The 57,671-nt window shown below is 64.7% G+C and carries 41 protein-coding genes and 2 tRNA genes (2 of these 43 cut by a window edge); 37 read left to right on the top strand and 6 right to left on the bottom strand.

The window, feature by feature from the left end; translation table 11 throughout:
• From BRAGE_RS51670 to BRAGE_RS0116005, 3 genes are all read left to right on the top strand, one after another.
• On the top strand, positions 1-825 hold the final stretch of the coding sequence (locus BRAGE_RS51670) for an autotransporter outer membrane beta-barrel domain-containing protein (RefSeq protein WP_027557987.1). 849 nt of this gene lie to the left of the window's left edge; only the last 825 of its 1,674 coding nucleotides appear in the window; its start codon lies off the left edge, out of view; its stop codon occupies positions 823-825.
• A 295-nt stretch (positions 826-1,120) separates the two neighbouring features.
• On the top strand, positions 1,121-1,339 hold the full coding sequence (locus BRAGE_RS0116010; RefSeq protein ID WP_027557988.1) for a hypothetical protein: 219 nt from the start codon (positions 1,121-1,123) through the stop codon (positions 1,337-1,339).
• A gap of 255 nt (positions 1,340-1,594) precedes the next feature.
• Positions 1,595-2,875: a hypothetical protein gene (locus tag BRAGE_RS0116005; RefSeq protein ID WP_028146294.1), complete on the top strand. Its 1,281-nt coding sequence runs from the start codon at positions 1,595-1,597 to the stop codon at positions 2,873-2,875.
• A 60-nt stretch (positions 2,876-2,935) separates the two neighbouring features.
• Here the strand turns inward: BRAGE_RS0116005 and BRAGE_RS0116000 are convergent, their stop codons facing one another.
• Positions 2,936-4,360 (bottom strand): hypothetical protein, encoded by a 1,425-nt coding sequence (locus BRAGE_RS0116000; protein WP_027557990.1) that lies wholly within the window; start codon positions 4,358-4,360, stop codon positions 2,936-2,938.
• 563 nt (positions 4,361-4,923) lie between these two features.
• On the opposite strand from BRAGE_RS0116000, the gene BRAGE_RS54580 reads away from it, so the two are divergent.
• Positions 4,924-5,091 carry a hypothetical protein gene (locus BRAGE_RS54580; protein ID WP_156950861.1) on the top strand — a complete coding sequence of 56 codons (168 nt, stop codon included), beginning with the start codon at positions 4,924-4,926 and terminating at the stop codon, positions 5,089-5,091.
• A 17-nt stretch (positions 5,092-5,108) separates the two neighbouring features.
• Positions 5,109-6,398, top strand: coding sequence for a hypothetical protein (locus BRAGE_RS0115985; protein WP_027557991.1), 1,290 nt, complete (start codon positions 5,109-5,111; stop codon positions 6,396-6,398).
• Positions 6,399-6,585: 187 nt separating this feature from the next.
• On the opposite strand, the gene BRAGE_RS0115980 is transcribed toward BRAGE_RS0115985, so the two are convergent.
• A tRNA-Arg gene (locus tag BRAGE_RS0115980) sits at positions 6,586-6,662 on the bottom strand.
• Between the two features lie 407 nt (positions 6,663-7,069).
• Between BRAGE_RS0115980 and BRAGE_RS0115975 the strand changes: the two genes are divergently transcribed.
• The 6 genes from BRAGE_RS0115975 to BRAGE_RS0115950 all read left to right on the top strand — a co-directional run bounded on the left by BRAGE_RS0115975 (position 7,070) and on the right by BRAGE_RS0115950 (position 18,250).
• Positions 7,070-12,271 carry an alpha-2-macroglobulin family protein gene (locus tag BRAGE_RS0115975; RefSeq protein WP_027557992.1) on the top strand — a complete coding sequence of 1,734 codons (5,202 nt, stop codon included), beginning with the start codon at positions 7,070-7,072 and terminating at the stop codon, positions 12,269-12,271.
• Between the two features lie 96 nt (positions 12,272-12,367).
• On the top strand, positions 12,368-14,476 hold the full coding sequence (gene pbpC, locus BRAGE_RS0115970) for a penicillin-binding protein 1C (RefSeq protein WP_027557993.1): 2,109 nt from the start codon (positions 12,368-12,370) through the stop codon (positions 14,474-14,476).
• Between the two features lie 50 nt (positions 14,477-14,526).
• Positions 14,527-16,269: an ArnT family glycosyltransferase gene (locus BRAGE_RS0115965; RefSeq protein WP_028146293.1), complete on the top strand. Its 1,743-nt coding sequence runs from the start codon at positions 14,527-14,529 to the stop codon at positions 16,267-16,269.
• Position 16,270: 1 nt separating this feature from the next.
• Complete coding sequence (locus BRAGE_RS0115960) at positions 16,271-17,116, top strand: phosphatase PAP2 family protein (RefSeq protein ID WP_027557995.1); 846 nt, start codon at positions 16,271-16,273, stop codon at positions 17,114-17,116.
• Between the two features lie 64 nt (positions 17,117-17,180).
• On the top strand, positions 17,181-17,915 hold the full coding sequence (locus BRAGE_RS0115955) for a glycosyltransferase family 2 protein (RefSeq protein ID WP_027557996.1): 735 nt from the start codon (positions 17,181-17,183) through the stop codon (positions 17,913-17,915).
• Positions 17,912-18,250 carry a lipid-A-disaccharide synthase N-terminal domain-containing protein gene (locus BRAGE_RS0115950; RefSeq protein ID WP_027557997.1) on the top strand — a complete coding sequence of 113 codons (339 nt, stop codon included), beginning with the start codon at positions 17,912-17,914 and terminating at the stop codon, positions 18,248-18,250. Before BRAGE_RS0115955 ends, BRAGE_RS0115950 begins: the two co-directional genes overlap by 4 nt.
• A gap of 22 nt (positions 18,251-18,272) precedes the next feature.
• Here the strand turns inward: BRAGE_RS0115950 and BRAGE_RS0115945 are convergent, their stop codons facing one another.
• Together BRAGE_RS0115945 and metC are read right to left on the bottom strand one after the other, a co-directional pair.
• The gene (locus BRAGE_RS0115945; protein ID WP_027557998.1) at positions 18,273-19,964 is read right to left on the bottom strand and encodes a Na/Pi cotransporter family protein; all 1,692 of its coding nucleotides are present in this window, start codon (positions 19,962-19,964) and stop codon (positions 18,273-18,275) included.
• Positions 19,965-20,122: 158 nt separating this feature from the next.
• On the bottom strand, positions 20,123-21,307 hold the full coding sequence (metC, locus tag BRAGE_RS0115940; protein ID WP_027557999.1) for a cystathionine beta-lyase: 1,185 nt from the start codon (positions 21,305-21,307) through the stop codon (positions 20,123-20,125).
• Between the two features lie 389 nt (positions 21,308-21,696).
• Here metC and BRAGE_RS0115935 point away from each other — a divergent pair, with 389 nt between their 5' ends.
• The 5 genes from BRAGE_RS0115935 to BRAGE_RS48710 all read left to right on the top strand — a co-directional run bounded on the left by BRAGE_RS0115935 (position 21,697) and on the right by BRAGE_RS48710 (position 26,802).
• A complete protein-coding gene (locus BRAGE_RS0115935) occupies positions 21,697-22,713 on the top strand; it encodes an amino acid ABC transporter substrate-binding protein (RefSeq protein ID WP_027558000.1) in 1,017 nt (338 codons plus the stop codon).
• A 19-nt stretch (positions 22,714-22,732) separates the two neighbouring features.
• Positions 22,733-23,938: an amino acid ABC transporter permease gene (locus tag BRAGE_RS0115930; RefSeq protein ID WP_027558001.1), complete on the top strand. Its 1,206-nt coding sequence runs from the start codon at positions 22,733-22,735 to the stop codon at positions 23,936-23,938.
• Positions 23,935-25,455 (top strand): amino acid ABC transporter permease, encoded by a 1,521-nt coding sequence (locus BRAGE_RS0115925; RefSeq protein WP_027558002.1) that lies wholly within the window; start codon positions 23,935-23,937, stop codon positions 25,453-25,455. The genes BRAGE_RS0115930 and BRAGE_RS0115925 overlap by 4 nt, the downstream gene beginning before the upstream one ends.
• Positions 25,456-25,466: 11 nt before the next feature.
• The gene (locus BRAGE_RS0115920) at positions 25,467-26,204 is read left to right on the top strand and encodes an amino acid ABC transporter ATP-binding protein (RefSeq protein WP_027558003.1); all 738 of its coding nucleotides are present in this window, start codon (positions 25,467-25,469) and stop codon (positions 26,202-26,204) included.
• Positions 26,205-26,373: 169 nt separating this feature from the next.
• A complete protein-coding gene (locus BRAGE_RS48710) occupies positions 26,374-26,802 on the top strand; it encodes a DUF805 domain-containing protein (protein ID WP_051377898.1) in 429 nt (142 codons plus the stop codon).
• A gap of 25 nt (positions 26,803-26,827) precedes the next feature.
• Here BRAGE_RS48710 and BRAGE_RS0115910 read toward each other — a convergent pair whose 3' ends face one another.
• Positions 26,828-27,862 (bottom strand): cysteine synthase A, encoded by a 1,035-nt coding sequence (locus tag BRAGE_RS0115910; RefSeq protein WP_027558004.1) that lies wholly within the window; start codon positions 27,860-27,862, stop codon positions 26,828-26,830.
• A gap of 650 nt (positions 27,863-28,512) precedes the next feature.
• Here BRAGE_RS0115910 and BRAGE_RS0115905 point away from each other — a divergent pair.
• From BRAGE_RS0115905 to BRAGE_RS55865, 9 genes are all read left to right on the top strand, one after another.
• Positions 28,513-29,997: an efflux transporter outer membrane subunit gene (locus tag BRAGE_RS0115905; protein ID WP_027558005.1), complete on the top strand. Its 1,485-nt coding sequence runs from the start codon at positions 28,513-28,515 to the stop codon at positions 29,995-29,997.
• Positions 29,987-31,402 (top strand): efflux RND transporter periplasmic adaptor subunit, encoded by a 1,416-nt coding sequence (locus tag BRAGE_RS0115900; RefSeq protein WP_027558006.1) that lies wholly within the window; start codon positions 29,987-29,989, stop codon positions 31,400-31,402. Before BRAGE_RS0115905 ends, BRAGE_RS0115900 begins: the two co-directional genes overlap by 11 nt.
• A 37-nt stretch (positions 31,403-31,439) precedes the next feature.
• Positions 31,440-34,589, top strand: coding sequence for an efflux RND transporter permease subunit (locus tag BRAGE_RS0115895; protein ID WP_027558007.1), 3,150 nt, complete (start codon positions 31,440-31,442; stop codon positions 34,587-34,589).
• On the top strand, positions 34,589-37,693 hold the full coding sequence (locus BRAGE_RS0115890) for an efflux RND transporter permease subunit (RefSeq protein ID WP_027558008.1): 3,105 nt from the start codon (positions 34,589-34,591) through the stop codon (positions 37,691-37,693). Before BRAGE_RS0115895 ends, BRAGE_RS0115890 begins: the two co-directional genes overlap by 1 nt.
• A gap of 37 nt (positions 37,694-37,730) precedes the next feature.
• Positions 37,731-38,465: a tRNA-uridine aminocarboxypropyltransferase gene (locus BRAGE_RS0115885; RefSeq protein ID WP_027558009.1), complete on the top strand. Its 735-nt coding sequence runs from the start codon at positions 37,731-37,733 to the stop codon at positions 38,463-38,465.
• 200 nt (positions 38,466-38,665) lie between these two features.
• Positions 38,666-39,382, top strand: a complete 717-nt coding sequence (locus BRAGE_RS0115880) for an ABC transporter permease (RefSeq protein WP_027558010.1) — start codon at positions 38,666-38,668, stop codon at positions 39,380-39,382.
• A 7-nt stretch (positions 39,383-39,389) separates the two neighbouring features.
• Positions 39,390-40,142 (top strand): ABC transporter ATP-binding protein, encoded by a 753-nt coding sequence (locus BRAGE_RS0115875; RefSeq protein WP_027558011.1) that lies wholly within the window; start codon positions 39,390-39,392, stop codon positions 40,140-40,142.
• Between the two features lie 56 nt (positions 40,143-40,198).
• A tRNA-Cys gene (locus tag BRAGE_RS0115870) sits at positions 40,199-40,272 on the top strand.
• A gap of 1,313 nt (positions 40,273-41,585) precedes the next feature.
• Positions 41,586-41,732: a hypothetical protein gene (locus BRAGE_RS55865; RefSeq protein WP_167336504.1), complete on the top strand. Its 147-nt coding sequence runs from the start codon at positions 41,586-41,588 to the stop codon at positions 41,730-41,732.
• Between the two features lie 84 nt (positions 41,733-41,816).
• Here the strand turns inward: BRAGE_RS55865 and BRAGE_RS0115860 are convergent, their stop codons facing one another.
• Positions 41,817-42,011, bottom strand: a complete 195-nt coding sequence (locus BRAGE_RS0115860; RefSeq protein ID WP_027558012.1) for a hypothetical protein — start codon at positions 42,009-42,011, stop codon at positions 41,817-41,819.
• Positions 42,012-42,263: 252 nt separating this feature from the next.
• On the opposite strand from BRAGE_RS0115860, the gene BRAGE_RS0115855 reads away from it, so the two are divergent.
• From BRAGE_RS0115855 to BRAGE_RS0115795, 12 genes are all read left to right on the top strand, one after another.
• The gene (locus tag BRAGE_RS0115855) at positions 42,264-42,524 is read left to right on the top strand and encodes a hypothetical protein (protein WP_027558013.1); all 261 of its coding nucleotides are present in this window, start codon (positions 42,264-42,266) and stop codon (positions 42,522-42,524) included.
• A 468-nt stretch (positions 42,525-42,992) separates the two neighbouring features.
• The gene (locus BRAGE_RS0115850; RefSeq protein ID WP_051378463.1) at positions 42,993-43,877 is read left to right on the top strand and encodes an ABC transporter substrate-binding protein; all 885 of its coding nucleotides are present in this window, start codon (positions 42,993-42,995) and stop codon (positions 43,875-43,877) included.
• Positions 43,877-45,499 (top strand): amino acid ABC transporter permease/ATP-binding protein, encoded by a 1,623-nt coding sequence (locus BRAGE_RS0115845; RefSeq protein WP_027558015.1) that lies wholly within the window; start codon positions 43,877-43,879, stop codon positions 45,497-45,499. Before BRAGE_RS0115850 ends, BRAGE_RS0115845 begins: the two co-directional genes overlap by 1 nt.
• Before the next feature lie 43 nt (positions 45,500-45,542).
• Positions 45,543-46,784: an acetamidase/formamidase family protein gene (locus BRAGE_RS0115840; protein WP_027558016.1), complete on the top strand. Its 1,242-nt coding sequence runs from the start codon at positions 45,543-45,545 to the stop codon at positions 46,782-46,784.
• Between the two features lie 134 nt (positions 46,785-46,918).
• Complete coding sequence (locus BRAGE_RS0115835) at positions 46,919-49,249, top strand: acetamidase/formamidase family protein (protein WP_027558017.1); 2,331 nt, start codon at positions 46,919-46,921, stop codon at positions 49,247-49,249.
• A gap of 14 nt (positions 49,250-49,263) precedes the next feature.
• Positions 49,264-49,647: a RidA family protein gene (locus tag BRAGE_RS0115830; RefSeq protein WP_027558018.1), complete on the top strand. Its 384-nt coding sequence runs from the start codon at positions 49,264-49,266 to the stop codon at positions 49,645-49,647.
• A 1,577-nt stretch (positions 49,648-51,224) separates the two neighbouring features.
• A complete protein-coding gene (locus BRAGE_RS48700; protein WP_141263135.1) occupies positions 51,225-51,512 on the top strand; it encodes a hypothetical protein in 288 nt (95 codons plus the stop codon).
• A gap of 29 nt (positions 51,513-51,541) precedes the next feature.
• On the top strand, positions 51,542-53,143 hold the full coding sequence (locus BRAGE_RS0115815) for an ABC transporter substrate-binding protein (RefSeq protein ID WP_231164021.1): 1,602 nt from the start codon (positions 51,542-51,544) through the stop codon (positions 53,141-53,143).
• Between the two features lie 604 nt (positions 53,144-53,747).
• Complete coding sequence (locus BRAGE_RS0115810) at positions 53,748-55,403, top strand: OFA family MFS transporter (protein WP_027558020.1); 1,656 nt, start codon at positions 53,748-53,750, stop codon at positions 55,401-55,403.
• A 339-nt stretch (positions 55,404-55,742) separates the two neighbouring features.
• The gene (locus tag BRAGE_RS0115805) at positions 55,743-56,906 is read left to right on the top strand and encodes a PspA/IM30 family protein (RefSeq protein ID WP_027558021.1); all 1,164 of its coding nucleotides are present in this window, start codon (positions 55,743-55,745) and stop codon (positions 56,904-56,906) included.
• Between the two features lie 10 nt (positions 56,907-56,916).
• Entirely contained in the window at positions 56,917-57,582 is a 666-nt protein-coding gene (locus BRAGE_RS0115800) for an OB-fold-containig protein (protein ID WP_027558022.1), read from the top strand.
• A 31-nt stretch (positions 57,583-57,613) separates the two neighbouring features.
• Positions 57,614-57,671 carry the 5' portion of a flotillin family protein gene (locus BRAGE_RS0115795; protein ID WP_027558023.1) on the top strand. The gene runs 1,643 nt beyond the window's last position, so only the first 58 of its 1,701 coding nucleotides appear in the window; the start codon lies at positions 57,614-57,616; its stop codon lies off the right edge, out of view.

The raw sequence follows: 57,671 nt of genomic DNA, 5'->3' as shown, positions 1-57,671 counted from the left end.
ACCAGCGGCAATGTCGCGGCTGGCACGTCCGATCTCTATACCCGCGTCGGCGGCGTCGCCGCTGGCGCTGACTATCGCTTCACCGCGGACTCGCTGATCGGCTTCTCGCTTGCCGGCGGCAACATCAACTGGTCGGTGACGCCGACGGTTGCCGGCGCCGGCAACGGCGGTGGCACCAGCGACACGTTCATGGCCGGTGTCTACGGCAAGTACGGTTTCGGGCCGGGCTACATCGCTGCAGCCGGCACCTACACCAACTACTGGATGGGTACGAGCCGGTCCACCACGCCGGGCATCGACCTCTACAAGGCCGATTTCGAGGCCCAGGGTTGGGGCGGACGTATCGAGGGCGGCTACAAGGTCGGCCAGTACTGGAGCGTGAACTGGACGCCCTATGGCGCCATCCAGGGGCAGTGGTTCCGTACGCCGGGCTATACCGAGGCGACGGCGCTGGGCGCCGCTGCAGGCGCACTCACCGTGGTCGGCCGCACGGCCACCGCCTATCGCGGCGAGGTGGGCCTGCGCACCGACAAGATCATGCCGGTGGACAATGGCGGCCAGCTTAACCTGTTCGGCAAGTTCGCCTACGCCCATGACGAGATCAGCAATCCCTCGGCGACGCTCAGCTTCGCCGCGCTCGGCGGCATCGGCGCTGCGCCGTTCACCGTGTTCGGCACGACGCCGGCGCGCGATCTGGCGCTTACCACGGCCGGCGCCGAATGGCGCACGGCGAGCGGCGTCTCGTTCCTGGTGAAGTTCGACGGCGAATTCAGCGACCGGTCGCAGACCTACGCCGGCACGGGCCGCATTCGTTACACCTGGTAAGCGGGGGCGCTCGCTAGGGGCTGAAGGCGCGAGGCCGAGCATTGCTCGCCTCGCGCTTTTGCTTTGTGGGTTTGCATGAGAAAAACCCCGTGCTCGGGGGACAAGCACGGGGTCCTTCAAAGCCGACCGGGGCAGGCAGGTCGGCACCACTCGATTTCGTTGCAGTCAACGCCGCGGTCGCTGTCTCGTTCCGCGATCCCTTGCCAATAAGCGCATCGCTATTGCGCCGGCTCCGGCGCAAGCGGCCCGCTCGACCCGCATAGGAACATTCGTTCCGCGTCGACGTTGAGCGGCCATGACCGACCTTCAATTGCGTGCACAGTGCTTCGAGATTGCCTGGAGATATCTCGACCAGTCCGGTCTGCTCACCGGCGAGCACAAGGATTCAGCCCGCTTCATCCTGAACAAGATCGACCGCATGATGCTGCGTGGCGAGCGGCGCAGACTGCTGCTGTCGAACGCCGCGATCGATGCCTACCGGTTGCGGCCCGTGCTGGTGAGCGGATCCGCATGAGCGATCGCGGCAATCAGATGTTAAGATCTGCGGAGAGCTGATTTTCGCGATCGCGATTCGTACTGCGCGAACGAAGCGGAGTCGGACCGTGAACAGACAAGAAGCCCCCGAACGGGCTTGACTCTCTTTGCACTCTCAACGACGCAGATGCGTCTTCGTTGCAAGGGCGGCGTATTGGACCTCAGGTCCGCGCCGGACGTTGATTACGATCGAAGTTTGCTAAGTTGTCGTATCAGGGATCGTATCAAGCGTTGCATGGAGACCATCGAGGCCTATCTGGGGCGCAAGCATGAGGAGATCAGGCTCCTGAACGGCTGCCTGAGAAGCCCGCGGCACGTGCCCTGTCCGCGCTCAGTGGACGAGGTCATCGCGGCGAAATTCCAGCTGACCGCCGCACTGCGCGCCGAGCATGAGCTGGCGGACTGGAAGGCGACCGAGACATCCTGGTCGGCGACCGCCCGTCCGACCAGCGGCCCGTTCGCATTCAGCTACGACTACCAGCGCGCGGATCTGAAGGTGAGCGGCCCCTCGTTCTATGACGACGCGCGCGGCTGCACCAGCGAGGCCATCTACACCGCGTCCGGCATGTCCGCGATCGCGGCGCTGCTGCTCGCCTCGGCAAGGCTCGTCACCACGGGCGACATCGTGGTGCTGCCGGGCTCCTACGGCGAGACGCTGGAGCTGATCGAGCGCTTTGTCCCGCATTTGCGGCTTGTCACGGTGAAGCCGCCGCTGGCGGGCGTGCCTGTCGCGGGCGGCGCGCCGCGAATTCTGCTGCTCGATTCCTGCGTCCCCGCCGGCGCCTTCGAAGCGACGCTGCGCTGCGACGGTTCGCCGTTCGATCTTTTGATCTTCGACACGACGTGCTTTGCCGGCCGGTCGGGCCGCATCCGGCGCGTCCTGCGCTGGGCGCGGCGATATCAAATCCCGGTCGTGATGGTGCGAAGCCACACCAAGCTGGATTCGCTCGGCGCGGAATACGGACGGCTGGGCTCTGCGGTGTTCGTCCGCTGGAGCGAGGAGGGCGCGGAGCGTTCGTTGGCCGAACGCCTCGCGGCGGAGATGCGCGATGCCGTGCGGCTTCTCGGCGGCGCGGCGCTGCCGGCGCATTTTCCTCCGTTTGTCGGCAGCCCGGCCTATTGGGGCCTGACGAAGCGACGCGTCGCGGCCATCCTGCGCAACGGTCGTCATGCGGCCCGGCATTTCGCGCGCGAGCTCGCCTCGCTCGCGGCCGAGCTTCACTTCACTCACGGGCTCTATGTCACGCTCCGCTCAAGGTGTCCTCTCGATGAGGCGGGCGCGCGGCAAGCCGCCGAGGCCATGAGCCATAATCTCAGCCGGGCCGGGTTTCCCATCCGTCACGCCGGCAGCTTCGGCTTCGATTTCGCCGCGACCGAGTGGTTTCACAATGCGACCACGGACGAGTACAGCGTGCGGGTGGCGGTGCCTGATCTGCCGACCGAGCCGTGGAATGATCTGGCGGCGGCGATTGCGGGGTGGTGGCGGGCGCATCAGGCCGAGCTTGGCGAGGTATGACCGCCTTGCTTTGCTTTTGGCACTGATCTCAGGGAGCGGTTGGCTGGAGTGGCGGTATGTTCACCCCAGCGGGACCCTTTTCCATTCTGCATACAACAGAAGTGGGATCATCCACCAGAACGCGCCGTGATCGTAAATTAATGGCCCCTCAAATGGCAGTTGAGAAAAGAAGTAGCCAGTGACGGCCCCCATTACGGTGATCGTCGCTTGCATCGTTCCCTCATCGCCGGAGGCTGCCGCAAAGAGCCCTAAAACGATCGATGTGCAAACGAGCTCGATGATGGCGCCGAGCCATCCCTGGAGGGCAAAGCCCGTTACATGGGGACCTTGAGGCGCGGTTCCTACGCCGGAAAATCTGTCATCGAACATCGCCGCATAGACGAGATTGCTTGGCTGGCATGGTGAGCGTTGACGAAGAATTCTCGTTCCCAAGGATCCGCATTTTCCTTCGGATTTCGAGAATATTTCATAGTAGTATGGGAACGGTTGGGCCATGCGGTTGACGATGGCGCCGGCTGACAGGGTTAGCACGTTCGAAAACGATTCCCGGCTGACTTCCGCCGTTTCGGCGCTGGTGCCAAATTGTTCTCGCCATATTTTCGCTTCTGCCAAAGTTCGATTGAGCTGCTCTGAAGTGGGAGACACCGGAGCGCTCTCGATGCGAGTCACGACGACAGGCGTGGAACTCGCGCGCAGAAGCAGAAGAGAGACTGAGAAGTAGCTAACTAGAGCTAAGCTGGTAAAAAGCAGTCCCGGCACTATTTTGCGTTTGGCGAAGAGCATGATCGTTGCAAGATTCGCGGCATAGAACAATACGAGAGGCCATTTCATGTTCAGTAGAATGAGGATGATCGACATCGCGATCAGATTGAATGCGGTCAATATGCTCCAGAAGTAGTCGTTTCGGCTCGTTGCCTCGACCATGCCGTAGATCGACAGAGTGAAGAGCAGGGACTTGATCGTCACTTGAGGCCAAAACCCAAGCGCTTCCATGAGCTGGAAGCGACTATCCAACGCGCTGATGTAGTCTGCCGGGCGTAGCAACAGGCGTGCTGCGTCAGCATTCCACAGGGAAAAGAGGGCATACGCATAAAGCAATCCCAGCAATAAACAGTAGGCCGGCCTGGAGAGGCTCGGCAACGCAGCGACGTACCCTCCCATCTTGGCGGCCAGCCTTCGAACGAAAATGACGATGGGCGGCGCTACTACGAATGGCAAGAACAGCAGCGCCCAATAACCTGGCGAGCCCGCTCTGGAGAAATTGCGGATATCGAAGCCCACAATGGCGGTTTTTCCCATCACTTCACCCACATTGGTGAAATAGAGCAGGTTCCCGACGACGGTGAGAACAAGGTAGCTTCCAAGGAAAACCAGCAGCGCGATGTAAGTCCGCAATGCGCTTACCCAGGGCTCCTTCGGCCTGCCGACATAAGCAGCCCGGATGCCCGCCTTGTCCGGGCGCGCATCTCCTAAGCTGTTCAACATTTAGCGTCTCCTTGGCGGCGCAGTTCTACCACCTCAGCCCATGTTTGATCTGGTGCTGCGCCTCTGGTTCTGAGCGCATCCTTCATCGCCATTGCATCTTGGTCGGAACTCATCGCGCGCCGCAGTGGCGTGCATTTTAGGGTTGAGTTGCGATATTGGCGATCGCAAGAATCATCAGCGCCAGGATAACGACACCAATCAAGCGGTTATCGATTTTCGGCACCGCAGATCCTCCAGCAGTTCCCGTGCAAATGCGCAGGAGGGTTTAGCATCACCTCTCTTGGCGAGGCAATCGCGCGGCATGTGCGATCGGCGCCGTTTCCCGCTGATTCAACCAGGGGCTGCCGCAGGTGCTCGACCAATATGGGTTTCGCGGGCCGCGTTCGATCGCGACATCGCCGACGAGGTGGCGAGCCAGATCGCCTATCAACGGCTTACTGGAGCGATAAGGTCGAGGTGGCGGCGGTCTCGCGCGCGTCCTCCGGCCTGGTCCGCTCGATGTGCATGTCGAAAGGGTCTTGCAATCTCGCTTTAGTTCTGGACTTTTGCGTCGGAAAGCTCAAATGAGGCTTGACGAGGCGGGTGATGCGGTCAATCGGTTCTATCGCTTCGGCGAGGCCGATGTTGCGAATGTCGCCGCGGTGGCGGCGATCGTCGCGGGGCTGGTCGTAGTTGGTGGCATCGCGGGGATAGGCGAAGGGCGCCGGCGCAACCGCAAGCCGGAGATTTGAGGCGCCGCGGAATGGGAATGGAGTCGGTCAGGGGTTTTAGTGCGCCGTTCGTGCGTACCGCGTTGCTCCTTGTCTGTCTGGCGCTCGCGACCGCGCCGCAGGCGTATCGCTCATTTCAGAAAGCCGATGGCCTTCCGCACAGCTGGACCACTGCGAAGGTCTGGCTCGCCAGCGCGGACTGCGCCAGGGCGACGCACAAGTTTCTCGTGCTGTGCCACGGCGAGGATGTCGTGCCGATCGCCGACGGTTTCGGTGGTGACGATCTCGGCCACGCCCTGGCGCTCGAGGTCTATTCCGTCGCGAGCGGGGCTGCGGTCCGGCCGGAGCAGATCTCGCACCTCAACACTGCCTTGAACTACACGGCGCTCATCGCCGTGGCGTTGCTCCTGATGGCCTGCAATCTTCCGGTTGCCTCGCTCTCGGCGCTGACCGTCGGCGCGTTCATGGCCCGCCAGTTTCACGCCCTGACGCCGCATCCGGCCCAGTTCGCGGCGGCGTGCTTCGCGGTCATTCTGCCGATTGCGATCCTTGGCAGGCCGCGATTTCGGGCTGCGTGGATCGCGGCCGGGTTTGTGGGTCTGGCCGTGGCGCTACTGCTCCGTGAGGCGATCGGCATGATGGGCGTGCTGACCGCTTTGATCGTAACGATCTTGCTCGTCATCCGCGAGCGCAAGCTGGCTCCTGTCGTGCTGGCGCTTGCAATTGTCGCCACGGCGGCGACGCCGTATGCGCTTCTGCGCGCGCGAGACGCCGTCTATCAGCTGCCGCCGCCCGAGAAGCTGGAAAGTCACGGGACCTGGGCGAACCTCTATATGGGGCTCGGCGGGGTACCTAACCCGTTCGGGATCGAATGGAGTGACTACAGCGCGATCGACGCCGTCAAGGCCGTTGATCCGGCCGTTCCGTATCTCAGTCCGCGCTTTTACGAGATTCTGCGAGAACGCTATCTCGATCTCGTCCGCCAGCATCCGGCCGAGGTCGCCTCGATCTATTGGGCCAAGCTCGTCCTGATCCTCCACGCCGAAATGTCTGGGCTGCCGTTCGCACCAACGCTGTGGCCCGTGTTGCTGGTCCTCGCGATCTCCGGCGCTCTCGTCAGGTGGTATCGTCGCTCGGACGCTGGGATCGAGAATTTCGACGCCGTGATGGCCGCCAGCGCGTCGATGGCCGCCGGCTTCGTGGCGCAGGGCGTGCTGATCTATTTCCACATGCAATACATGTTTCCGATCCAGATGTTTCTGCTGCTGGGCGCGGCCGTGCTGATCGACGTGTTCCTCGCGGCTGGTATGGGCAGGCTGCGCAAGTAGAGCGCGGGCGGCGGAATGCGCGCGCCGGCGCCCTTCCGGTGTGCGAAAATGCTCCGGGGATTTCTCCGGGGATTTTCTGCCCCGCCTGGCCCCATTTGGGGTCTTTGATCCCCACTCGCGCTAGGCAGGCGGTGATCCGCCTTAGGGCTTGACCGGCTGAATGTCTTTGATTGCCAAGCGGTTTGACTGGCGATCCCGGCAGGACTCGAACCTGCAACCCGCGGAGTAGAAATCCGCTACTCTATCCAGTTGAGCTACGGGACCGTCTTGAGCCACCCCCCGGTTCGGGGGCCGGCCGTTCATCTAGCATGCCAATATGAAAAATCTGGTGTTTCGCCAAGTCTGAACCGAACCGATTTCCTCCGAGCCGCGACAAAGCGGAACGGCGGGGTGTCAGGGTGCCGGGTTGAGCGGCAGCGCAACGGACGATGGTTCACATCGCCGGGAAGCGCTGAGGAGCTTCCGGGACGCGGCCGCCGGTCGACTGGCTAGGTATTGCTGCGCCATCAGGACGGCGTGCGCGGCGATATCGCGGCCGGTCTCCTCTGGGCTTGCCTTGTCATGGCGAATGCGACGATTTGCACCTTCGGTTCCATCGCCTTGAGTCCGTCACCTTTCCGCGCATTTCATTTGCCGCCGCGGCGCTCGTCCGCGCTTTCCGGGAGTCCATCATGATCGGTCTTGTCCGCGCCGTCACACTCTGCGCCACGCTGGCGCTCGGCCTTTCGGCTGCGCAAGCCGCCGACAAGGCGTTCAAGCGCGACGATCTCGCCGATTCCGCCATCAAGCTGGAGGCCCAGATCAAGAGCGAGGCGGGGCCGGTCGCCAAGACCAATGCGACGCTCAAGACGGACGCCGACGCTGCCTTCCGCCGCAATGACTACCGCACCGGACTGTCGGTGCTCGGCCAGATCGCGGCGACCACGCCTGACGATGCCGGCAACTGGCTGCGGCTCGCCAAGGTGATCTTCCAGATCTGGCCCAAGAACTCGAGCGAGCAGACGTTCCTTTTGGAGCGCGCCTCGACCGCCGCTTACATCGCCTACCAGCGCGCCGGTAATCCGGGCGAGGAGGCTGATGCGCTCGCCGTGCTCGGCAAGTCGCTCGCCGAACGCAAGCTCTGGCGGCCGGCGCTGGATGCGCTGCGGCTGTCGCTCGAGGCGCGCGAGGTCGCCGATGTCCGCGGTCAGTATGAGAAGATGCGCGACGAGCACGGCTTTCGGCTGCTCGACTATACCGTGGACTCGGATTCAGCGAGCCCGCGCGCCTGCTTCCAATTCTCGGAGGAACTCGCCAAGCGCACCGATTTCGCGCCGTTCCTGGCGCTCGCAGGCCAGGATAAACCGGCGCTGTCGGCCGAGGGCAAGCAGCTCTGCGTCGACGGCCTCAAGCACGGCGAGCGCTACAACATCAATCTGCGCGCCGGCCTGCCGTCCACGGTCAAGGAAGGCCTGCCGAAATCGGCCGAGTTCAACATCTATGTGCGTGACCGCAAGCCCTTCGCGCGCTTCACCAGCCGCGCTTATGTGCTGCCCAGGACCGGCCAGCGCGGCATTCCCGTGGTCAGCGTCAACACACCCGCGGTCAGCATCAACGTGTTCCGGATCGGCGACCGCAACCTGATCAACACGGTGGTGGACAGCGATTTCCAGAAGACGCTGACCAAATATCAGCTCGGCGATCTTGGCGACGAGCGCGGCGTCAAGGTCTGGTCCGGCGAGCTCGCGACCGCGATGACCTTGAATCAGGACGTCACCACGGCATTCCCGGTCGATCAGGCACTCGGCGAGCTGCAGCCGGGCGTCTATGTGATGACGGCTGCCGCCAAGGGCCCGGGCTCGAATGACGAGTACCAGCTCGCCACGCAATGGTTCATCGTCTCCGATCTCGGCGTGTCCGCTTACTCCGGCAATGACGGCATCCATGTCTTTGTGAACTCGCTGGCCTCGACCGATCCGGTCGGCAAGGCCGAGGTGCGGCTGGTTGCCCGCAACAACGAGATCCTGGCGACCCGCAAGACCGACGATTCCGGTCACGTGCTGTTCGAGGCTGGCCTTGCGCGCGGCGAGGGCGGCCTGTCGCCGGCGTTGCTGACCGTCACGGGCGAGAAGGCGGACTATGCCTTCCTGAGCCTGAAGACCTCCGCCTTCGACCTGTCCGATCGCGGTGTCGCGGGCCGCGCCGTGCCCGCGGGCGCCGACGCCTTCGTCTATGCCGAGCGCGGCGTCTACCGCTCCAGCGAGACCGTGTTCCTGACAGCGCTGCTCCGCGACGGGCAGGGCAATGCCGTGACCGGCGGGCCGCTGACCCTGGTGATCGAGCGCCCCGACGGCGTCGAATTCCGCCGCGCCGTGCTGGCCGACCAGGGTGCCGGCGGCCGCACGTTGTCCGTGCCGCTCAATTCGGCCGTCCCGACCGGGACCTGGCGGGTGCGCGCCTTCACCGATCCGAAGGGCAACTCGGTCGGCGAGACCACCTTCATGGTCGAGGATTATGTCCCAGATCGGATCGAATTCGACTTGTCTGCCAAAGACAAGCTGATCAAAGCTAACGCTCCTGTGGAGCTTAAGGCGGACGGCCATTTCCTCTATGGCGCGCCGGCCTCCGGCCTTGCGCTCGAGGGCGACATGCTGATCGCGCCCGCAAGCGAGCGTCCGGGCTTTGCCGGCTATCAGTTCGGCGTTGCCGACGAGGAGACCACCTCGAACGAGCGCACGCCGCTGGAGAACTTGCCCGAGGCCGATGCCAATGGCGTTGCCACCTTCCCGGTGACGCTGGACAAGCAGCCGGCATCGACGCGGCCGCAGGAGGCGCAGATCTTCGTCCGCATGGTCGAGACCGGCGGCCGCGCCGTCGAGCGCAAGCTGGTGTTGCCGGTCGCGCCCGTTGCGGCGCAGATCGGCATCAAGCCGCTGTTCGGCGACAAGAACGTCGCCGAGGGCGACAAGGCCGAGTTCGACGTCGTCTTCGTCTCGCCCGAGGGCGAGAAGCTTCGCCGCGACGGATTGCGCTACGAGCTCCTGAAGATGGAGTCGCGCTACCAATGGTATCGCCAGAACAATTACTGGGAGTACGAGCCGGTCAAGTCGACCTCGCGCGTCGCCGACGGTGACGTCACTGTTGCCGCCGACAAGCCGGCACGGATCTCGCTCAGCCCGCAGCCGGGCCGCTACCGGCTGGATGTGAAGTCGAACGACGCCGACGGCCCGGTGACCTCGGTGCAGTTCGACGTCGGCTGGTATTCCGACGGCAGCGCCGACACGCCTGACCTGCTGGAGACCTCGATCGACAAGCCGCAATACGCCTCCGGCGACACCATGACGGTATCGGTCAATGTCCGCTCCGCGGGCAAGCTCACCGTCAACGTCCTCGGCGACCGCCTGCTCACGACGCAGACCATCGACGTCAGGGAAGGCACCGCGCAGGTGAAGCTCCCGGTCGGCAAGGACTGGGGCACCGGCGCCTATGTGGTGGCAACGCTCCGCCGTCCACTCGATGCCGCCGCCCAGCGCATGCCGGGCCGCGCAATCGGCCTGAAATGGTTCGGCATCGACAAGCAGACCCGCACCCTCCAGGTGAAGCTGACGCCGCCGGCGCTGATCCGCCCGAACGCGGCGCTGAAGATTCCGGTCAAGCTCGACGGACTCAATCCGGGCGAGGACGCCAAGGTGGTGATCGCCGCGGTCGACGTCGGCATCCTCAACCTCACCAATTACAAGCCGCCTGCGCCGGACGATTACTATCTCGGCCAGCGCCGCCTGAGTGCGGAGATCCGCGATCTCTACGGCCAGCTCATCGACGGCATGTCGGGCACGCGCGGCCAGATCAAATCCGGCGGCGATGCCGGGGCCGAGCTCCAGGGCTCGCCGCCCGCGCAGAAGCCGCTGGCGCTCTATTCGGGCATCGTGACTGTTGGTGCCGACGGCACGGCCGAGGTGAGCTTCGACATTCCCGAGTTCGCCGGCACCGCGCGCGTCATGGCGGTGGCGTGGACCGCGACCAAACTCGGACGCGCCAATACGGACGTCGTGATCCGCGACCCTGTGGTGCTGACCACGACGCTGCCGCGGTTCCTGCTCAATGGCGACCATGGCACGGTCAATCTCGAGATCGACAATGTCGAGGGCCAGGCCGGCGACTACGTCATCAACGTGAAGACGGGCGGCCCGGTGAAGATGACCGGCAATCCTGCCACCACGGTCAAGCTCGCCGCCAAGCAGCGCAACGCGTTCTCGCTCGCGCTCGATGCGACCGCGGCGGGGCAGGCGACGCTCGACGTCGACATCAAGGGACCGAATGGCCTTGCGCTGGCGCGCCACTATGCGTTCGACGTCAAGGCGGCGACGCAGGTGCTGGCGCGGCGCTCGATCCGCACCCTCGCCAAGGGCGAGAGCCTGACGCTGACCTCGGACATGTTCTCCGACCTCGTGCCGGGCACCGGCAGCGTCTCGGTCTCGGCCAGCCTGTCGACCGCGCTCGATGCGGCGACGATCCTCAAAGCGCTCGACCGCTATCCCTATGGCTGCTCGGAGCAGATCACGAGCCGGGCCATGCCGCTGCTTTACGTCAACGAGCTCGCGACCGGTGCGCACCTCGCCATGGACACCGAGGTCGATCAGCGCATCCGCGATGCGATCGAGCGGCTTTTGGCCCGCCAGGGCTCCAACGGCTCATTTGGCCTGTGGTTGGCTGGTGGCGACGATGCCTGGCTCGATGCGTACGTGACGGACTTCCTGACCCGCGCCCGCGAGAAGGGCTTTGCGGTGCCGGACGTGCCGTTCAAGAACGCGCTCGACCGCATCCGCAACTCGGTCGTCAACGGCAACGAGCCGGAGAAGGACGGTGGCCGCGATCTCGCCTACGGGCTCTACGTGCTCGCCCGCAATGGCGCAGCGCCGATCGGCGATCTCCGCTATCTCGCCGACACCAAGCTCTCCAACCTCGCAACGCCCATTGCGAAGTCGCAGCTCGCTGCGGCGCTCGCGCTGGTCGGCGACCGCAACCGCGCGGAGCGGGTTTATGGCGCGGCTCTGGACTCATTGGCACCGAAGCCGGTGCTTGAGTTCGGCCGCACCGACTACGGCTCGCAGCTTCGCGATGCCGCAGCTCTGGTCTCGCTCGCGAGCGAGGGCAATGCGCCGAAGGCGACGCTGACGCAGGCGGTGTCGCGGGTCGAGACCGCGCGCGGGCTCACGCCCTACACCTCCACGCAGGAGAATGCGTGGCTGGTGCTGGCGGCGAGGGCGCTCGCCAAGGAGAACCTGTCGATCGAGGTCGACGGCCAGCCGGTCAAGACTGCGCTGTACCGTAGCTACAAGGCGGACACGCTGAGCGGCAAGCCGCTGAAGATCACCAACACCGGCGACGCACCGGTGCAGGCGGTGGTCTCGGTGTCGGGCTCGCCGGTGACGCCGGAGCCGGCCGCCTCGGCCGGGTTCAAGATCGAGCGGAACTACTTCACGCTCGACGGCAAGCCCGCCGATATCAGCAAGGTCAAGCAGAACGATCGCTTCGCCGTGGTGTTGAAGATCACGGAGGCGAAGCCCGAGTACGGCCACATCATGGTGTCCGACTATCTGCCGGCGGGTCTGGAGATCGACAATCCGAAGCTGCTCTCGTCGGGCGACAGCGGCACGCTGGACTGGATCGAGGACGGCGAGGAGCCTGAAGACACCGAGTTCCGCGACGACCGCTTCACCGCGGCCGTGGACCGCGCCTCGGATTCCAAGGCGGTGTTCACCGTCGCCTATGTCCTGCGCGCCGTCTCGCCCGGCAAATACGTGCTGCCGCAGGCCTATGTCGAGGACATGTACAATCCCTCGCGCTATGGCCGGACGGGCACGGGAACGGTCGAGGTGCGGGCGGCGAAGTGAGTGCTTGGGATGACTGACGCTCCGAACGGGCTACAAACTCCGTCGTCATGCCCGGGCTTGACCCGGGCATCCACGGACTTTGGTGCCGGGGCCAACGTGGATGGCCGGGACAAGCCCGGCCATGACGGAGCAAGGGGCAGGGGCCATCGTGTCCTCTCTGCCCTCGCACTCACTTTCATCCTCGGCATCACCGGCTTCGTCGCATGGGTCTACTCGCTCGGACCGCTTCCGCTCGACGAGGCGCGCCAGGTCTCGACCACCGTCGTCGACCGCAATGGCAAGCTCCTCCGCGCCTACGCCATGTCGGACGGCCGCTGGCGGTTGCCGGTCGATGCGAAGGCCAACGTCGATCCGACCTATCTGAAACTGCTGTTCGCCTATGAGGACCAGCGCTTCTACGCCCATAACGGCCTCGATCCGCTCGCGCTCGGACGCGCCGCGTTGCAACTGGGAACGCGCGGCCACATCGTGTCCGGCGGCTCGACCATCTCGATGCAGCTGGCGCGGCTGATGGAGCCGCGGCGGCAGCGCTCGCTCTATGCCAAGCTGCGCCAGATCGTGCGCGCGATCGAGATCGAGCGCAGCATGAGCAAGGCCGAGATCCTCAACCTCTATCTCGCGCTTGCGCCTTACGGCGGCAATCTCGAAGGCATCCGCGCCGCCTCGATCGCCTATCTCGGCAAGGAGCCGAAGCGGCTCTCGCTCTCTGAAGCTGCGCTGCTGGTCGCCCTGCCGCAATCGCCGGAGACGCGCCGGCTCGACCGCTATCCCGAGGCGGCGCGCAGGGCGCGCGATCGGGTGCTCGATCGCATGGTCGCTGAGCATGTCGTCAGCTCCGACGATGCGGCGCAGGCCAACGCCGCGCCCGTACCAAAACTGCGCAAGCCGATGCCGATCCTGGCGCCGCATGCTTCCGACTCCGCGCTCGCGACCGTCAAGGATACGCCGGTCATCAAGCTGACGCTGGATGCGACCTTGCAGAGGGTGTTGGAGCCGCTGGCGCGCGACCGCGCCATTGCGCTGGGGCCGAACATCTCGGTCGGTATCATCGTGGTCGACAATGAGAGCGGCGACGTGCTCGCGCGCGTCGGCTCGGCGGATTATTTCGACGAGAGCCGGGCAGGGCAGGTCGACATGACCCGCGCCGTCCGCTCGCCCGGCTCGACGCTGAAACCCTTCATCTATGGCCTCGCCTTCGAGGACGGCTTTGTCCATCCCGACAGCCTGATCGACGATCGTCCGGTTCGCTTCGGCTCCTATGCGCCGGAAAATTTCGACATGACGTTCCAGGGCACGGTGCCGGTGAAGAAGGCGCTGCAATTGTCGCTGAACGTTCCGGCGATCGTGCTGCTCGACCGCGTCGGCGCGAGCCGGCTGGCCTCGCGGCTGCGCCAGGCCGGCGGCAATCTCGTCCTGCCCAAGGACGAGGCGCCGGGTCTCGCAATGGGCCTCGGCGGCGTTGGCGTGACGCTCCAGGATCTCGCCCAGCTCTACGCGGGTTTCGCCCGGCTCGGCACCACCAGGCCGCTGCGCGAAGTCGTCGCGGCAAAGGATGACCGCGAGCCGATGCGGCTGTTGGACCAGGCCGCGGCCTGGCAGGTCGGCAACGTGCTGCTCGGCACGCCGCCGCCCGAGAATGCCGCCCACAACCGCATCGCCTTCAAGACCGGCACGTCCTACGGCTATCGCGACGCCTGGTCGGTCGGCTTCGACGGCCGCATGACCATCGGCGTCTGGGTCGGCCGGCCCGACGGCGCTCCGGTTCCCGGCCTGATCGGGCGCGTCGCCGCAGCTCCAATCCTGTTCGACGCTTTCGCCCGCACCGGCAAGACGCTCACACCGCTGCCCAAACCGCCCAAGGGAACTTTGGTCGCCAGCAACGCCAAGCTGCCGCTGCCGCTGAGGCGGTTCCGCCCGATTGGGGAACTCGTTCGCACCGGCGGTGAGCAGGCGCTGCACATCCAGTTTCCACTGAACGGCTCGCGGATCGACGTCGATCGCTCCGGTGGTGCGGAAGCCGCCGCCATGCCTGTCAAGGTCGCCGGCGGTGTCCTGCCCATGACCGTCATGGTTAACGGAACCTCGCGCGGCGAGATCGACGGCCGCCGACAGCGCCTGATCGATCCGCCCGGTCCGGGCTTTGCACGCCTCACCGTGATCGATGCCACGGGCGCCGCGGACACAGTTGTCATTCGAATTCAATGACCCTGGCTTAAGCGGTTGTGGCGATGGCGGTTTCAGCGTAAGCGGAACCAATGGCCGAGACCTACCCAACTCCCCGTTTTGGAGCGCCCCGCGAGCCGAAAACGCCCGTAAATCCGGGCAGCCGGCTGGTGTCGCTGCTCGACGTCGTTACGTCCAGCCATGCTCGCGCGGCCGGCTTCCTGGTGCTGTGCGCGCTGCTGTTGTTCCTGCCTGGCTTCTTCACCATCCCGCCGGTCGATCGCGACGAGGCGCGCTTTGCGCAAGCGACCAAGCAGATGGTCGAGAGCAGCGACTATGTCGACATCCGCTTCCAGGAGGACGTCCGCTACAAGAAGCCGGTCGGCATCTATTGGTTGCAATCGGCGGCGGTTGAAGCTGCCACGGCGCTCAAGCTGCCGAAGGCCGAGTTGCGGATCTGGGTCTACCGCATTCCTTCGCTGCTGGGCGCGATCGGCGCGGTGCTCATGACCTATTGGGCCGCGCTCGGCTTCGTGACGCGGCGCGCTGCGGTGCTGGCTGCGCTGTTGATGTGCGCCTCCGTGCTGCTCGGGGTCGAGGCGCGGCTCGCAAAGACCGACGCGATGCTGCTGTTCTGCGTGACCGCCGCGATGGGCGCGATGTCGCGCGCCTATCTGTCCTGGCAGCGCGCCGAGGACGAGACCCGTCCGCCGTGGAGCTGGCCCGCAATCTTCTGGACCGCGCTCGCGGTTGGCATCCTGATCAAGGGTCCGCTGATCCTGATGTTCGCCGGCCTGACCATCGTCGCCCTGGCGATTTTGGACCGCGATGCCTCCTGGCTGTGGAAGCTGCGTCCGGTCTGGGGACTGATGTGGTTGCTGGTGCTGGTGCTGCCCTGGTTCATCGCGATCTTCTGGCGCGCGGGCGATGCCTTCTTTGCGGACTCCGTCGGCGGCGACATGCTGAGCAAGATCGGCGCCCAGGAATCCCATGGCGCACCGCCCGGGCTTTACCTCGCGCTGTTCTGGATCACGTTCTGGCCGGGCGCGCCGCTCGCGGCGATGGCGGCGCCTGCGGTGTGGCGGGCGCGGCGCGAGCCCGGCGCGCAGTTCCTCCTGGCCTGGCTGATCCCGTCCTGGATCGTGTTCGAGGCGGTGCTGACCAAGCTGCCGCATTACGTGCTGCCGCTCTATCCGGCGATCGCGATCCTCACCGTCGGCGCGCTGGAGCGGAACGTGCTGTCGCGCTCGTGGCTCCCGCGCGGCTCGGCCTGGTGGTTCGCGATCCCTGCGGCGGCCTCGATCATCGCGGTGGTCGGCGCGGTCATGCTGACGCGGCAGCCGGCCTTCGTCGCCTGGCCGTTCATCGCGGCCTCGCTGATCTTCGGCCTGTTCGCCTGGTGGCTGTTCGACAGCAACCGCGCCGAACGTTCGGTGCTGAATGCACTGGTCGCCGCCCTGATGCTGGCGGTCGTGGTCTGGGGCATCGTGCTGCCGTCGCTGACGCCGCTGTTCCCGAGCATCGAGGTGGCGCGCGCGCTGCGCAACGTCAGCTGCGTCGGGCCGAAGGCGGCAGCGGCCGGCTATCACGAGCCGAGCCTCGTGTTCCTCACGGGTACGCAGACGCTGCTCACCGACGGTTCTGGCGCGGCGGATTTCCTGCGGCAGGGAAGCTGCCGCTTCGCGCTGATCGAACAGCGCTCGGAGCGCAGCTTCGTGCAGCGCGCCGAGGCGATCGGGCTGCGCTACAAGGTCGGTGCACGCATCGACGGCTATAATTTCTCGCAAGGGCGGCCGATCTCGATCTCGATCTTCCGCTCGGAAGGCACCGAGTAGGATGCCCGGTACGACCGACATCGCGCCGCGTGCGGGCTATCCGGCGCAATTGCTCGCCGTGTCCGGGCGCGCGCTGGCGCAGCTCGTGCGAACACCCTCGCATTCGCGCCGCGCTGCTGCCGCGCGCAAGCTGGCGCGACATTCGCTGTGGCTGAGCGCAGTGGGCGCGGCCTTGATCGTCGTGCTGATGGTCGCGTTCGACCGGACCGAGATCCTGCTGATGCCGGCGCGCGGCACGCCAAGCCTGTGGCCGATCAGCATCCTGACCGATTTCGGCAAGGACGAGTATGTGCTCTCGGTGCTCGGGGCTGCGCTGGTGGTCGTGGCGCTCGTTGCGGCCGGGCTTCACGGCACACGCCGCGCGCTGCTGCTCGGCTTTGGCACGCGGCTCCAGTACCTGTTTCTGTCTGTAGCTCTGTCCGTGTTCGCCGGCGAGATTCTGAAATACATCATCGGCCGGGGGCGCCCGTTCGTCGGTGGCGCGGCCAATCCGTTCAATTTCGTCCCGTTCGAGGGAACGGGGGCTCATGCCAGCCTGCCGTCCGGGCATGCGATCACGGCATTTGCGCTGGCGTTCGCGGTCTCGGCGCTGTTGCCGCGGTTGCGCGTGTTCATGTTCACTTACGCAATCGTGATCCTGCTGACGCGTCTCGTGCTGCTCGCGCACCACCCGAGCGACGTCACGGCGGGCGCCCTGCTGGGCATGGTCGGCGCCATGGCGGTCCGCTACTGGTTCGCGGCCCGCAGGCTCGCCTTTGCCATCCGGGCCGACGGCACCATTGTGCCTCTTCCGGGGGCAGATTCGGGCCGTCTCAAAAGGGTTGCCCGCGGGGCATCCGCCCCATAAAAGCGGCTGCTTCCTGGGACCGCCGGTTCCTTGAGGGCAGGCCCATTCCAACCACGAGCCTCCTTTGTCGACGTCCCAGCCTTCGGTTTCCATCGTCGTTCCCGTGCGCAACGAAGCCGACAACATCGCGCCGCTGATCGCCGAGATCGGTGCGGCGCTCGATGGCCGCTGGGCCTACGAGATCATCTACGTCAACGACGGCTCGACGGACGCCACCGGCGAGCGCCTGATGGCGATGATGAAGCAGCGGGACAATCTGCGGCAGCTCCGCCACGCCAGGTCGGGCGGCCAGTCGGCGGCGGTGCGCAGCGGCGTGCGCGCGGCGCGCGGGCAGATCGTGGCGACGCTCGACGGCGACGGCCAGAACAACCCGGCGTTCCTGCCGGACCTGATCGCCGCGGTCGAGAAGGACAGCAAGGTCGGGCTCGCCGCGGGACAACGCGTCGGCCGCAAGGACACCGGTTTCAAGAAACTCCAGTCGCGCGTCGCCAATGGCGTCCGCAATTCGATCCTCAAGGACGGCACGCGCGATACCGGCTGCGGCCTGAAGGCGTTCCGGCGCGATATCTTCCTGATGATGCCCTATTTCGACGGGCTGCATCGCTTCCTGCCGGCGCTGGTCCGCCGCGAGGGCTTTGATATTGCCTATGTCGACGTGATCGACCGGCCGCGCCATTCCGGCGTGTCAAACTATGGTTTCTTCGACCGGCTGTGGATCGGCATCATGGATCTCGCCGGCGTGTGGTGGCTGATCCGCCGCAAGAAGCCGACACCAGATGTGACTGAGGTGAACGCATGATCATTCAATACGGTCAGGCGCTGAGCAATTATCTCTACGACGTCTTCGTCGCCAAGTTCGACTTCTGGCTGGCGTTCGGCCTCGTCGCGCAGCTGTTCTTCACCGCGCGCTTCCTGGTGCAGTGGATCGCGAGCGAGCGCGCCGGCAACAGCGTGGTGCCGATGGCATTCTGGTTCTGCTCCATGGGCGGCGGCTTGATGACGCTGGTCTATGGCGTCGTGAAGCGGGAGCCGGTGATCATCCTCGGGCAGGCGCTGGCGACCATCATCTATGTCCGCAACATCATGCTGATCATCAAGAACCGCGGTCGCGCGTCCAAGACGCTGGACCGCTGATCCCGGTGTCTGGTCCAAGGTCCTAGCGCGGCAACGCCGAAGCCGCGCCTGAGGCGGGCAGGGCGGCCGTCTCGGTCCCGGTCCGGCGATAGGGCTCGCCGGCCGCCTCCAGCACTGGATAGGCGACCGAGCAGATATGTGAATGGATGCGGCGCAGATCGCGCAGAACGTCCAGATGCAGCGAGGTGGTCTCGATGGTCTCGGGGCGGCCTTCGCGCAGGCGGTCGAGATGGCGCTCGACGGCGGCGAGCTCGGTGTTCCTGAGCGTGGTCTTCTCCACCAGCAGCTTGCGCGCCTCGTTGGCGTCGCCCGACATGAACACGCCGAAGGCGATCCGCAGCGAGTCCATCGTGCGCTTGTGGAAGGCGGCGAGCTCCTCGGCGCCCTCGGCCGAGAATTGCAGGCGCCGCTTGATCTTCTTGGTGGCAAGCTCGCTCAAATTCTTGTCGATGATGTCGCCGATATGCTCGAGGTTGATGGCGAAGGAGATGATCTCCATCGCGCGCCGCCCCTCGCTCTCGTCGAGGCTGCCCCGCGTCAGTTTCGTCACGTAGAGCTTGATCGCCTCGTCGAGGCCGTCGACGGCATTGTCGGTCTTTGTCACCTGGTCGACCAGCGCCCGGTCGCCCGTCATCATCGCCGTCATCACCTTGCGCAGCATGACCTCGACAAGGTCGCCCATGCGCAGGGTTTCGCGGGCGGCGTCGGCGAGCGCCAGTGACGGCGTCTCCAGCGCGCTCTCGTCCAGATAGCGCGGGCGGGCCGGGTCGGCCTCCTGGATGCGATCGGGCAAGAGCCGGGTCAGGGCGCGCGACATGGTGTCGAGCAGCTCGATGAAGATGACGGCCGTACCCGCGTTGAAGGCGATATGGAACGCTGCCGTCATTTTGGCGAGATCGGGCTGCCAGGCATGCATGTAGCCGGCGATCACGTTCAGGAACGGCAGGACGAGCGCGATTCCGACGATGCGATTGACGAGATTGCCAACCGGCAGGCGGTAGCTCGCGGGATCGTCGCGCCTTGCCCCTTCGAACACGGGATTGATGGCACTGCCGAGATTGGCCCCGAGCACCAGCGCGAGCGCCGCGTCAGGCGTGATGAACTGCGAATAGGCGAGCGACATGATCAAGAGCACGCTGGCGACGCTCGAATGCACCGCCCAGGTGATGAGTGCGGCGATGACGATGCAGAGGACGGGATCGCCCGTGATGGCCGACATCATGATGCGCATGCCGGGCGCGTTCTCCGCCGGCGCCAGCGTATCGAGCAGGATATGCAGCGACAGCAGCATCAAGCCGAGGCCGATGCAGACGCGGCCGATGTCCTTGATCCGCGAGCGCGGGCCCGACCGGAAGGCGACGAGCCCCAGCACGAACAACACCGGTGCGACCGCCGCGATATTGAACGAGAGCACCTGCACGATCAGCGTCGTGCCGACATTGGCCCCGAGCATGATGGCGAGTGCGGCCGCGAGGCTGACGAGGCCTTCGGCGGCGAATGAACTGGTGATCAGCGCAGTCGCCGTGCTGCTCTGGAGCAGCGCGGTGAGGCCGAGGCCGGCCGCAAACGCCTTGAAGCGGTTGCCAAGCGCCTTGCCGAGCAGCCGCCGCAGGTCCGGGCCGAACGCACGCAAAATCCCGCTGTGGACCATGTGCAGGCCCCACAGCAGCAGCGCAACGCCGCCCATCAGATCGAGCAGAACCAACGTTCCCATTCTCCGTGTCCGGATTGAGAGTCGATTGGTGAGGCTAGCGCCAAATGCTTGAGGTTCAAACCATTTGTTGGCGCATCGGCGTTAACGCCTGCGTGGGTTGCTCGTTCCCGTCGCGGCGCGCCTTGGCGCGTCCGCGGCGCGCTGCCTTTTGCTCAGACTCACATTGCCGCTTTGAGGGCAGCAAAGCCGCGATCGAGATCGGCCTTGAGGTCGTCGGTGCTTTCGAGCCCGATATGCAGACGGAGAGTCGGGCCGCCCGGCGCCCACTTGGTCGCGGTGCGATAGTCGTTGCAGTCGAACGGAATCGCGAGGCTCTCGAAGCCGCCCCACGAAAAACCCATGCCGAACAGCTTGAGCGTGTTGAGCATGGTGTCGACGGCCTTCTGCGGCGCCGGCTTCAAGACGATGCTGAACAGGCCCGAGGCGCCGGTGAAGTCGCGCTTCCAGATCGCGTGACCGGGATCGGTCTCCAGCCCCGGATGTAGCACGCGCGCGACTTCAGGCCGATCAGCGAGCCAGCGCGCCATCTCGAGGCCTGAACGATGATGCTGCGCCAGTCGCACCGACAGCGTGCGCAGGCCGCGCAGCGCGAGGAAGACGTCATCGGGACCAGCGCAAACGCCGAGCAGGCGGATTCCTTCCGCTACTATCGGCCAGGCCTTGGCATTGGCCGAGATGGTGCCGAACATGATGTCGGAATGACCGCCGATATATTTGGTGGCCGCCTGCATGCTGATGTCGACGCCCTGTTCGAGCGAGCGGTGATAGAGCGGCGTCGCCCAGGTGTTGTCGTCGATGACAAGCGCGCCCTTGGCATGCGCGACCTCGGCAATGGCGCGGATGTCCGGCATCTCGAACGATTGCGAACCAGGCGCCTCGACCAGCACCGCGCGCGTGTTCGGCTTGAACAGCTTTTCGATGCCGGCGCCGATCAGCGGATCGAAATAGGTGGTCTCGATACCATAGCGGGTGAGCATGCCGTTGCAGAAATTGCGCGAGGGTCGATAGACGTTGTCGCAGACCAGGATGTGGTCGCCGGCCTTCAGCACCGAGAGCAGGGTGGTGGAGATTGCCGACAGTCCTGACGGCACGATGCCGACGCCGGCACATTGCGGCCCCTCCAGCGCCATCAGCGTCTCCTGGAACGCCTTGGTGGTGGGGGAGCCGTGGCGGCCATAGGTGAACTCGCCGCGATGGGCGTGCAGGTCCTCGGCGGTCGGATACAGCACGGTCGAGCCGTGGAACACCGGCGGATTGACGAAGCCCTTCTGCGCCTTGGTGTCGCGGCCGGAGGTCACCAGGCGGGTCTCGGCCTGCTGCCGAAGGGGATGCGAGGAATCCATGCGTCTGCTTTCAAAAAAGCGTTTCCGCTGGCGCGCGTCGCGCCCGCAGGCTGGCCGAAAGGCCGCTGTCGTTAATAACAGAACACAGAAGAGTCCCGTCAACCCCTTGACCCGGCCCGCCAGCCGCTCTCCTATGCGCAGGTGCTATTCAGTCGCCGCATGTTGAGGGGCAGCCGCGACCTTCGATCCATCGTCTGACCGGACCTTGCGCCACAGCCACAAAGGCGGGCGCCTGCGGCGGGGATTAGGTTATGGCCTCTCGGGATCGGCGGGTGTTCGGCAAGGTTTTCCAGCATGACTCTTGCAAGGCTAGTGCTGCGACGCCTAGTCCTGGCAGAGACGATCCTGAGACAACGTTCATTGAGACGACCTTGAAAGGCCTTTAGCCCATGAAACGCGTAACCCTGGCTCTCACTCTCGCTCTCGCCGCCGGCCTGACTGCCCAGACTGCCGGTGCGCAAACGCTCAAGACCGTCAAGGATCGGGGCGCGCTGTCCTGCGGCGTCAGCCAGGGCCTGCCGGGCTTCTCCTCGCCCGACGACAAGGGCAACTGGACCGGGCTCGACGTCGACCTCTGCCGCGCCGTCGCCGCCGCCATCTTCAACGATCCGACCAAGGTCAAGTACGTGCCGCTGTCCGCCAAGGATCGCTTCACGGCACTGCAATCCGGCGAGATCGACGTGCTCTCGCGCAACACCACCTGGACCATCTCGCGCGACACCTCGCTCGGCGCCAACTTCACCGGCGTGACCTATTATGACGGGCAGGGCTTCATGGTGAAGAAGTCGCTCAAAGTGAATTCCGCGTTGGAACTGAACAGCGCCTCGGTCTGCGTGCAGACCGGCACCACCACCGAACAGAATTTGGCCGACTACTTCAAGGCCAACAACATGAAGTACGAGGTGATCGCGTTCGGCACCAATGACGAGACGGTCAAGGCCTATGAGGCCGGCCGCTGCGACGTCTTCACCACCGACCAGTCGGGCCTCTACGCCAACCGCCTCAAGCTCGCCAATCCCAACGACCACATGGTGCTCCCCGAGATCATCTCGAAGGAGCCGCTCGGCCCGATGGTGCGCCACGGCGACGACCAGTGGTTTGACATCGTGAAGTGGACGCTGTTCGCGATGGTCACCGCCGAAGAGCTCGGCATCACCTCGAAGAACGTCGACGAGAAGGCCAAGATGGAAAATCCGGAGCTGAAGCGCGTGCTCGGCACCGACGGCAATTTCGGCGAACAGCTCGGCCTCACCAAGGACTGGGTGGTCCGGATCGTGAAGGCGGTCGGCAATTACGGCGAGGTGTTCGACCGCAATGTCGGCTCGGGCTCGCCGCTCGCCATCAATCGCGGTCTCAACAATCTCTGGAACAAGGGGGGTCTCCAGTACGCGCCGCCGATCCGCTGATCCCGCCTGATCCGCGGCGATGAGCACCGAGGCTCGAAAACCGCCGGCCCAGATCGCGCTGAAGATCAGGCGCATTCTGGGCGGCAAGGCAGGCTGGAACGGCGTCGCCGTCCAGTTTGCCTTCGCGGCGATCCTGGGCTGGATCGGCTACGAGATCGTCTCCAACACCCGCGCCAACCTCGAGAACCAGCACATCGCCGCCGGCTTCGGCTTCCTACGCAACAATGCCGGCTTCGACGTCAACCAGACCCTGATCTCCTACACCGGCTCGGACACGTTCCTGCGCGTGTTCGTGGTCGGGCTCCTGAACACGCTCGTGGTCTCGGTGGTCGGCATTTTCTTCTCCACCGTGATCGGCTTCATCGTCGCACTGTGCCGGCTGTCGCCGAACTGGCTCTTGTCGCGCGTCGGCGAGATCTACGTCGAGATCATCCGGAACCTGCCGCTGCTGTTCCAGATCCTGTTCTGGTACCTGGCGGTGCTCGCCGCGCTGCCCAATCCCAGGCAAAGCATTTCGCTGCTCGGCATCGCCTTCATCAGCAATCGTGGCCTCGTCATTCCATCACCGATCGGCGGAAGCGGCCTGGTCCCGTTCCTGGTGGTATTGGCCCTCGGCATCGTGGCGTCGCTGGCCTTGCGCATCCACGCGCGGCGCGCGCTGTTTCAGCGCGGGCAGGTCATCCGCATCTGGCCCTCTGTGCTGGTCCTGCTGTTCGGCCTGCCGCTCGCCACCATACTGGTGTTCGGTTTGCCTTTCACCGTCGAGCTGCCGCAGCTCAAGGGCTTCAATTTCGCCGGCGGCTCGCGCATCATTCCGGAGTTCGTGGCACTGACGCTGGCGCTGTCGACCTATACCGCCGCCTTCATTGCCGAGATCGTGCGTGCCGGCATCCTGTCCGTGCACAAGGGGCAGATGGAGGCGGGGTCCTCGCTCGGCCTCAGCCGCGGCGCCACGCTGCGGCTGATCGTCGTGCCGCAGGCGATGCGCGTCATCGTGCCGCCCCTGACCAACCAGTATCTCAATCTCACCAAAAATTCCTCGCTTGCGGTGGCGATCGGCTATCCTGATCTCGTCTCGGTATGGGCCGGCACGTCGCTGAGCCAGACCGGGCAGGCGATCGAGATCATCGCCATGACGATGGGCGTCTATCTTCTGATCTCGCTGCTCACCAGCGCGATCATGAGCGTCTACGGTTGGCGCGTCAGCCGGAGCCTCGGCGCATGACCGACATCACCTCATCCGCTTATGTCCGGCAGGATCTGCTCACCGAGCGTCCTGCGCCGGTGAAGACGACGGGCTTCATTGGCCTCGTGCGCACGCGCCTTTTGAACTCGCCGACCAACATCCTGATCACCATCGTCAGCGCCTTGCTGCTCTGGTTCACCATCGTTCCGTCCGTCCGATTCCTGGTCGTCGACGCGGTCTGGACCGGCAGTGACCGTGCGGCGTGCCTGACCGAGAACGCGGGGTTCGCGGTCGGCGCCTGCTGGCCCTACATCCAGGCCAAGCTGCCGCAATTAATCTATGGCTTCTATCCCGAGGCCGAGCGCTGGCGCGTCAACCTCACATTCGCCCTGGCGGCGGTCCTACTGGTGCCAATGCTCGTTCCGCGCCTGCCGGCGAAGGGGGTGAACGCCAGCCTGTTCTTCTTCGCCTTTCCCGTCGTCGCGTTCTTCCTGCTGCATGGCGGCGGCATCTCGGGCTTCGGCGTGAGCTGGACGGCGGGCCTGCTGCAATTGTTCGACGACAGCATCATCGGCGCGGGGCAGGTCCTGCTCAGTCTCAGCAAGACCTCGGCGGTCGCCCCGCTGCTGTGGGTCGTCGGCAACCTCATCCTGCTGGTCGGCAAGGCAATCTTCTGGCTGATCTTTCCCCTGACCTGGCTGCGTGACCAGCTCGAGGGCTCGGGCCAATCGGTCTGGACCGACTTTGCGATCACCACGGCCGTCGTCGCGCTGATCGCCTTTGTCCTCGGCGGTGGCGGGCGCACGGGATGGCGTCCCCTGGCATGGAGCATCGCGACTTTCATCGCCATCGCCATCGTGATCAAGCTGATGGGGCTTGATCACGGCGGACTGGCGGTCGTGCAGACGCGACTCTGGGGCGGTCTTCTCGTGACGCTGGTGGTCTCCGTCGCCGGCATCGTCACGTCATTGCCGATCGGCATTGCGCTGGCGCTCGGCCGCCGCTCCAGCATTCCGCTGATCCGGATATTCTCGATCGCCTTCATCGAATTCTGGCGCGGCGTGCCGCTGATCACGGTGCTGTTCTTCGCAACCTACATGCTGCCGCTGTTCCTGCCGGGCAATTTCACGGTCGACGGCCTCGTCCGCGCGCTGATCGGGATCGCGCTGTTCACGGGCGCCTATCAGGCCGAGAACGTCCGCGGGGGCCTCGCTGCGATCCCGCGCGGGCAGGGCGAGGCGGCGGCGGCGCTCGGGCTGTCCTGGTGGAAGACGACGTCGCTGATCGTGCTGCCGCAGGCGCTGCGCCACGTCATCCCGAACCTCGTCAACAGCTTCATCTCGCTGTTCAAGGATACCTCGCTGGTCTCCATCGTCGCGCTGTTCGATTTGCTGGGGTCGCTGCGCGCCTCGTTCGCGGACCCGAAGTGGTCGACGCCGTCGACCTTGTTCACCGGCTTTGCCTTTGCCGGTATCATCTATTTCCTGTTCTGCTTTGGAATGTCGCGCTACTCGCTCTTCGTCGAGCACCGTCTCAACGCCCACCGTCGCAACTGATCGAGGTCACCATGTCCGAGCCCATCGTCAAGATTTCCGGCCTGAACAAATGGTACGGCGACTTCCACGTGCTGCGCGATATCGACCTCGAGGTCAAAAAGGGCGAGCGCATCGTGATTTGCGGCCCCTCGGGCTCGGGCAAGTCGACGCTGATCCGCTGCATCAACGCGCTGGAGGAGTTCCAGGAAGGCGAGATTGTCGTCGACGGCATCGAGCTCGGGCCGAACCTCAAGCATATCGACGCGGTGCGCCGCGAGGTCGGCATGGTGTTCCAGAGCTTCAATCTGTTCCCGCATCTGACGGTTCTGGATAACTGCACGTTGGCGCCGATCTGGGTGCGCAACATTCCCAAGAGGGACGCCGAGGCGACCGCGATGAAATTCCTGGAGCGGGTCAAGATCCCGCACCAGGCCAACAAGTTTCCGGGCCAGATGTCCGGCGGCCAGCAGCAGCGCGTCGCCATCGCCCGCGCGCTGACCATGAATCCGAAAGTGATGCTGTTCGACGAGCCGACATCGGCGCTCGATCCCGAGATGGTCAAGGAGGTGCTCGACACCATGGTCGATCTCGCCGAGGAGGGCATGACCATGCTGGTCGTCACCCACGAGATGGGCTTTGCCCGCGAGGTCGCCAACCGCGTCGTGTTCATGGACGCCGGCCAGATCATCGAGGCCAACACGCCGAACGAGTTTTTTGCGGCCCCGCAGCATGCGCGGACGAAGCTGTTTTTGAGCCAGATTTTGCGGTGATCCAAACCGTGCTGCCGTAGGGTGGGCACGCTACGCTTTGCCCACCCTACAGCAGCTCAACTTGATCTGCGGTCCGTAATCTCTTCGCAACCATATCCAGGGTTGTGCCCCCGCCGCTTCACCCGTTCGAAAGCTCTTTCTGCGCCTATGGCGCAAAAAGGGGGCGCCTGTGCTCGACCTCGTATTTGGCTTCAATACCCGCCTGGGACGCCTAAAGTTCTTCCTCGCCACGCTCGCGCTCGCGGTCGTGATGACCGCGATCTGCTTTGCGGTCGCGACGTCGGCGCTGCGCAACGTCAACCCGGCCAATGTTCGCCCCGACGATCTCCTGAAGAGCTCGGGAATGATCGCGGCGATGGTGTTCTTCGCGCTGGCAACCATCACGCTGTACTCGATGCGCTTCCGCGATATCGGCTGGGATCCGGTCTGCGTGGTCCCGGCCTGGATCGCGCTGATGATCGTTGACTACGTCGTCGCGATGAAGTTTCCGCACCTTGCGATGGGCCAGGAGCATACCGGCACGGTGGTCGGCAGCATCGTCTATCTCGTGCTGACGCTGGCGCTGTTGTTCTGGCCGGGCAGCGACCGCTACACTTAGCACACGCGGCTGCAACCGGTTCGGCCTAAACGAACGGCGGCTTGATGTTGCTGCGCTTCTCGAGCCACTCCGGCACGGGCAGGTTCTTGGCGCGCATGAAGTCCGCGTTGAACAGCTTGGACTGATAGCGGCTGCCGGAATCGCACAGCACGGTCACGATGGTCTTGCCGGGTCCGAGCTGTTTTGCGAGCCGCACCGCGCCGGCGATGTTGATGCCGGTCGAGCCGCCGAGGCAGAGGCCCTCGTGCTGGAGCAGCTCGTAGATGACGGTGACGGCCTCGGTATCGGGAATGAGATAGGCGTCATCGACCTTCGCCGTCTCGACGATCGCGGTCGCGCGGTTGAGGCCGATGCCCTCGGTGATCGAGCCGCCGGGCGTCGCTTTGGCATCGCCGGTCCTGAAGTATTCGTACATGCCGGCGCCGTGCGGATCGGCGCAGGCGATGCGGATATCCTTGTTCTTCTCCTTCAGATAGCGGCTGACGCCGGCGAGCGTGCCGCCGCTGCCGACCGAGCAGACGAAGCCGTCGACCTTGCCGCTCGTCTGCTCCCAGATCTCCGGTCCGGTGGACTCGTAATGCGCCTTGGCATTGTCGAGATTGTTCCACTGGTCGGCGAACAGCACGCCATTGGGTTCGGTCTTGCGCAGCTCGTCGGCCAGCCTGCGGCCGACATGCTGGTAGTTGTTGGGATTGGCGTAGGGCAGGGCCGGCACCTCGATCAGCTCGGCGCCGCAGAGCTTCAGAAAATCCTTCTTCTCCTGGCTCTGCGTCTCCGGGATCACGATCAGCGTGCGGTAGCCGCGCGCGCTGGCCACGACCGCGAGGCCGATGCCGGTGTTGCCGGCGGTCGCTTCCACCACGAGACCGCCCGGTTTGAGCTCGCCGCGCCTCTCGGCCTCCAGAATCATCCATTTGCCGGCGCGATCCTTCACCGACTGCCCGGGATTCATGAACTCGGCCTTGCCGAGGATGGTGCAGCCGGTCAATTCCGAGGCGCGCTTGAGCTTGATCAGCGGGGTGTTGCCGATGGCTTCGACAACGTCGTTTCGAGTGGTCATATCGGGGGAAATCACTGGCAAGGGGTTGATCTGGTTGGCCAGAACCTAGTGCTTGGGAGGCCAAAGGGGAAGGCTTTTGCGCTGCGGCGAAATTCGCGAAAGCAATGCCGGAGATCGGCGAAATGATATCTTCGATCACCGCCTGGCCATGGAAAATAACGCAAGTCACGAGCGGCCTAGGAAAGTGAATGGCGCGCGGCGGACGGAGGACCTGCATGTGCGGGCAGCGGCGCGTTCAGTCGCGGTCATCGATGGCCTTGCGAGAACCGCCTATGCCCGCTTGAGACGGAGCCAAAGCAGCATGTTGCAGATTGCTGCTGGTGCAGCCGGATCGAACGGCTTCCGCGCAGGTGTGGCGCCAATATCACATGAAATCTTAGTAAGCTTGAGCACGCTTTGCGGTGGCTCGAAAATGCAAAAAGTCTCTGCCAGACAGGCGTATCTCGCATTTTCGTAGCTCCGGTATCGATGGGCTTGGCCGACCATCTCGCACCTGCGGGACTGTCCCGCTGTTCCGCACCCGGCTAGTATGAATTCCACGGTTCCGAGAAAGCATCACCTGTGAGCGAGTTATCCAACGCCCCCCGACTGTTCCGCCGCGAATCGGTTAATCCGGCTCGGCGGTGGCGGCTCGGTCTGCCCGGCGGGGGGTGGATGTGACACAGGATGTTTCTGCGATCGCCGTGCGGCGGTCCCCGGACTCTGCATCCCGGATGCGGCACGCCGCACGCTGGCTTGCGGTACTGTGCCTCGCCGCCGGTTCCGGCGCTTGCGTGCTGACCCAGGACCTCCCGGATCCCGCGCTCGACGTGCCCACGCAGTACAAATATGCGGGCAAGGGCGATGTGCCGCCGTCACTGGATTGGTGGCGCGGCTTTCGCTCCGCCGAGCTCACGCAACTGATGGAGGAGGCGCAGACCGTCAACCTCGACATCGCCGCCGCCGTCGCCCGCATCGTCCAGGCGGATGCGCAGGCGCGGCAGGCGGGTGCGGCGCTGCTGCCGAGCCTGTCCGGCACCGGGCAGGAGGCCTATTCGCGCACCTCGGGCTCGAGCGCCTCGGGCCTCTCCATCGGCGGCCGCGAGGTCGTCAACTACCAGGCCTCGCTCAGCGCCAGCTATCAGCTCGATTTCTGGGGCCAGAACCGCGATGCGCTGCAGACGGCGGAAGAGACTGCGAACGCCAACCGCTTCGATCGCGACACGGTCGCGCTGACGACGCTGGCGAGCGTCGCCAACGCCTATTTCCAGGTGCTGGCCTCGCAGGACCGACTACGCACCGCCCAGAGCAACATCGCCAGCGCGCAGCGCATCCTCGATGCCATCCGCGAGCGCCGCAAGGCCGGCACCGGGACCGACCTCGATGTCGCCCAGCAGGAGAGCGTTCTCGCCAACCAGAAGGCGCTGGTGCCGCCGCTGCGGCAGACGCTGGACCAGAACCGAAATGCGCTCGCCGTGCTGGTGTCGCGGCCGCCGGAGAGTGTGCGCATCGCCGGCGGCTCGCTGAACAGCATCGCGATCCCGCGCGTCACGCCCGGCCTGCCATCGGAGATCCTGACGCAGCGGCCCGACATCCGCCGGCAGGAGGCGCAGCTCGCTTCAGCGACCGCCAATATCGGCAATGCCCGCGCACAATTCTTTCCAACCATCCAATTGACCGGCAATGGCGGCTATCAGAGCTCGGCGCTGGCCTCGCTGTTCCAGCCGCATGCGGCCTTCTTCCAGCTCGTCGGCAGCGCGACGCAGCCGATCTTCGACGGCGGCAAGATCCTCGGCAATTTCGAGTTCGCCAAGGCGCGGCAGGACGAGCTGCTCCAGACCTACCGCAAGACCATCGTCCAGGCCTTCACCGACGTCGATAACGCGCTGTATTCGATCAAGCAGACCACGATCAAGTTGCAATTGCAGCGCGATGTCGTTGCCTCCTCGAAGCGCGCCTTCGATCTCGCCGAGCAGCAATTGCGCGCCGGCACTGCCGACATCGTCACCGTGCTGAATGTCCAGCAGACACTATTTCAGGCGGAAGATGCGTTGTGGCAGGCCCAGCTCGCACGGCTTCTTGCCATCGTCAGCCTGTATCAGGCGCTCGGCGGCGGCTGGGAGCCGCGCATGGAGAAACCGGTCAATGCTCTTTAAGCCGGATAGCAAGCAAGGCGCGAAGGAGGGCACGGCGAAGAGGTCGCGCGGCCGCGGCTTCGTCATGACCCTGATCACGCTCGCGATCCTCGGCGGCCTCGGTTATGTCGGCTGGATCGTCACGCACCAGCAGCAGCAGGCCAACAACCGTAACCAGCGGCCCGATTTGCCGGTACCGGTGCTGGCGGCGACCCCGCGCATCCAGGACGTGCCCGTCTATCTCGACGGCGTCGGCGCGATCCGTGCCCTCAACACCGTGACCGTGCGCTCGCAGGTCGACGGCAAGCTGATCGCGGTCAACTTCACCGAAGGCCAGGACGTCAAGAAGGGTGACGTGCTCGGCGAGATCGATCCGGCGCTCTATCAGGCGACCTACGACCAGGCCGTCGCCAAGAAGGCGCAGGACCAGGCCCAGCTCGCCAACCAGCGCATCGACCTGACGCGCTACGAGCAGCTTGCCGCCTCCAATGCCGGCTCCAAGCAGCAGGCCGATACGCAGCGCGCGCTGGTCGCGCAGACCGAGGCGCTGGTCAAGGCCGACCAGGCCGCGATCGACAACGCGGCGGCGACTCTGAGCTACACCAAGATCGTGGCGCCGCTCTCGGGCCGCGCCGGCCTGCGCCAGGTCGACCAGGGCAACATCATCCACGCCGCCGACACCACGGGCCTCGTGGTGATCACGCAGTTGCAGCCGATCGCGGTGTGGTTCAGCCTGCCGCAGCAGCAGATCATGCGCGTCAATGCGGCCGCCGCAAAGGGCACGCTCGTCGTCGACGTGTTCGGCAATGACGGCGTCACCGTGATCGACACCGGCAAGCTCACCGGCATCGACAACCAGGTCGACCAGACCACCGGCACGCTCAGGCTCAAGGCCGAGTTCCCCAACGCCAATTACCAGCTCTGGCCGGGCCAGTTCGTCAATGTCCGCCTCAAGGTCGAGACCTTGATGCAGGCGCTGGTGGTGCCGACCTCGGCGGTGCAGCGCGGCCCGATCGGCACCTTCAGCTACGTCATCGGCGAGGACAATGTGGTCTCGGCCAAGCCGGTGACGGTGACGCAGCAGAACGAGCATGACGCCGTGATTGCCAGCGGCCTGTCGCCGACCGACAAGGTCGTCACAACGGGCTTCGCCAATCTGTCCGACGGCTCCAAGGTCATCGTCGGCCGCGACGACCAGACCCCTTCAGCCGATCTCGCCCCGCGCAAGCGCTCGCGCGGGCCGCAGGGCGAGGCGCAGAAGAAGGATGGCGCCAAGAACGGCCAGAACGAAGGTCAAAAGGACGGACAGGCCAAGGACAGCGAGTTCCGCGCCAAGCGCAAGAGCAGCGAAGGCGATCAGAAGGGTCAGACCGGACCTGCGCCGGGGCCGGGGGGCTCATCGGGAGCTGGAGCTAAGCAGCCATGATCCCGACAACAGCCGCGTGAAGCGGCAGGCATAAACCATGGGTGTCTCCGAACCCTTCATCCGCCGCCCGATCGCGACCTCGCTGCTCGGCATCGCGCTCCTGATCGGCGGCGCACTCGGCTATTTCGCGTTGCCGGTCTCGGCGTTGCCGCAGGTCGACTTCCCGACCGTGCAGGTGACGACGCAGCTGCCGGGCGCGAGCCCCGACGTGATCGCCTCGCTGATCACCGCGCCGCTGGAGCGGCAGCTCGGCCAGATCCCGTCGCTGTCGGCGATGAACTCGACGAGCTCGTTCGGCGTCAGCCAGATCTCGCTCCAGTTCGATCTCAACCGCGACATCGACGGCGCCACCCAGGACGTGCAAGCCGCGATCAACGCGGCCGCCGGCGTGCTGCCGAAGACGCTGCCTTATCCGCCGACCTACGCCAAGGTGAACCCGGCGGATGCGCCGGTGATGACCCTGGCGCTGCGCTCGGACACCATCTCGCTGCGGGCGATGAGCGACATCGCCGACACGCTGCTGGCGCAGCGGCTGAGCCAGATCTCCGGCGTCGGGCGCGTCTCCGTGCTCGGCGGGCTGAAGCCGGCCGTGCGCATCCAGGCTGATCTGGCGCGGCTTGCCGCCTATGGCATCGCCATGGAAGACCTCCGGACTGCGATCGCGAACGCCAACGTCTCGGGGCCGAAGGGCTCGCTCGACGGCGCGCAGCAATCCTACATCATCGCCGCCAACGACCAGATCGCCGCGGCCGATGCCTACAAGCCTGTCATCATCGCCTACCGCAACGGCTCGCCGGTCACGATCGCCGACGTCGCCCAGATCGTCGATGGGCTCGAGAACGACCGCACCGGCGGCTGGTACCAGGGCTCCCCGGCCGTCATCATCGACATCCAGCGCCAGCCCGGCGCCAACGTCATCGACGTCGTCAGCCAGATCCGCGCCGAGATCCCCAAGGTGCAGCGCGCGATCCCGGCCGGCGTAAACCTCACCATCGTCTCCGACCGCACCGTCACCATCCGCGCCTCGGTGCGCGACGTGCAGTTCACGCTGATCCTCAGCGTCGTGCTGGTGACGCTGGTGGTGCTGCTGTTCCTGCGTTCGTTGCGGGCGACGCTGATCGCCGGCGTCGCGCTGCCGCTGTCACTGATCACCAGCTTCGGCATCATGTATTTTGCCGGTTTCAGTCTCGACAATCTGTCGCTGATGGCGCTGACCATCGGCACCGGCTTCGTCGTCGACGACGCCATCGTCATGATCGAGAACATCGTCCGCCACATGGAGAACGGCGAGAGTGCGATGGAGGCCTCGCTGAAGGGCGCCAGCGAGATCGGCTTCACCGTGATTTCGCTGACGGTGTCGCTGATCGCGGTGTTCATCCCGCTGCTGTTCATGTCGGGCCTGGTGGGACGCATGTTCCGCGAGTTCGCGCTGACGCTGACCATCGCGGTCGTGACCTCGGCCGTGGTCTCGCTGACGCTGACGCCGATGATGTGCTCGCGGCTGCTGCGGCATGCGCATGAGGAGCTCGCGGTGCCGGGCCTCGCCGCGATCAGCCGCTTCATCGACCGCACGGTCGAGTTCTATCACCGCACGCTGCTCTGGGTGCTGGAGCGCCAACGCGCCACGCTGGTCGTGACCTTCGCGACGCTGGTCGCAACCCTGGTCCTCTATGTCGTCGCGCCGAAAGGCTTTTTGCCGCTCCAGGACACCGCCTCGATCACGGCAGTAACGGAGGCGGGGCCGGACGTGTCGTTCGGCGAGATGCAGAAGCGGCAGGCCGAGGCCGCCGATGCCATCAAGGCCGACCCTGATGTGGTCGGCGTGGTCTCGGTGATCGGCGCGGGCTCGGTCAACCCGACCACCAATGTCGGACGGCTCGTCATGACATTGAAGCCGCGCGGCGAGCGGCGCGACGATGTCAGCGAGGTCGTGAACCGGCTGAAGCAGCGGGTGGCGGGCATTCCCGGCATGACGGTCTATTTCCAGCCGGTGCAGGACGTGCAGATCTCGACCCAGTCGAGCCGATCGCAATACCAGTACACGCTGACCGGGACCGATGCGGCGCTGGTGTCGGAATGGGCGCGCAAGCTGGTTACGGAGATGCGGCGCGATCCCTTGTTCCGCGACGTCTCGTCGGAGGCGCAGGAGGGCGGGCTGCGGGCGCAGCTCGATGTCGACCGCACCCGTGCCGGCCAGCTTGGGGTGAGCCTGCAAGCGATCACCGACACGCTCAATGATGCCTTTGCACAAAGGCAGATCTCGACCATCTACGGCCAGGCCAACCAGTACCGCGTGGTGCTGGAGGCACTGCCGATGTACCAGCGCGATCCCTCGATCCTGTCGAAGCTGTATCTGCCGGGTGCGGCGAGCTCCGTCGTCGGCGCGCCCAACGCCCAGGTGCCGCTGTCGGCAGTGGCGACATTGAAGCGCACCACGGCGCCACTCGCGATCTCGCACCAGGCTCAATTCCCGGCGGTGTCGCTCAGCTTCAACCTCGCCCCGGGCGCTGCGCTCGGCGATGCCGTCGAAGCCGTGAAGACGATCGAGACCCGGATCGGCATGCCCAACAGCATCGTCGGCGTCTATGCCGGCGATGCCGCCGAATTCGCCAAGGCGCTCGCGGGACAACCCTGGCTGCTGCTCGCCGCCGTCATCACGATCTACATCGTGCTGGGCGTGCTCTATGAGAGCTACATCCACCCGATAACGATCCTGTCGACGTTGCCCTCGGCCGGCGTCGGCGCGATCCTGGCGCTGGTCTTGTGCGGACAGGACCTCTCGGTGATCGGCCTGATCGGCATCATCCTGTTGATGGGCATCGTCAAGAAGAACGCGATCATGATGATCGACTTCGCGCTCGAGGCCGAGCGCGGGCAGGGGATGTCGCCCAATGAAGCGATCGTGCAGGCCTGCCTGTTGCGCTTCCGGCCGATCATGATGACGACACTGGCGGCATTGTTCGGCGCGCTGCCACTCGCGATCGAGAGCGGCACCGGCGCCGAGCTGCGCTTCCCGCTCGGCATCTCCATCATCGGCGGCCTGCTGCTGAGCCAGCTGCTGACGCTCTACACCACGCCGGTGATCTACCTCGCGCTCGACCGCATCAACCGCCGCCTCGAGCAGGCGCTGCCGCCGGCCGAATCCGGTGGCCCGCCGGTCGCAGGCGCGACCGAGGGGATGCAGTGATGGCATCGATCTCGGAGCCCTTCATCCGCCGACCGGTCGCGACCACGCTGCTCTCGATCGGGTTGTTCCTGCTGGGTGTCGTCGCCTACGAGTTCCTGCCGGTCGCTTCGGTCCCGAACGTCGATTTCCCCGCCATCTTCGTCTCGGCCAGCCGTCCCGGCGCCGATCCGTCGGTGATGGCGGCGACGGTGGCCTCGCCGCTCGAACGGCGGCTGGGCGAGATCGCCGGCATCAACCAGATCACCTCGACCTCGTCGCTCGGCACCACCAACATCCAGCTCCAGTTCGACATCGGCCGCAACATCGACAAGGCCGCCCGCGACGTGCAGGCGGCGATCAACGCCGCGCTGGTCGACCTGCCGAGCGACCTGCCGACGCTGCCGCGCTTCCGGAAAGCCAACACGGCCGGCGCGCCCGTGTTCGTGCTGGCGCTGACCTCGAAGACGCTGTCGGCGAGCGCCATCTACGACGTCGCCGACACGGTGCTGGCGCAGCGCATCTCGCAGGTGCCCGGCGTCGGCGATGTGACCGTGTCGGGCGCCGACCAGCCGGCGGTCCGGGTGCAGCTCAATCCCGTCGCGCTGTCGAACGCCGGCATCGCCACCGACGACGTCCGCACTGCGATCATCAACGCCAATCCGCTCGGCCCGGTCGGCATCTTCAACGGCGAGCGTCAGAGCGAGACGCTGTCGCTGAACAAGCAGATGCGCACTGCGAAGGAGTTCCGCGACATCGTCATCAAGAGCTCCAACGGCAATTTCGTCCGGCTCTCCGACGTCGCCGACATCGAGGATTCCGTCCGCAACGCCCGCTCCATCGCCTGGTTCAACAAGCAGCCGGCGGTCCTGATCCAGATCACCAAGCAGGGCGATGCCAACGTCATCGACACCGTCGACCGGGTGAAGGCGCTGATCCCCGAGCTGAAGCAATGGATCCCGGCCGGCGTCGACATCTCCACCCTGGTCGACCGTACCAGCACGATCCGCGCCAGCGTGCTCGACATGCAGTGGACGCTGCTCGCGACCGCCATCCTCGTGATGGTCGTGGTGTTCGTGTTCCTGCGCCGGCTGACGCCGACGATCGCCGCCGGCATCTCGGTGCCGCTGGCGCTGGCCGGCACCTGCGCCGGCATGTGGGTGGCGGGCTTCTCGATCGACAATCTGTCGCTGATGGCGCTGGCGATCTCGGTCGGCTTCGTCGTCGACGACGCCATCGTCATGATCGAGAATATGTTCCGCAACCTCGAGCACGGCATGCGGCCGATGCAGGCGGCGCTGGAGGGCGCAAAGCAGATCGGATTCACGGTCGTTTCGATCAGCCTGTCGCTGATCGCGGCGTTCACGCCGCTGATCTTCATGGACGGCATCGTCGGCCGTCTCCTGCGCGAATTCTCGCTGACTCTGACCTTCGCGATCCTGGTTTCGACGCTGGTGTCGCTGACGGTGACGCCGATGATCTGCGCCCACTATATCCGGCAGACCACCTCCGGCACCGCGACGCTGTTCGACCGACTGATCGAGGGCTCGCTGTCGCGCATCGTCGCCTTCTACGCCCGCACCTTGCGCACCGTGCTGGAGTTTCCGCTGCTGACGCTGCTGGTGTTCTTCGCCACCATCGCGCTGACAGTGACGCTCTACATCAAGGTGCCCAAGGGCTATTTCCCGACCGATGATTCCGGCTTCGTCATCGGCGCGACGCGCGCCTCCGCCGACATCTCGTTCCAATCCATGCTCAGCCTGCAGCAGCGGCTCGCCGACATCGTGATGCAGGATCCGGCCGTCGCCGGCATCGGTTCGACCGTTGGCAGCGGAGGGGGCCCGGGCGCCGCGACCTCGAACCGCGGCACCATGTTCATCAGCCTGAAGCCGCCGGAGGAACGCAACCACGTCTCGACCGAGGTCGTGATCGATCGCCTCAGGCGCGCTCTGTTTCCCGTGCCCGGCATCCGCCTCTTCATGTTCGCCGCCCAGGACGTACGCGCCGGCGGGCGGCAGAGCGATTCCGACTACCAGTACACGCTGAGCAGCACCGATCTCGGCCTGCTGCAAAAATGGGCGCCGATCGTCGCCAAGCGCATGGAGAGCGTCGAGGGCATCACCGACATCTCCAGCGACCGCGATCCAGGCGGGCTTCAATTGACCTTGTCGATCGACCGGCAAAAGGCCTCGGCGCTCGGCGTCCGCGTCCAGGACATCGACAACGCCCTGAACAACGCGTTTTCGCAGCGACAAATCTCGATCATCTACACCCAGCGCAATCAATACATGGTGGTGCTGGAGATCGATCCGAAATTCCAGGTCGACCCGTCCAACCTCGACCGCATCTACGTCGCCGGCGCCAATGACGCGCAGGTGCCGCTCTCGGCCGTGGTGCATGCAACGCGCGGGCTCGCCGCGCTCGCGGTCTACCATTCGCAGTCGTTCCCCTCGACGACGGTGTCGTTCAACCTCTTGCCCAACGTGCCGCTCCAGGCCGCGACGCAGAACATCCAGCGCGCCGTCGAGGAGCTGCATATGCCGGAGGGCATCCGCGGCAGCTTTGACGGCAATGCGGGCGACTTCGCCAGGACCAGCGGCCGCCAGCCGCTCCTGATCCTCGGCGCGCTGGTCGCGATGTATATCGTGCTGGGGGTGCTCTACGAGAGTCTCGCCCATCCGCTGACGATCATCTCGACGCTGCCGTCGGCCGGCCTCGGCGCGCTGCTGGCCTTGCAGATCACCAACACGCCGCTGACGGTGATCGCCTTCGTCGGCATCATCCTCTTGATCGGCATCGTCAAGAAGAACGGCATCATGATGGTCGACTTCGCGCTGGATGCCGAGCGCCAGCGCGGCCTGTCCTCGGCGGAAGCGATCTTCGAGGCCTGCCAGGCGCGCTTCCGTCCGATCCTGATGACGACCATGGCGGCGCTGTTTGCCGGCATTCCGCTTGTTGTCGCGACCGGTCCCGGCACGGAGCTGCGCCGTCCGCTCGGCATCACCATCATCGGCGGCCTGTTCGTCTCGCAGATCCTGACGCTGTACACCACGCCGGTGATCTATCTCTTGATCGACCGCCTGCGGCGCCGCTCCGAGCCACGCCCGCTGCCTGCGCCGGCGGAATAGGTTGTTGAAGTGCCGCGCTGAGCGTATAGCGGCGGTCATGTCGAACCTTACAGACCCAGCCCCGGCCGAGCCGATCCCCGAATGCCCGCATTGCCAGAAGCCAATGCCGCTGTGCATCTGCGACAGCGTCACGCCGATTGAGAACCGTCTCTCGCTGCTGATCCTCCAACATCCGCAGGAGCAGGACAGGGCGCTCGGCACCGCGCGCTTGCTGGCGAAGCATTTTGCCGATGCCACCGTGCGCGTCGGCCTGTCATGGCCGAGCCTGTCCAAGGCGCTTGGCCGGCCGGTCGAGAACGCCGCGCGCTGGGCCGTGCTCTATCTCGGCTCGGCCCGCGCCGCCGATCTCGAGGCTGAGGGCGAGATTGTCGCGCTCAACCGCAAGGGCGAGATCGCCGAGAACCAGCGCGCCATCCTCGGCAAGCTCGAAGGCGTGGTGCTGCTCGACGGCACCTGGAGCCAGGCCAAGGCGCTGTGGTGGCGCAATCCCTGGATGCTGAAATGCCAGCGCGTCATCCTCAACCCCGCGCATCCCTCGCGCTACGGGCGCCTGCGCAAGGAGCCGCGCAGCGATGGCCTGTCGACCATCGAGGCCGCGGCGACGATCCTGGCCGGCCTCGAGCGGCGCCCCGATATCGCCGAGATCCTGCACGCGAGTTTTGAACGGCTGTTAACGCGCTACCGCGAGGTCCAGGCCGAGATGCCCGAACTGGCGCCGAAACCTGCGCCGAAGGGCCGCCGGCGCGACTTCAGGCGTCGCAAACGAGCCTGACTCCAGCCCACATCCTCCGTACGATTGATTGCACCGCGCCAGGCGGGCGGATAGAGAGCATCGGCCAGACAGGCCGCGCTCTGCTATCCTGTTTGCAGCATCGGAAAGTCGGAAGCGGAAGGGGCCGTCGAATTCAGCGCGTAGCGAAGGAGATCCTGGCACAGGCGGCGCGGCCCGATCGCTGGGGCACGCTCGCGCTGATGGACATTTCGCTGCGCTACCGGCGCACCGTCATCGGCCCGCTCTGGATCACGCTGACGCTTGCCGCCACGATCGCAAGCGTCGGGACGGTTTACGCGGCGCTGTTCAAGCAGGATATCACCGCTTTCCTGCCACCCTTCGCCGTTGGCCTGATCGTGTGGACGCTGATCGCGACCACGCTGCAGGAGGGTTCCAACATCTTCGTCGCCTCCGGTCATCTGATCAAGGCGGTGCCGGCGCCGCTGATCGTGCATGTGCTCCAGATGATCGCGCGCAACGTCCTCATCTTCGCCCATCATCTGGTGATCGTCGTCCTGCTCTATCTGGTGATGCCGTGGCCGCTGCATTGGAGCATGCTGCTCGTCGTGCTCGGATTTGCGATCCTGCTCATCGTGCTGCTCGGCGGCTCGGTCGCGCTCGGCATGCTCTGCGCGCGCTTTCGCGACATCGGCTCGGCCATCGTGAGCGGATTGCAGTTCGTCTTCTTTCTCACGCCGATCATCTGGACCGAGGAGACCGTGCGCGGCACGACGTTCCATTGGCTGGTCCGCGTCAATCCTTTCGCGACGCTGCTCGATCTCGTGCGCAGGCCGCTATTGTCGCAGCCGACCGATCCCGAGCAATGGTTGCTCGGGGCGCTCTATGCCGGCGTCGTCGCAATCATCGGCCTGTCCTGCTACGCCCGATACCGTCATCGCGTGGCGTATTGGCTGTGAGGCGCGCATGACGACTGCCGCCCACATTTCCCTGCGCGACGTCTCGGTGACGTTTCCGGTGCTGTCGTTCCGCGACCGCTCGCTGCGCAGCCGCTTCGTCAGCGCCGTGACGCTGCGGCGGAATGCGGCGGTCCCGCACATCGTCTCGGCCTTGAGCGGCGTCAATCTCGACATCCGCGCCGGCGATCGTCTCGCCATCGTCGGCGCCAATGGCGCCGGCAAGACCACGCTGCTGCGGGTCCTCGCCGGCATCTACCATCCGACCGCGGGCAGTGTGGACGTCAACGGCCGGTGCCTGTCGCTGTTCGACCTGTCGGCCGGCTTCGACGAGGAGGCCACCGGCTACGAGAACATCATGCGGCGCGGGCTCGTGATCGGGGCCCGCCGCGCCGAGATCGACGCTCGCCGCGCGGAGATCGCCGAGTTCACCGAGCTCGGCGACCGGCTCGACCTGCCGCTGCGCACCTATTCCAGCGGCATGATGCTGCGCCTGACCTTCGCGGTCGCAACCGCGGTCGAGGGCGAGATCGTGCTGCTCGACGAATGGATCGGCGTCGGCGACCAGCAGTTCCGGAAGAAAGCGCGGCAGCGGCTCGACGAGATCGTCGCGCGCGCCGGCATCCTGGTGCTGGCCTCACACGACGTCGATCTCATCAAGGCGACCTGCAATCGCGCGATTCTGCTGGAGGAGGGTCGGATCGCGGCTTGCGGCACGACTGAGGAAATTCTCGGCCGCTATCTCGGCGGCGCCAGGACGTAGGCACCCGGTCGGGGTTGCCTAAGCCATTGATCCCCTATATTGGTCCGCCCTTATGGGGCCACGTGGCGGAGTGGTTACGCAACGGTCTGCAAAACCGTGTACACCAGTTCAATTCTGGTCGTGGCCTCCATCACAAGCTTCTGAAATTACTTGCAAAAATAATTCCCTATCCGTTCCGCTGATGCGGACTGCTACCGGATTGCTACCATTCGGTTCCGGCGTCCGCGCGGCTGCCTTCAGAGCGGCATCGACCATCGCCGCGGACTGGGAAGCGCGACCGCCAGCGGCTGGCGGCGCATGCCCGCCGGCTCAGACGATAAAACGACAAGGGCGCGGGGCTTCGGTTCCGCGCTTTCATTTGACGACGCGGTTCGCCTTGGTCCGTTAGATTGAAGGGCTAGGGTATCCGCAGCGCTCACGGGTTATAAGCACGTGCCCTTGCCGCCAATTTTTGACCACGTGCCCGTTCCAACATTGATGGTGCTTTTGGGCGTAGCCAATCAACGCCAAGATAATCAAAGCTACTGCGACGCATCCGGCTACGATGTTCTGTGCCATGGCTGCCACTCCGCAGGACCACAACGTCAAAGGATAGATGAACACCCAGAGATCGCAGCCGTCAATGCGCCGCAGATCAGCCCGAGATCGATCAAGCACGTGCTGCGCCGCCGCTTCCCTGAGGGAGACTGGCACGAGGCCGCCGGTTCACGCTGGCGGGCCGCCAGTCTCACCACTTGCGGGCTACGTTTTTCACGCGTTCGAGTGCGACGAACGCAGCGCCAACCAATGACGTGTTTACAAGCGAGTCGTGAACTTTGGTTCTGAAAGGCTCTGGCGCATAAGTGATGGCGAGACCCGCAGTGGGTACGAGAACTATCAGGCCGACAATTGTGATACGCTGCTACACGCTGCCGGAGCACATGGTGCCCGACATCTCGCACGGCCGAATGTACTGCAAATGGTTGAGGGATAGGCACGGTATAGACACCGACGCCAACTTACGCCCACGTCTACGAGGACGGTCGGAGGGTTGCGGCGAAAGCCTACCCTGAAGCCCTATTGCCGAATTTCAGGAGGCACTTCCGCGAGGAGTGCTGCCGAATCGCGCGATTGAATATTTCCGTGGGCGCGACAGCGAGGCTCTTCAGTACCTCCCGAAGCTGATCGCCGACAGCAAACCGAAGAAGCTGAACCAGGGGGCTCGGCAGCCTTGGCGAGAGCGTAGGGCGTCGGAGTCTGATCGGCGCCCACGAGGCAGGATCAGCGCATTATCGACGAGCTTCGGGAGTTCGAGCAGTTTTGCCTGGGGCTGGCCGAGGAGAGACAGGGCGGCGCCACCGGATTTGCCCGGGGCTTGGCGGAACCCGGCGATTCAGGCCCGATGGCATAGACTTCGCATCTGCGAAGCGATGCATTCCCCATCACCCGAGCGCTGGAGCAGCCGTGGGCGACATCGTCCGATTTGTCCCGAAATCCGAGCTGGAGCGGGCCCGTCTCATTCGCGAGGCCCGCGCGATCTATGACAGCATCTTTCCGCCGGCCATCCCCGACAGGGTGCCGCAGGACGGCGAGGAGCGCGTCAAGACCTGATCGCGGCCGCGCCGGGCTCGGCGCTTGGCCAAAAAGCAAAACGCCCGCGACTCGCGGGCGCATCGGCTCATCATGAAAGTGGCCTCAGCCGGCCGCGTACCAGCCGTCCGGAAACGGCAGCAGGGGCCAGGCGCCCTCATTGTCATTCGCAGCCTTGGGCGTCGCGTTGAAGCTCCACGAGCGGGGCACGAATTCCTCCTCCGCCGCGGGCTCAAAATCCTGATGGACCATGGCGTCCCGGACGGCATCCAGCAGCAAGTTGAATTCGGCTTCGCTCATCACACCCTCCGGCAATTCGGAGCGCGAATGTCGCAAAGCCGGTTTGTTTCCAAATTGAGCCGATCGTTCGAATTCTAACGATCCGACGATCGCGGCCCGATTGGTTAGCGATTCCTGAAAAATCCCCGCGCAAATCTAGGCAGCCCGGGCGCAACGCCAGTGTGAAAGAGATCACATTCTCGGCGGTTTATTTCTCCTACGCCTTCACACACCGGCCAATGGTGGCCGGTCGGGCAGAGCGGGAGACTGGTCATGAAGGCGAGGTTCTTGCGGTTTGCGGGTGTGAAGAGCCGGGCGCGTCGCGCCTCGACGGTCGGACTATTCCTGGCGCTGTTTGCCTCCGCCGCCCAGGCGCAGGGGACGCCCGAGCAGCGCCGGGCCTGCACCCCCGACGTCTACCGGCTCTGCGCCGGCGAAATCCCCAATGTCCGCGCGATCACGGCCTGCCTGCGCCGTAACCGGTCAAGCTTGAGCGAGGCTTGCCGCACCGTGTTCGATCAGGCCGGCGGCTGACATAGCTGACCTGTGGTTTTGTGCGCAGCAAGTGGCCTGCGCGGGCTCGCGAATCCGGCATGATCAGCCTGTGGATATGCTGCGGACAGCCTGTGAAGTGCTGTGGATACCGGACGCAGATGTGTCGGCCGCGCGCCGCATTCCCGTCGTCTGTCGTCATATCTCTGTCAACTAACTTCATCATCTGATTCTCGGGTCGCGCTAATTGATGCGCCATTCAGGATAATTTGGTTCGCCCGAATTCGGAATTGAGTGCTGTAGCGTGCATCGCGCACGAACAGTTTTTGTGCAGCCCCTTGCCCAAATCGCGGGCCTCGTCCGTCCAATTTTTTGTACGCCCGCGGACAAGCTTTTCGCGGCCCACTCCCGCACGCTTCCTTCCTGAACACTGGACCATGGCAGGCGCCATGACATTTCGGAGGAACTGGCGAGATGGAGAAATCGGTTGGGCCCCAGGCGCGGCAGGGGATGGCGCGCACAACATTGCGCTGGCGCAAGCTCATGCTCGGCGCCGCCATCGCTGTCGGCCTGGTCGCCGCAGCACCGCTGAGCGCGCACGCCGCCGCACCGGCCGCCTGCGCCGCGCTCCAGGAGAAATATCCGGACTGGAAGGGCAAGACGCTCGTCAACGCCATCAACCCGCACACGCCGGGCTATGAGACGATCGATCCCAAGGATCCCAGCAAGTATATCGGCTTCGACATCGATCTCGGCGAGGCCATCGGCGAGTGCCTCGGCTTCAAGCTGACCTACAAGCCGGTGACCTTCGCAGCGCTCCTGACCACGCTCGCCGCCGGCCAGGCCGACATCGTGATCTCCGACATCTACGCGACCAAGGAGCGCGCCAAGGCCGCCGACTTCATCACCTATTCGAAGGTGTTCGACGGCGTGCTGGTCGCCAAGGGCAATCCGAAGGGCATCAACGGCATCAACATGTCGATGTGCGGCACGGCGGCCGCCGAGAACACCGGCTATGTCGAGGTGCCCCTGATCCAGGCGCTGATCCCGGAGTGCAAGAAGGCCGGCAAGCCCGAGCCGACCATCCAGCTCTACGACAACAACGCCAACTGCATCCAGGCGATCCTCGCCGGCCGCGCCGACACCTACATCAACGACGTCAACACCGTCGACAGCGCAGTGAAGGCCTATCCGGACAAGCTGGAGAAGGCGATCGCGGTGACGATCCCGTATTCGGTCGGCATCGCCGTTCCCAAGGACAAGCCGAAATTCCGCGACGCCGTGCTGGCCGCGCTGATCGAGGTGCAGAAGGCCGGCACGCATATGGAGCTTCTGAAGAAGCATGGGTTAGACGTGAACAACTTCAAGGAGCCGGACATTCTGACGGCTGACTGATGTCGCTGTTCCTCCATTACCTGAGCATGCCGTATCTGCTCGAGGGCATCGAGCTCACCCTCGAGGTGACTGCCCTCGGGCTCGGCGGCGGATTGATCCTCGGATTGATCCTCGCCGGCATGCAGCTCTCGCGCTTCTGGCCTCTGGCGGCGATCGCCCGGGGCTACACCGTGATCTTCCGCGGCACGCCCCTGATCCTCCAGATGGTGTTCGCCTACGACGCGCTGCCGCATATCGGCATCAAGCTGCCGGCGGTGCTGGCCGCGGGCCTGGCGCTCGCCTGCAACGAGGCGCCGTTCATCGCGGAAATGCTGCGTGCCGGCGTACTCGGCGTCGATCGCGGACAGCTGACGGCCGGCCAGGCCCTCGGCATGACGCCATCCATCCTGATGCGCCGGGTGATCGCTCCACAGGCGATCCGCACCATGATCCCGGCCTTCGGCAACGAGGCAGTCAGCGCGCTGAAAAACTCCTCGCTCGCTTCCGTCGTCGCGGTGCAGGAGCTGACCCTGCGATCGACCCAGCTGGCGTCCTCGACCTTCGACTTCTTCTCGATCTTCTTCGCCTCGGGACTGCTGTATCTCGTGCTGACCGCCACCATCAGCGGCATCCAGCTCTTCGCCGAATGGCTGCTCGACCTCGATCGCACCACGCGCCGCGAGCGGAAGCTCGCCGACTATCTCCCCTGGCGCCGCGTTGAACTTGCCACCAAGCTCGACCTTGCCGATGCGGCTGGCGCCGATCCCGAGCCCGCACCGGCTGAGCTGACCGACACCCCGCCGCTGGCCCTGACCCGCGAGGAACGCGCCCGCCGCGCCGCGACGATTGCGCGCAACAATATCGCGGTCGAAGCCAAGGGCCTCGCCAAGAGCTACGGCCCGCAAAAGGTGCTCGACGGCCTCGATCTCACCATACGCGTGGGCGAGGTGGTGGCGCTGCTCGGCCCCAGCGGCTCCGGCAAGAGCACGCTGCTCCGCTGTATCAACCATCTCGAGAACTGGGACGCTGGCACCATCCGCGTCGGCGGCCGCCGCCTCGGCTTTGGCGAAGATGGCAAGCCGCTGTCGCCGCGCGCCATTGCCAATGAGCGCGCCAGCGTCGGCGTCGGCATGGTGTTCCAGCAGTTCAATCTGTTCGCCCATCTCTCGGCCAAGGAGAACATCGCCGGTCCCTTGCGCTGGGTCCACGGCATGACCCGCATTGATGCCGAACGCCGCGCCGCCGAGCTGCTCGACCGGGTCGGGCTCTCGCATCGCGCCGATGCGTTGCCGCGACATCTGTCCGGCGGCCAGCAGCAACGCGTCGCCATTGCCCGCGCGCTGGCACCGAACCCGAGCGTGCTGCTGCTGGACGAGCCGACCTCGGCGCTCGATCCCGAACTCGTCAACGAGGTGCTGGAGGTGATCCGCCGCCTGGCCATCGATGACGGCCTCACCATGATCATCTCGACACACCAGATCCGCTTTGCCGACGAGGTCGCCGACCGTGTCGCGTTCTTGAGCGGCGGCGCGATCATCGAGGAGGGACCGGCGCACGAGGTGCTCTCCAATCCCCGCAATCCGCTGACCGCGCGTTTCCTCAGCGTGATGGAAACCGACAAGACTCCAGAGGCGGTGCGATGAGCGCTCTCTCCATCACGTTCAAGACCCCCGAAGAGGCCACCTCATGAAGCATGTGACGCTGCCGGTTTCGCCCAAGACCGTTCACTGGGGCTATTTCTCCAAGAAGGTCGCGCCGGCTCTGACGCTACGCTCGGGAGACCGCGCCACTATCGAGACGCTGACGCATCATGCCAACGACGATTATGAACGCATGATCCAGGGCGATCCCGGCGCCGAGAGCGTGTTCCACTGGACGCGTGAGCACAAGGCAGTCGCGCGCCGCGGCTCGGGCCCGGTCGAGGGCCCGTTCATCCGCGGCGCGGGCGAGGGGATCGGCGTGCATCTGCTCACCGGCCCGGTCGCGATCGAAGGGGCCGAGCCCGGCGACATTCTGGAGGTGCGGATCCTCGATGTCCGGCCGCGGCCGAGCTGCAGCGCCTGCCACGCCGGCCGCTGCTTCGGCTCCAATGTCGCGGCGAACTGGGGCTTTCACTATCACGACCTGATCGAAGAGCCGAAGCCGCGCGAGGTCGTGACCATCTTCGAGCTCGACACCTCGGGCGAGCCCCACGCAAAGGCCGTCTACAACTACGTCTGGACGCCGCAGACGGACCCCGACGGCATCGTGCACCCGACCATCGACTATCCCGGCGTGCGCGTTGACCACGGCACCATCAAAAAGCGCGAGAACATCCTCTCCAGCGTGAAGGTGCCTGCGCGACTGCATTTCGGCACCATGGGCCTCGCGCCGTCGGAAGCCGATTTCGTCAGCTCGATCCCGCCGAGCTACACCGGCGGCAACATCGATGACTGGCGCATCGGCAAGGGCGCGCGGATGTTCTATCCGGTCGCAGTCCCCGGCGCCTATTTCTCGGTCGGCGATCCCCATGCGGCCCAAGGTGACAGCGAGCTCGGCGGCACCGCGATCGAGACCTCACTCACCGGCGATTTCGAGTTCATCCTGCACAAGAAAGCTGATCTGGCCGGCACCCATCTCGAAGGCCTCGACCATCCCATGCTCGAGACCGACCATGCCTGGTCGTTCTACGGCTTCACCTATCCGAACTATCTCGCCGCGCTCGGCGCCGATGCGCAAACCGAGATTGCCAATCATTCGAGCCTCGACCGTGCGATGCGCGATGCGTTCCGCAAACTCCGGAGATTCCTGATGACGGTGCATCGCCTGAGCGAGGACGAGGCGATCTCGCTGCTGTCGGTCGGCGCCGATTTCGGCGTCACCCAGGTCGTCGACGCCAATTGGGGCGTCCACGGCACGATCCGCAAGAGCATTTTCCGATGCGACTAATGCATTGACAGACATTCCGTTTTTGGGATGAACGCGTGAAGGACAAGCCCCGCCTGTGGCCCGTCGCGGCGACGGATGATCGCGTGCGGCTGGCACGGAGGTTGCTTCGATCGACCGCAATCTGGGTCGATCCGATGAGCTTCCGTCCGTTCACGAGCGAGTCCTACGCGCAAGACGACCGCCCCGAAGCCTGGCGGGACGTGCTGGCCGCGGTCGGGCTGCAACCGGCGGGCGGCCACAGCTTCTTCGACGGGCACGCGACGGCATCGCATCGCCACGCCGCGGGTGTTGCGCTGACGCGCATGGCCGCGGGCGCGCAGAGCGTCGCGCCGCTCGCGCAAGCGCATGACGACCTTCCGATCGCGCTGATGCCGGTCGAGGACGGCATGGTGCTGAAGAGCGCTGGCGGCCATCGCATCGTTCCCGTCGGCCATCTCCTGCTGCTGCCGCGCAACGGCGACTGGAGTATCGTGTTCCAGCGTGACATGCGCGCAGTCGTGCTGTCGGTGACCTCAAAAGCACTGCACGGACGGCTCTCGGGCAAGCCGCGGCTCGGCGAGCCCCGCGTCGTCCCGCCCAGCGGCTTTGCCGATGTGTTCTCACGCCTGTTGGACGCCACCGCGCGCACGCTCGACACATTGAGCGATGCCGAATGGAATTCGGTCGCGCAGTCTCTCGTCGACCTCCTGCTGACACTCGCGCATCAACTTGCGGCCTCGACCTCGGACGCCGGATCGAGCGCGACCCAGGCTGCGCTGCTGCACCGGATCTGCCAGACCATCGAGCGCCGGCTCGACGATCCAGATCTGGTGCCGGCGCGCGTGGCGCAGGCCGAGGGCATTTCCGAGCGGTACTTGCAAAAACTGTTCGAGACAGTCGGCGATAACTTTACCCACTATGTCCGCGAGCGCAGGCTTCAGCGGGCCTGGGCTGACCTGTCCAACCCGACCGAGGCACATCGCTCGATCTCGGAGATCGCCTACGCATACGGCTTTGGCGATTCCGCGCATTTCAGCCGCGCCTTTCGCCATCGCTTCGGCCTTCCGCCGCGCGAGTTCCGCCAGCAGGAGGCGGAGCGGGCGACCTCACAGCATGGCGCAGCGGGACAGCGCGGCTGGCCGCAGGAGGCGCTGGCACAATTGCGCGCGCATCAGAGCGTGGAGGCCCGAAGCAGCATTGCGCGTCCCGGCGCCGAAGAACGGACGACGGCCGAGCGCAGGCACCACCACCTCCCGGTCGAGGCCAGCCGCGTTCATTGGGGCTATTTCAGCCGCTCGCTGCCGCCGCAGATCGAGATTGCTTCCGGCGATAGCATCACCATCGAGACGCTGACGCAGCACGCCTCTGATGCTCCCGACATGATGATCGCGGGCGATGCCGGCGCCGAAAGCGTGTTCGGCTGGACGCGCGACAGGAAGAACGTCGATCGCCGCGGCGCCGGGCCAATGGATGCCAGCGTGTTCGGCCGCGGTGCCGGCGAGGGGTTTGGCGTGCACATCTGCACCGGGCCCGTTGCGGTGAAGGATGCCCAGCCCGGCGATGTGCTGGAGGTCCGTATCCTGGACATCGTACCGCGCGCGAGCAACAATCCCGACTACGCCGGCCGTGTGTTCGGCTCCTCCGTCGCGGCATGGTGGGGCTATCACTACAACGAGTTTCTCGGGGGCCCCAAGCCGCGCGAGGCCGTCACGATCTACGAGATTTTCGACGACGAGAAAGCTCCGCACGCTCGCGCGCTCTATTCTTACCGCTGGGAGCCGCAGACCGATCCGTTTGGCGTCGTCCACACCACCTACGACTATCCCGGCGTCCCCGTCGTATCGGGCACGATCAAGCGCCGACATGCCGTGCTCGACGGCATCCGCATTCCGCTGCGGCCGCATTTCGGCGTCATCGCGGTGGCGCCGCGCGAGGTCGATTTCGTCGATTCAGTGCCGCCGTCCTATTTCGGCGGCAATCTCGACAATTGGCGGCTGGGGAAGGGGGCGACCGTCTATCTTCCGGTCTCCGTGCCCGGCGCGCTGCTGTCCGTCGGCGATCCCCACGCAGCTCAAGGCGACGGCGAATTGAGCGGCACCGCGATCGAATGCTCGATGACCGGCACATTCGAGGTGATCCTGCACAAGAAGGCCGATCTCGCCGGTCAGCCCTATGCCGATCTCTCTTATCCCCTGATCGAGACCGCGACCGACTGGGTGCTGACCGGCTTCAGCCACCCCAACTACCTCGCCGAGTTCGGCGCGCAGGGCCAGAGCGAGGTTTACGCAAAATCCTCTCTCGACCTCGCCATGAAGGATGCCTTCCGCAAGATGCGGCGCTTCCTGATGAACGTCAAAGGCCTCAGCGAGGACGAGGCGATCGCGCTGATGTCGGCGGCCGTCGATTTCGGCGTCACGCAAGTCGTCGACGGTAATTGGGGCGTGCACGCCATCCTCAGCAAGCGCCTGTTTCAGGACGCGACTTAACAAGGATATCTCAGGTGAAATTCCACATGATCAGCGGCGGACCGAAGCCGGTCGCGCCGTTCAGCCACGCGGTGGAGACCGATGGCTTTGTCTTCGTCACCGGCCAGATGCCGGACACGCCGCAGACGCCGGGCATGCTGCCCGACGGCATCGTCGCCCAGACCCGTGCGGTGATGGAGAACCTGAAGGTGGTTCTCGCCGGCCTCGATCTCGGCCTCGAGCACGTCGTGATGACGCGCATCTATCTGACGCGCTTCAAGGAGGACTACGCCGCGATGAACGAGACCTACCGCACGTTCTTTCCGTCAGATCGGCTGCCGGCCCGCACCTGCGTCGGCGTCACCGGACTTGCCTATGACGCGCTGATCGAGATCGACCTGGTGTGCCGTCGGCCGTGAGCTCGGCTTTCGTAGCCCAGTGAGCGAAGCGATCCCCGGGACCGCCGCTCGCACGAATCCCGGATGTCGCTTCGCTCATCCGGGCTACAAGACTACAAGCCCTTGCGGCACCCGATGGGCAAAACACCCAATTTGCGGGTCAATCAGTTCACGCAAAAAGATTCTACTTTACCGAAATTCGGCTTTGTCGTAGTCCTGTTTCACCTCATCCCTGTCAGAGGGGCGTATCGCGATCGTCACGAAACGCGGGATGAATGGCGGTGGACGCAGGCCGCGTCGGCGCGATGAGGATCGCAGGGCGGGAAACCGTGAGCGACGATCTCGCGCATACGACCGGTGCGGTCAGCGTACGGTAAAACCGTGTCGTCCTGGCGCCCGGGGTCTGTGCGCCAAGTCTTGCGGTGATGTGTGCTGCCCGACCGGGTGGGCACATCAGCCATCTGCAAGGCGACGGGGGCAATAGTGCATCGCTCCCCGGGGAGAGCTCGGCATAAGCCGTAAAGCCACTGCGCAGGGAAGGCCGGGTTGTTTCCGGCGTCACCTGTATGCCGCTGTGCAAATTTCGTAGCGCATCCTTCGCACAATGGACCGTGGGTGCCAGCCGGCACCCGGTCTTCCCTTCGCCCTCTGACAGAAGAGGGTGTCGAGATGAAGCAACGCTCGGGCGAACCAAGCCGCGAGGGTGCGGATCTATGTCTGCGTGTTGAGATGCAAGTTAGGGCGAGAGGTGAGGCGTCCAGCCGTCATTGCGAGCGAAGCGAAGCAATCCAGAATCTTTCCGCGGAATGACTCTGGATTGCTTCGTCGCAAGAGCTTCGTCGCAATGATGATGTAGAGGGAGCCTCACGACCTCCGTCTCGTGCCCCGGACGCGGCGCATCCACGAGTGGTGCGCTCGACAGCTCCAGACCTCTCCGGCGATCATATGGGACCGATCTGGGTCACTTCGATTGAATCACGAGTGGGGAGCGGAAACCAGGATTTCGGAGATGCCGATGCGTCCGTCAAAAGTTCCAAGGACCATTGCAGCCAACTTGCGGCCTCGTTTCGAACTTAATCGCGCGCTAGCTGCATCACGTCGGAGTGAGGTTCCACACCATTTGCGCCGGCAAGCGGATAGATGTCGAAAGTGAGGCAACGGAGACCGGCGGGGCGGTGAAGGTTCGGGGTTATTCTCGCGGTCAGATGCGTATCGCATCCCGCGATGTTGGATCGGCATCCGACATCTTGAGTTCTCTGCCAATCGATGGTTGCGGTTCGACCGGGACGACAGAGATTTTCTGTGTGCCGCCCTCTTTGCTTTCAGCTTTTCCGAGGGCAGCAAAAGCGCCAATTCACAACAACAGAGCATCACAGGATTAGCGTATGAGTCCCTTGAGTGAGCAAGACCGAACTACCCCCCATGATCCACTTTACTATGCGCCCCGCCGAATTCGCGAGATGCCACGGTCGCCACTATCCGCTCTTGACGACCTGCACTTCGAACCAGACGAGGCCCCCGCTGAGCGGCGCGCTTCAGTCGAGGCGCTCGAGAATGCAGTCTACCAATCGTTGCGTCGGCCACTCGAGCCTGAGGTCATGGAGAAGCCTTCGACGCCGCGGCGCGTTCGGAATGGGCGCAAGACGTTGTTCGTGGTGGCGACCGTTGGCGTCTCGGCGGTCGCGGCGCTGTTCTTTGCCCTGAAGGTTGAGGCTCAACAGGAGTCCGCCATCGCCGCGTCCTTCGCCGCGGCCGTGCAGTCGATGAAAACCGCGCGGCCACAGCAAAGCGCCGGCCAAACCGTTACGCCCGAGCAGTCCGAACAGCTACTTCAGCAATTCATGGAATGGCGCCAAAAGACCGGTTCCGCCGAGACGTCGCAATGATTGAAATGGCATATACGGAGACAGCGACGATGCGCGATATCGGATATGGCTTGACGATCGTGCAGAACTCGCGATTGCGCTGGATAGCGGTTGCACTTGGCGCTTTGTTCACGACCGCCGCGGGCGCCGCGCCTGGCGACAATTTGAATGTCGTGCGCGACTTGGCGGGCCGCGTGGGGCCGATCGTTGGTTCGGCGCTGGCGTGCCCGGACGTCGCGCGCCCTCGGATCCAGTTCATCGTCGACAAATTCCAGGCGGTGATCAAGGCAAACGCGTCCAACGAGACCGACCGCGACGGTCTCTCGCAGCTGTTCGATCGCAATGTCGCGGATGGCCGCAATGCTCTGACCGCAGGCCGGACCAATTGCAGAACGGCGGAACGTCAGCTTGCCGATCTCGAACAGTCGCTTGCCGGGAAGTCGGCATCACTGATCGACGCGATCGGGACGGCGCCAGTCACTGCCGCGACGGCGCCCACGGCGTCGTTGCCGCGAGCGGCTCTCGCCTCCTCCGCGCGCGGAGTGACCGCGAACGAAATCCGGTTCGGGATGGTGGCACCGTTCTCCGGTCCGGCGAAGGAACTCGGGCGGCAGATGAAACTCGGGATCGATACCGCTTTCAATCAGGCCAACGATGCCGGCGGCGTGGAGGGCCGGTCGCTCCGGCTGGTCTCGGCGGATGATGGCTACGAGCCGACGCGGACTGTGGATGCCATGAAGCAACTCTACGAAAAGGATCAGATCTTCGGCTTCATAGGAAATGTGGGAACGCCAACCGCTGCCGTCGCAGTACCCTACGCGCTCGAGCGGCGGGCATTGTTCTTCGGCGCGTTCACGGGGGCGAATGTTCTGCGCAACGACCCTCCCGATCGGTATGTGTTTAACTATCGCGCGGGCTACGCGGAGGAGACCGACGCCGCCGTCCGCTACTTGATAAAGCTGCGCCGGCTGCAGCCCCGACAAATCGCCGTATTCGCCCAGCAAGATTCCTATGGTGATGCCGGATTTACGGGCGTCTCAAAGGCGTTTCGTTCGCTCGGCCTGAACGACAGCTCCATTCTCCGGCTCAACTACAAGCGGAATACGGTGGACGTCGACGACGCGGTCAATCAGCTGAAGGCGCAAAAGGGCACGATCAAAGCCGTGGTCATGGTTGCAACCTACCGGGCCGCCGCCAAGTTCATCGAGAAGACGCGCGATGCTTTTCCTGCAATGATTTACACCAACGTCTCGTTCGTGGGCAGCACCGCACTTGCCGATGAATTGATGCTGCTTGGGCCGCGCTTCGCCAATGGCGTCATCGTGACACAGGTGGTGCCTGCGGTTGGCGGCTATTCCAGCGCTGTCCTCGAATACAAAAATGCGCTCGCCAAATATTTTCCGGGAGAGGCGCCGGACTACGTGTCGCTTGAAGGTTATATCGCCGCCAACGTCTTGATCCAGGCACTCAAACGGACAGGCGCGCAGCTCGATACTGAAAGACTGATCGACGTTCTTGAGAATACGCACAATCTCGATCTGGGCCTCGGCACTTCTCTCAATTTCAGCCGTGCCGAACACCAGGCGTCGCACAAGATCTGGGGAACGGCGATTGACGAAAACGGCCGCTACAAGTCCCTCGAGCTTGAGTGAGTATCGGAGCACCGGATGCAGCTGCAACCCGTCCGATGCTCCGCCTCACAGAGACAAATCGACGGCTTCGGCATATTCCCTCTTCAACCACGAGATCAGTTCGACGGCGAGCACTCACCAGTCATGATCGTCGATCAGACCAACCTCGCTTGCGTTCGCCGGTGGCATTGATTTCTCATCGACCCTCGCACCGGTGTCCGATCGCAACTTGAGCGACTCGGGACAAAGCAGACTGATTCCTCCGGTTTGCGCCGCGCGGGGGCGATGACACCAGAAGGGGAGTCTCATTTCCTCCTCGATCCTGTCCGCCCTCAACGAAATTCGCCATCGTATCGACACACATTGAATTCCAGTGCCGATCGGTTTCTCCGCAAGCAATTGCGGAGTTCTGTCGTGCCTCGCGGCGCCCGCTGCGAACTCGAAGGACCAAGCACCCGCAGCCTGCACATCCGGGCATATCCGTTGCGGTCTGTCGAATGCGCTTAACGATCCTACGCGTCTCGATGGTGTGCCGGCTGCAATCAAGCTCGCACTGCGAGTTGAATGCAGGGATCGTGGGCGGCAGACCCGCCCGGTATTTGGAAATTACAGGGGAATAATCTCGATGACGACGATCAGTAGCGCTGGAGCCATGCCTCGCTCCGGAGGCGGCATTCTCGACAGGGAGCGCACGATTGCGAGAGCGGGCTTCAATCGGTGGCTGGTCCCGCCAGCCGCGCTGTGTGTTCACCTTTGCATCGGCATGGCTTACGGCTTCAGCGTGTTCTGGCTGCCGCTGTCGCGCGCGCTTGGACTGACGGCACCGAAGGCCTGTCCCGACATGACGCTCGTCCAGGAATTGTTCACAACGACCTGTGACTGGAGGGTTGCGAGCCTCGGCTGGATGTACACGCTGTTCTTCGTGCTTCTCGGCATCGCCGCAGCGGTGTGGGGTGGCTGGTTGGAGCGGGTTGGGCCGCGCAAGGCCGGGCTCGTCTCCGCCTTGTGCTGGTGCGGCGGCCTCTTCCTTGGGGCGATCGGCGTCTACACGCACCAGCTTTGGCTGTTGTGGCTGGGCTCGGGTGTCATCGGCGGCATTGGTCTCGGCATCGGCTATATCTCGCCGGTGTCGACGCTGGTGAAATGGTTTCCCGATCGACGCGGCATGGCGACCGGCATGGCGATCATGGGCTTCGGTGGTGGCGCCATGATCGGCGCGCCGCTGGCAAGCCTTCTGATGAACTATTTCAGGTCGCCGACCTCGGTCGGCGTGTGGGAGACCTTCGTTGCGATGGGCGTCATCTATTTCGTGTTCATGTTGATCGGCGCCTTTCGCTATCGTTTGCCGCCGGCGGGTTGGCGTCCGGAGGGGTGGGCGCCGCCGGCCGAGACCAACACGATGATCTCGAAGTATAACGTACACCTCAAGGACGCGCACAAGACTCCCCAGTTCTGGCTGATCTGGTGGGTGCTCTGCCTGAACGTTTCGGCGGGTATTGGCGTGATCGGGATGGCTTCGCCAATGCTCCAGGAAATCTTCGCGGGCAAGCTGATTGGATTGCCGGATGTCGGCTTCAATCAACTGACCGTCGCCCAGAAAGCGACGATCGCGGGTATCGCGGCCGGCTTCACTGGTCTGCTGTCGCTCTTCAACATCGGCGGTCGCTTCTTCTGGGCGTCCCTGTCCGACAAGATCGGCCGCAAGAACACCTATTACACGTTCTTCATCCTCGGTATCGTTCTCTATGCGCTGGCGCCGACGTTCGCGGCGATGGGTTCGAAGCTGCTGTTCGTCCTCGGCTTCGGCATCATCCTGTCGATGTATGGCGGTGGATTTGCGACCGTTCCGGCCTATCTTGCCGACATGTTTGGTACCCAATACGTCGGTGCAATCCACGGCCGTCTGCTGACTGCATGGTCGACGGCGGGAATTATCGGCCCGGTCGTGGTGAACTATATCCGCGAATTCCAGCTGGCGGCTGGCGTCAAGTCCGACCAGCTCTACAACACCACGATGTATATTCTGTGTGCGATGCTGTTCGCAGGTTTGATCTGCAATTACCTGATCAGGCCGGTCAACCCAAAGTGGCACATGCGCGAGACGGGCGTCGCAAACGTGCAGGCGGCCGCAGCAAGCGCGAGCGCATCGGGACCTTCCGGCTCGTTTGGAATCGGGCTTGGCGGACTAGACCTGAAGGCGGTCCTGTTCTGGGCTTTTGTCGGCATCCCGCTAGTCTGGGGCGTCTGGGTCACGCTACAGAGCGCGGCCAAGATCTTCTGATCACCGCTTCCAGGCCGTGCGGCCATACTCATTGGAAAGCCGCACGGCCTTTTCCAGCCACCACCACCGAGGGTAACTCGCTTGCCAGGTGCCCCAAGCCCACCCCGATCGACAGACTTACCGGAGTCCACACGTCTCAGAGCGGTGGCCGCGGCGTGGGTCCCGGCTTAGCGCAGCAACGCAACAAGCGTTGCTGCGCTAAGCCGGGACACGGGACCTTTGCAAACAGAGAGCGGCCTTGAACGTCGGCCCTAGCCACCGCGACTAACGGTAGAGTGCATCAGGATCAGCGGAACGTGATTGACCTTCCTCTTCCTAAAGCACCAAAATGGTGCTTTAGTGCTTTCCATGAGCCCGTCGCCCCGAAACGCGCCGTCTGCGCTTCGTTACAGGCTTGCCCCTGACCCGGCCGCCAGGGCCGCCATGGAGGCGACATTCCAGGCCTACGACCGCATGATGGAGATCCTGGACGAGGTCGCCCGGACCCATAATGTCGGCTCCAACGTCGTGCTGCTGCACGCCCATGCCTATGAGCCGATCCGCAAAGAGACCGCGCTGCCCTCGCGGCTGGTGACGCTCGGCCTGCGCGACCGCGCCGATTATCGCGCCGCGGCCGGCCGCCGCCTGCCGCTCGACGACAAGCTCGCCAAGATCAAGGGCCCGGCGACCATCTCGATTGCGACCGTGCAGGGACGCTTCAGCGTGCCCTTCGACTATGCCGGCTATGCCGAGGGTTGGGGGCAGAGCGTGCCCGCGCACCTGATCCGCACCGACGACGGTTTCGAAGTTCACTACGGCGTCACGCCGAACAGTCTGCCAGAGGAGGAGAACGCTATGGATACCATCGCTGCCGCCCCCGACAACTTCCTGTCCCGGGTCGGGCGCTTGATCGCCGGGATCGCTTACGACGCGATCGAGCAGGCGGAAGGCAAGAACAAGATCAAGGTGGTCGGACAGGCCATCCGCGAGATCGAGCGCGCCGAGAGCGAGGCGCGCGATGCGCTCGCCTCCGCACGCGCCGAGGAATATCGCCTCAACGCGCGCCGCACCGAGATCGAGCGCGAGATGACCGATCTCGCCGCCAAGATCGAGGGCGCGATCGCCGATAATCGCGACGATCTCGCCCGTGCCGGCATCGCGCGGCAGATGGATCTGGAGGCGCAGTTCGAGGTGCTCTCCCGCGCCATCGACGAGAACAACGAGAAGATCGAGCAATGTGTCACCTCGCTCCGCGCAGTGCTGTCGGCGCTGCAAGATGCCGAGCAGCGCCGCGTCGATCTCGAAAAGAGCGAGGCTCACGCCAGCCACCAGGCTTCGGCGTCGCCGCGCAAATCCGGTGGCGCTTCCGCGGCGGCGAAGGCGCTGCGCGCGGGCAGGGCGGTGGCGCGGGCCACCGGCGTGCCCGCCAGCATCCCCTATTCGAGCGACATCGACGAGCTCAGTGCGCTCCATCGCGACAAGGAAATTGCAGCGAGGCTGGCGCGGCTGAAGTCGCGCTCCTGAGTGCCGTGTCATGAGCGCACTGCTCGAACACGTCATGGCGCCGGAGGTCAGGCCGTTCGCGGTTGCGGCGGCCATGATCCTCATCGTCGGCTCGATCGAAGTGGTCTCGATGCTGGTCGGAGCCTCGCTGAGCGAGATGCTCGGCACCAGCATCGATTTCAGTCACCCCAGCGATAATGGCGTCATCAACGCCATCTCCTGGGTCAATGTCGGTGGCGTGCCGCTGCTGATCTTCCTGCTGCTGGCCCTCGGCGCCTTCTCCATCACTGGATTCCTGATCCAGGACATCGCGCGGATGGTCGCCGGTCCCTTGCCGGCGACGGTCGCGTCAGCCGGGGCCGTTGTGGTGTCGGTGCCGCTGGTCCGCGCCGCCAGCGGTGCCATCGCGCGCCTCATTCCCAAGGATGAAAGCTATGCCGTCGGCCTCGGCGATCTCGTCGGCCGCGTCGGCGAGGTCGTCATCGGTCCGCTCGACCAGGGACCGCCCGGCCGCGTCAGCGTCGCCGACATCCACGGCAACAGGCATTTCGTCTGGGCGGTTGCGGCGCCCGCGTCGGGACCATTGCCGCAGGGAACCATGGTCCTGCTGGTCGATCGCGACGACACCCGCTTCGTGGCGGTCAGGGCCGAGGATGAACTCAAGCCGTCCAAGCCGACTCTAACAAGCCATCTCTAAGCACCCAGCAAGTCATTTATTGGAGCAAGTCATGTTCGACATCGCAGTCCCGGCCATGATCGGCGTCGCGCTGATCGTCGTCCTCGGGA

This window comes from Bradyrhizobium genosp. SA-4 str. CB756 (assembly GCF_000473125.1).
GTDB lineage: Bacteria > Pseudomonadota > Alphaproteobacteria > Rhizobiales > Xanthobacteraceae > Bradyrhizobium > Bradyrhizobium arachidis.
Note: the sequence above shows the minus strand (reverse complement) of the source record. Positions and strands in the feature narration are given on the sequence as shown.

Excerpts from the sequence above, each read along its gene's own strand:
- BRAGE_RS0115945 (WP_027557998.1), bottom strand. The coding sequence starts at position 19,964 with ATGGGAACGTTGGTTCTGCTCGATCTGATGGGCGGCGTTGCGCTGCTG.
- BRAGE_RS0115935 (WP_027558000.1), top strand. The coding sequence starts at position 21,697 with ATGAAACGCGTAACCCTGGCTCTCACTCTCGCTCTCGCCGCCGGCCTG.
- BRAGE_RS0116005 (WP_028146294.1), top strand. The coding sequence starts at position 1,595 with ATGGAGACCATCGAGGCCTATCTGGGGCGCAAGCATGAGGAGATCAGG.
- BRAGE_RS0115845 (WP_027558015.1), top strand. The coding sequence starts at position 43,877 with ATGTCGCTGTTCCTCCATTACCTGAGCATGCCGTATCTGCTCGAGGGC.
- BRAGE_RS0115835 (WP_027558017.1), top strand. The coding sequence starts at position 46,919 with ATGAGCTTCCGTCCGTTCACGAGCGAGTCCTACGCGCAAGACGACCGC.
- BRAGE_RS48700 (WP_141263135.1), top strand. The coding sequence starts at position 51,225 with ATGGAGAAGCCTTCGACGCCGCGGCGCGTTCGGAATGGGCGCAAGACG.
- BRAGE_RS0115975 (WP_027557992.1), top strand. The coding sequence starts at position 7,070 with ATGATCGGTCTTGTCCGCGCCGTCACACTCTGCGCCACGCTGGCGCTC.
- BRAGE_RS0115925 (WP_027558002.1), top strand. The coding sequence starts at position 23,935 with ATGACCGACATCACCTCATCCGCTTATGTCCGGCAGGATCTGCTCACC.
- BRAGE_RS0115900 (WP_027558006.1), top strand. The coding sequence starts at position 29,987 with ATGCTCTTTAAGCCGGATAGCAAGCAAGGCGCGAAGGAGGGCACGGCG.
- BRAGE_RS0115910 (WP_027558004.1), bottom strand. The coding sequence starts at position 27,862 with ATGACCACTCGAAACGACGTTGTCGAAGCCATCGGCAACACCCCGCTG.
- BRAGE_RS0115860 (WP_027558012.1), bottom strand. The coding sequence starts at position 42,011 with ATGAGCGAAGCCGAATTCAACTTGCTGCTGGATGCCGTCCGGGACGCC.
- BRAGE_RS0115875 (WP_027558011.1), top strand. The coding sequence starts at position 39,390 with ATGACGACTGCCGCCCACATTTCCCTGCGCGACGTCTCGGTGACGTTT.
- BRAGE_RS0115950 (WP_027557997.1), top strand. The coding sequence starts at position 17,912 with ATGATCATTCAATACGGTCAGGCGCTGAGCAATTATCTCTACGACGTC.
- BRAGE_RS0115920 (WP_027558003.1), top strand. The coding sequence starts at position 25,467 with ATGTCCGAGCCCATCGTCAAGATTTCCGGCCTGAACAAATGGTACGGC.
- metC (WP_027557999.1), bottom strand. The coding sequence starts at position 21,307 with ATGGATTCCTCGCATCCCCTTCGGCAGCAGGCCGAGACCCGCCTGGTG.
- BRAGE_RS0115890 (WP_027558008.1), top strand. The coding sequence starts at position 34,589 with ATGGCATCGATCTCGGAGCCCTTCATCCGCCGACCGGTCGCGACCACG.
- BRAGE_RS0115800 (WP_027558022.1), top strand. The coding sequence starts at position 56,917 with ATGAGCGCACTGCTCGAACACGTCATGGCGCCGGAGGTCAGGCCGTTC.
- BRAGE_RS0115885 (WP_027558009.1), top strand. The coding sequence starts at position 37,731 with ATGTCGAACCTTACAGACCCAGCCCCGGCCGAGCCGATCCCCGAATGC.
- BRAGE_RS0115895 (WP_027558007.1), top strand. The coding sequence starts at position 31,440 with ATGGGTGTCTCCGAACCCTTCATCCGCCGCCCGATCGCGACCTCGCTG.
- BRAGE_RS0115930 (WP_027558001.1), top strand. The coding sequence starts at position 22,733 with ATGAGCACCGAGGCTCGAAAACCGCCGGCCCAGATCGCGCTGAAGATC.
- BRAGE_RS0116000 (WP_027557990.1), bottom strand. The coding sequence starts at position 4,360 with ATGTTGAACAGCTTAGGAGATGCGCGCCCGGACAAGGCGGGCATCCGG.
- BRAGE_RS0115985 (WP_027557991.1), top strand. The coding sequence starts at position 5,109 with ATGGAGTCGGTCAGGGGTTTTAGTGCGCCGTTCGTGCGTACCGCGTTG.
- BRAGE_RS0115850 (WP_051378463.1), top strand. The coding sequence starts at position 42,993 with ATGGCGCGCACAACATTGCGCTGGCGCAAGCTCATGCTCGGCGCCGCC.
- BRAGE_RS0115965 (WP_028146293.1), top strand. The coding sequence starts at position 14,527 with ATGGCCGAGACCTACCCAACTCCCCGTTTTGGAGCGCCCCGCGAGCCG.
- BRAGE_RS0115960 (WP_027557995.1), top strand. The coding sequence starts at position 16,271 with ATGCCCGGTACGACCGACATCGCGCCGCGTGCGGGCTATCCGGCGCAA.
- BRAGE_RS0115880 (WP_027558010.1), top strand. The coding sequence starts at position 38,666 with ATGGACATTTCGCTGCGCTACCGGCGCACCGTCATCGGCCCGCTCTGG.
- BRAGE_RS0115815 (WP_231164021.1), top strand. The coding sequence starts at position 51,542 with ATGCGCGATATCGGATATGGCTTGACGATCGTGCAGAACTCGCGATTG.
- BRAGE_RS0116010 (WP_027557988.1), top strand. The coding sequence starts at position 1,121 with ATGACCGACCTTCAATTGCGTGCACAGTGCTTCGAGATTGCCTGGAGA.
- BRAGE_RS0115840 (WP_027558016.1), top strand. The coding sequence starts at position 45,543 with ATGAAGCATGTGACGCTGCCGGTTTCGCCCAAGACCGTTCACTGGGGC.
- BRAGE_RS0115810 (WP_027558020.1), top strand. The coding sequence starts at position 53,748 with ATGACGACGATCAGTAGCGCTGGAGCCATGCCTCGCTCCGGAGGCGGC.
- BRAGE_RS0115855 (WP_027558013.1), top strand. The coding sequence starts at position 42,264 with ATGAAGGCGAGGTTCTTGCGGTTTGCGGGTGTGAAGAGCCGGGCGCGT.
- BRAGE_RS54580 (WP_156950861.1), top strand. The coding sequence starts at position 4,924 with ATGAGGCTTGACGAGGCGGGTGATGCGGTCAATCGGTTCTATCGCTTC.